This is a genomic window from Brevibacterium sanguinis (assembly GCF_003315415.1).
Taxonomy (GTDB): domain Bacteria; phylum Actinomycetota; class Actinomycetes; order Actinomycetales; family Brevibacteriaceae; genus Brevibacterium; species Brevibacterium celere_A.
In genome coordinates this window covers 1-56,005 of sequence record NZ_QNSB01000010.1, presented here as the reverse complement: position 1 = coordinate 56,005, position 56,005 = coordinate 1, and the positions used below count along the sequence as shown (strand labels likewise).

The 56,005-nt window shown below is 69.5% G+C and carries 53 protein-coding genes and 1 tRNA gene (1 of these 54 cut by a window edge); 36 read left to right on the top strand and 18 right to left on the bottom strand.

The window, feature by feature from the left end; translation table 11 throughout:
* Positions 1–781, top strand: the 3' portion of a protein-coding gene (locus DFO65_RS13595; RefSeq protein WP_220151298.1) for an RNA polymerase sigma factor. The gene continues 392 nt to the left of window position 1, outside the view; the window shows 781 of its 1,173 coding nt (coding positions 393–1,173); its start codon lies off the left edge, out of view; it ends in the stop codon at positions 779–781.
* A 15-nt stretch (positions 782–796) separates the two neighbouring features.
* Positions 797–1,492, top strand: coding sequence for a DNA alkylation repair protein (locus DFO65_RS13590; RefSeq protein WP_113904980.1), 696 nt, complete (start codon positions 797–799; stop codon positions 1,490–1,492).
* 6 nt (positions 1,493–1,498) lie between these two features.
* Here DFO65_RS13590 and DFO65_RS13585 read toward each other — a convergent pair whose 3' ends face one another.
* Both DFO65_RS13585 and DFO65_RS13580 read right to left on the bottom strand, forming a co-directional pair.
* A complete protein-coding gene (locus DFO65_RS13585) occupies positions 1,499–1,864 on the bottom strand; it encodes a winged helix-turn-helix domain-containing protein (protein ID WP_245940775.1) in 366 nt (121 codons plus the stop codon).
* Positions 1,861–2,280, bottom strand: coding sequence for a hypothetical protein (locus DFO65_RS13580; RefSeq protein ID WP_113904979.1), 420 nt, complete (start codon positions 2,278–2,280; stop codon positions 1,861–1,863). Before DFO65_RS13580 ends, DFO65_RS13585 begins: the two co-directional genes overlap by 4 nt.
* Before the next feature lie 127 nt (positions 2,281–2,407).
* On the opposite strand from DFO65_RS13580, the gene DFO65_RS13575 reads away from it, so the two are divergent.
* From DFO65_RS13575 to DFO65_RS13565, 3 genes are all read left to right on the top strand, one after another.
* A complete protein-coding gene (locus tag DFO65_RS13575) occupies positions 2,408–3,394 on the top strand; it encodes a Sir2 family NAD-dependent protein deacetylase (protein WP_113904978.1) in 987 nt (328 codons plus the stop codon).
* Positions 3,391–4,002, top strand: coding sequence for a TIGR03085 family metal-binding protein (locus DFO65_RS13570; RefSeq protein ID WP_113904977.1), 612 nt, complete (start codon positions 3,391–3,393; stop codon positions 4,000–4,002). Before DFO65_RS13575 ends, DFO65_RS13570 begins: the two co-directional genes overlap by 4 nt.
* 130 nt (positions 4,003–4,132) lie before the next feature.
* A complete protein-coding gene (locus DFO65_RS13565) occupies positions 4,133–4,561 on the top strand; it encodes a DUF4190 domain-containing protein (protein WP_113904976.1) in 429 nt (142 codons plus the stop codon).
* Between the two features lie 2 nt (positions 4,562–4,563).
* Here DFO65_RS13565 and DFO65_RS13560 read toward each other — a convergent pair whose 3' ends face one another.
* The 7 genes from DFO65_RS13560 to DFO65_RS13525 all read right to left on the bottom strand — a co-directional run bounded on the left by DFO65_RS13560 (position 4,564) and on the right by DFO65_RS13525 (position 9,630).
* Entirely contained in the window at positions 4,564–6,207 is a 1,644-nt protein-coding gene (locus DFO65_RS13560; protein ID WP_245940773.1) for a polyamine aminopropyltransferase, read from the bottom strand.
* Positions 6,208–6,230: 23 nt separating this feature from the next.
* Positions 6,231–6,656 (bottom strand): DUF350 domain-containing protein, encoded by a 426-nt coding sequence (locus DFO65_RS13555; RefSeq protein WP_113904975.1) that lies wholly within the window; start codon positions 6,654–6,656, stop codon positions 6,231–6,233.
* Positions 6,657–6,709: 53 nt separating this feature from the next.
* Positions 6,710–7,294: a hypothetical protein gene (locus DFO65_RS17120; RefSeq protein WP_181778732.1), complete on the bottom strand. Its 585-nt coding sequence runs from the start codon at positions 7,292–7,294 to the stop codon at positions 6,710–6,712.
* Positions 7,291–7,923 (bottom strand): DUF2617 family protein, encoded by a 633-nt coding sequence (locus DFO65_RS13540; RefSeq protein WP_113904974.1) that lies wholly within the window; start codon positions 7,921–7,923, stop codon positions 7,291–7,293. Before DFO65_RS13540 ends, DFO65_RS17120 begins: the two co-directional genes overlap by 4 nt.
* On the bottom strand, positions 7,923–8,537 hold the full coding sequence (locus DFO65_RS13535; RefSeq protein WP_113904973.1) for a DUF4178 domain-containing protein: 615 nt from the start codon (positions 8,535–8,537) through the stop codon (positions 7,923–7,925). Before DFO65_RS13535 ends, DFO65_RS13540 begins: the two co-directional genes overlap by 1 nt.
* Positions 8,538–8,674: 137 nt before the next feature.
* Positions 8,675–8,944, bottom strand: coding sequence for a hypothetical protein (locus DFO65_RS13530; RefSeq protein WP_113904972.1), 270 nt, complete (start codon positions 8,942–8,944; stop codon positions 8,675–8,677).
* Positions 8,944–9,630, bottom strand: coding sequence for a DUF1707 SHOCT-like domain-containing protein (locus DFO65_RS13525; protein ID WP_113904971.1), 687 nt, complete (start codon positions 9,628–9,630; stop codon positions 8,944–8,946). The genes DFO65_RS13530 and DFO65_RS13525 overlap by 1 nt, the downstream gene beginning before the upstream one ends.
* 160 nt (positions 9,631–9,790) lie before the next feature.
* Here DFO65_RS13525 and DFO65_RS13520 point away from each other — a divergent pair, with 160 nt between their 5' ends.
* The 13 genes from DFO65_RS13520 (at position 9,791) to DFO65_RS13465 (ending at position 25,070) form a co-directional block, all read left to right on the top strand.
* Entirely contained in the window at positions 9,791–12,985 is a 3,195-nt protein-coding gene (locus DFO65_RS13520) for a DNA polymerase III subunit gamma and tau (protein ID WP_113904970.1), read from the top strand.
* Positions 12,982–13,587, top strand: coding sequence for a recombination mediator RecR (recR, locus tag DFO65_RS13515; protein WP_113904969.1), 606 nt, complete (start codon positions 12,982–12,984; stop codon positions 13,585–13,587). The genes DFO65_RS13520 and recR overlap by 4 nt, the downstream gene beginning before the upstream one ends.
* 152 nt (positions 13,588–13,739) lie before the next feature.
* Complete coding sequence (locus DFO65_RS13510) at positions 13,740–15,065, top strand: aspartate kinase (RefSeq protein WP_113904968.1); 1,326 nt, start codon at positions 13,740–13,742, stop codon at positions 15,063–15,065.
* Positions 15,062–16,114 (top strand): aspartate-semialdehyde dehydrogenase, encoded by a 1,053-nt coding sequence (locus DFO65_RS13505; RefSeq protein WP_113904967.1) that lies wholly within the window; start codon positions 15,062–15,064, stop codon positions 16,112–16,114. The genes DFO65_RS13510 and DFO65_RS13505 overlap by 4 nt, the downstream gene beginning before the upstream one ends.
* Before the next feature lie 159 nt (positions 16,115–16,273).
* Positions 16,274–17,368 carry a metal ABC transporter solute-binding protein, Zn/Mn family gene (locus DFO65_RS13500; RefSeq protein WP_113904966.1) on the top strand — a complete coding sequence of 365 codons (1,095 nt, stop codon included), beginning with the start codon at positions 16,274–16,276 and terminating at the stop codon, positions 17,366–17,368.
* Between the two features lie 2 nt (positions 17,369–17,370).
* Positions 17,371–18,210: a metal ABC transporter ATP-binding protein gene (locus DFO65_RS13495; protein ID WP_113904965.1), complete on the top strand. Its 840-nt coding sequence runs from the start codon at positions 17,371–17,373 to the stop codon at positions 18,208–18,210.
* Positions 18,210–19,118 (top strand): metal ABC transporter permease, encoded by a 909-nt coding sequence (locus DFO65_RS13490; RefSeq protein WP_113904964.1) that lies wholly within the window; start codon positions 18,210–18,212, stop codon positions 19,116–19,118. The genes DFO65_RS13495 and DFO65_RS13490 overlap by 1 nt, the downstream gene beginning before the upstream one ends.
* Before the next feature lie 31 nt (positions 19,119–19,149).
* Positions 19,150–20,049 (top strand): metallophosphoesterase, encoded by a 900-nt coding sequence (locus DFO65_RS13485; RefSeq protein WP_113904963.1) that lies wholly within the window; start codon positions 19,150–19,152, stop codon positions 20,047–20,049.
* Positions 20,050–20,165: 116 nt separating this feature from the next.
* Positions 20,166–22,448, top strand: coding sequence for a transglycosylase domain-containing protein (locus DFO65_RS13480; RefSeq protein ID WP_113904962.1), 2,283 nt, complete (start codon positions 20,166–20,168; stop codon positions 22,446–22,448).
* A 210-nt stretch (positions 22,449–22,658) separates the two neighbouring features.
* Positions 22,659–22,814, top strand: coding sequence for a Sp36 family protein (sp36, locus tag DFO65_RS17115; protein WP_181778731.1), 156 nt, complete (start codon positions 22,659–22,661; stop codon positions 22,812–22,814).
* Between the two features lie 54 nt (positions 22,815–22,868).
* Entirely contained in the window at positions 22,869–23,342 is a 474-nt protein-coding gene (locus DFO65_RS13475; RefSeq protein ID WP_113904961.1) for a RidA family protein, read from the top strand.
* A complete protein-coding gene (locus DFO65_RS13470; protein WP_113904960.1) occupies positions 23,332–24,306 on the top strand; it encodes an NUDIX hydrolase in 975 nt (324 codons plus the stop codon). The genes DFO65_RS13475 and DFO65_RS13470 overlap by 11 nt, the downstream gene beginning before the upstream one ends.
* Positions 24,303–25,070: an MBL fold metallo-hydrolase gene (locus DFO65_RS13465; RefSeq protein ID WP_113904959.1), complete on the top strand. Its 768-nt coding sequence runs from the start codon at positions 24,303–24,305 to the stop codon at positions 25,068–25,070. Before DFO65_RS13470 ends, DFO65_RS13465 begins: the two co-directional genes overlap by 4 nt.
* Before the next feature lie 218 nt (positions 25,071–25,288).
* On the opposite strand, the gene DFO65_RS13460 is transcribed toward DFO65_RS13465, so the two are convergent.
* Positions 25,289–25,966: a Crp/Fnr family transcriptional regulator gene (locus tag DFO65_RS13460; RefSeq protein ID WP_113904958.1), complete on the bottom strand. Its 678-nt coding sequence runs from the start codon at positions 25,964–25,966 to the stop codon at positions 25,289–25,291.
* 189 nt (positions 25,967–26,155) lie between these two features.
* On the opposite strand from DFO65_RS13460, the gene nth reads away from it, so the two are divergent.
* Positions 26,156–26,896: an endonuclease III gene (gene nth / locus DFO65_RS13455; protein WP_113904957.1), complete on the top strand. Its 741-nt coding sequence runs from the start codon at positions 26,156–26,158 to the stop codon at positions 26,894–26,896.
* Positions 26,893–27,594, top strand: a complete 702-nt coding sequence (locus tag DFO65_RS13450; protein WP_113904956.1) for an NUDIX hydrolase — start codon at positions 26,893–26,895, stop codon at positions 27,592–27,594. The genes nth and DFO65_RS13450 overlap by 4 nt, the downstream gene beginning before the upstream one ends.
* 62 nt (positions 27,595–27,656) lie before the next feature.
* On the opposite strand, the gene DFO65_RS13445 is transcribed toward DFO65_RS13450, so the two are convergent.
* Together DFO65_RS13445 and DFO65_RS13440 are read right to left on the bottom strand one after the other, a co-directional pair.
* Complete coding sequence (locus DFO65_RS13445; RefSeq protein ID WP_113904955.1) at positions 27,657–28,451, bottom strand: ABC transporter permease; 795 nt, start codon at positions 28,449–28,451, stop codon at positions 27,657–27,659.
* Complete coding sequence (locus DFO65_RS13440; protein WP_113904954.1) at positions 28,448–29,365, bottom strand: ATP-binding cassette domain-containing protein; 918 nt, start codon at positions 29,363–29,365, stop codon at positions 28,448–28,450. Before DFO65_RS13440 ends, DFO65_RS13445 begins: the two co-directional genes overlap by 4 nt.
* Before the next feature lie 118 nt (positions 29,366–29,483).
* Here DFO65_RS13440 and DFO65_RS13435 point away from each other — a divergent pair, with 118 nt between their 5' ends.
* Positions 29,484–30,500 (top strand): TetR/AcrR family transcriptional regulator, encoded by a 1,017-nt coding sequence (locus DFO65_RS13435; protein WP_113904953.1) that lies wholly within the window; start codon positions 29,484–29,486, stop codon positions 30,498–30,500.
* Positions 30,501–30,607: 107 nt separating this feature from the next.
* Here DFO65_RS13435 and DFO65_RS13430 read toward each other — a convergent pair whose 3' ends face one another.
* Both DFO65_RS13430 and acs read right to left on the bottom strand, forming a co-directional pair.
* Positions 30,608–31,015: a phage holin family protein gene (locus DFO65_RS13430; RefSeq protein ID WP_113904952.1), complete on the bottom strand. Its 408-nt coding sequence runs from the start codon at positions 31,013–31,015 to the stop codon at positions 30,608–30,610.
* Positions 31,016–31,195: 180 nt separating this feature from the next.
* Complete coding sequence (acs, locus tag DFO65_RS13425) at positions 31,196–33,133, bottom strand: acetate--CoA ligase (protein ID WP_113904951.1); 1,938 nt, start codon at positions 33,131–33,133, stop codon at positions 31,196–31,198.
* A gap of 325 nt (positions 33,134–33,458) precedes the next feature.
* Between acs and DFO65_RS13420 the strand changes: the two genes are divergently transcribed.
* The 10 genes from DFO65_RS13420 to DFO65_RS13375 all read left to right on the top strand — a co-directional run bounded on the left by DFO65_RS13420 (position 33,459) and on the right by DFO65_RS13375 (position 42,216).
* A complete protein-coding gene (locus DFO65_RS13420) occupies positions 33,459–35,855 on the top strand; it encodes a hypothetical protein (protein ID WP_113904950.1) in 2,397 nt (798 codons plus the stop codon).
* Positions 35,852–36,712 carry a Fic family protein gene (locus DFO65_RS13415; protein ID WP_113904949.1) on the top strand — a complete coding sequence of 287 codons (861 nt, stop codon included), beginning with the start codon at positions 35,852–35,854 and terminating at the stop codon, positions 36,710–36,712. Before DFO65_RS13420 ends, DFO65_RS13415 begins: the two co-directional genes overlap by 4 nt.
* Before the next feature lie 138 nt (positions 36,713–36,850).
* Entirely contained in the window at positions 36,851–37,852 is a 1,002-nt protein-coding gene (ssd, locus tag DFO65_RS13410) for a septum site-determining protein Ssd (protein ID WP_113904948.1), read from the top strand.
* On the top strand, positions 37,849–39,018 hold the full coding sequence (locus tag DFO65_RS13405) for a TadA family conjugal transfer-associated ATPase (RefSeq protein ID WP_113905042.1): 1,170 nt from the start codon (positions 37,849–37,851) through the stop codon (positions 39,016–39,018). The genes ssd and DFO65_RS13405 overlap by 4 nt, the downstream gene beginning before the upstream one ends.
* Positions 39,018–39,692 (top strand): type II secretion system F family protein, encoded by a 675-nt coding sequence (locus DFO65_RS13400; protein ID WP_113904947.1) that lies wholly within the window; start codon positions 39,018–39,020, stop codon positions 39,690–39,692. Before DFO65_RS13405 ends, DFO65_RS13400 begins: the two co-directional genes overlap by 1 nt.
* A gap of 55 nt (positions 39,693–39,747) precedes the next feature.
* Positions 39,748–40,350, top strand: coding sequence for a type II secretion system F family protein (locus DFO65_RS13395; RefSeq protein WP_113904946.1), 603 nt, complete (start codon positions 39,748–39,750; stop codon positions 40,348–40,350).
* Positions 40,351–40,413: 63 nt separating this feature from the next.
* Complete coding sequence (locus DFO65_RS13390; protein WP_113904945.1) at positions 40,414–41,016, top strand: GNAT family N-acetyltransferase; 603 nt, start codon at positions 40,414–40,416, stop codon at positions 41,014–41,016.
* A gap of 171 nt (positions 41,017–41,187) precedes the next feature.
* Entirely contained in the window at positions 41,188–41,508 is a 321-nt protein-coding gene (locus tag DFO65_RS13385; RefSeq protein ID WP_245940771.1) for a DUF4244 domain-containing protein, read from the top strand.
* 76 nt (positions 41,509–41,584) lie between these two features.
* Positions 41,585–41,902, top strand: a complete 318-nt coding sequence (locus DFO65_RS13380; protein ID WP_245940769.1) for a TadE family type IV pilus minor pilin — start codon at positions 41,585–41,587, stop codon at positions 41,900–41,902.
* Positions 41,899–42,216, top strand: a complete 318-nt coding sequence (locus tag DFO65_RS13375) for an Rv3654c family TadE-like protein (protein ID WP_113904943.1) — start codon at positions 41,899–41,901, stop codon at positions 42,214–42,216. The genes DFO65_RS13380 and DFO65_RS13375 overlap by 4 nt, the downstream gene beginning before the upstream one ends.
* A 53-nt stretch (positions 42,217–42,269) precedes the next feature.
* On the opposite strand, the gene DFO65_RS13370 is transcribed toward DFO65_RS13375, so the two are convergent.
* Positions 42,270–44,546 (bottom strand): DEAD/DEAH box helicase, encoded by a 2,277-nt coding sequence (locus DFO65_RS13370; RefSeq protein ID WP_113904942.1) that lies wholly within the window; start codon positions 44,544–44,546, stop codon positions 42,270–42,272.
* 63 nt (positions 44,547–44,609) lie between these two features.
* Here DFO65_RS13370 and DFO65_RS13365 point away from each other — a divergent pair, with 63 nt between their 5' ends.
* Both DFO65_RS13365 and topA read left to right on the top strand, forming a co-directional pair.
* Positions 44,610–46,394 carry a methyltransferase gene (locus DFO65_RS13365; protein ID WP_245940768.1) on the top strand — a complete coding sequence of 595 codons (1,785 nt, stop codon included), beginning with the start codon at positions 44,610–44,612 and terminating at the stop codon, positions 46,392–46,394.
* A gap of 220 nt (positions 46,395–46,614) precedes the next feature.
* Positions 46,615–49,392 carry a type I DNA topoisomerase gene (gene topA / locus DFO65_RS13360; protein ID WP_113904941.1) on the top strand — a complete coding sequence of 926 codons (2,778 nt, stop codon included), beginning with the start codon at positions 46,615–46,617 and terminating at the stop codon, positions 49,390–49,392.
* A gap of 45 nt (positions 49,393–49,437) precedes the next feature.
* On the opposite strand, the gene DFO65_RS13355 is transcribed toward topA, so the two are convergent.
* Together DFO65_RS13355 and DFO65_RS13350 are read right to left on the bottom strand one after the other, a co-directional pair.
* Complete coding sequence (locus DFO65_RS13355; protein ID WP_245940762.1) at positions 49,438–49,944, bottom strand: GNAT family N-acetyltransferase; 507 nt, start codon at positions 49,942–49,944, stop codon at positions 49,438–49,440.
* Between the two features lie 50 nt (positions 49,945–49,994).
* On the bottom strand, positions 49,995–50,762 hold the full coding sequence (locus DFO65_RS13350; protein WP_428844228.1) for a lipoate--protein ligase family protein: 768 nt from the start codon (positions 50,760–50,762) through the stop codon (positions 49,995–49,997).
* A 73-nt stretch (positions 50,763–50,835) separates the two neighbouring features.
* On the opposite strand from DFO65_RS13350, the gene tmk reads away from it, so the two are divergent.
* Together tmk and DFO65_RS13340 are read left to right on the top strand one after the other, a co-directional pair.
* Entirely contained in the window at positions 50,836–53,403 is a 2,568-nt protein-coding gene (gene tmk, locus DFO65_RS13345; protein ID WP_113904940.1) for a dTMP kinase, read from the top strand.
* Positions 53,404–54,546: a DNA polymerase III subunit delta' gene (locus tag DFO65_RS13340; protein WP_113904939.1), complete on the top strand. Its 1,143-nt coding sequence runs from the start codon at positions 53,404–53,406 to the stop codon at positions 54,544–54,546.
* A 25-nt stretch (positions 54,547–54,571) separates the two neighbouring features.
* On the opposite strand, the gene DFO65_RS13335 is transcribed toward DFO65_RS13340, so the two are convergent.
* Positions 54,572–55,663 carry a M20/M25/M40 family metallo-hydrolase gene (locus DFO65_RS13335; protein WP_113905037.1) on the bottom strand — a complete coding sequence of 364 codons (1,092 nt, stop codon included), beginning with the start codon at positions 55,661–55,663 and terminating at the stop codon, positions 54,572–54,574.
* 171 nt (positions 55,664–55,834) lie between these two features.
* On the opposite strand from DFO65_RS13335, the gene DFO65_RS13330 reads away from it, so the two are divergent.
* Positions 55,835–55,907: transfer RNA gene (locus DFO65_RS13330), tRNA-Thr, on the top strand.
* Positions 55,908–56,005: the final 98 nt, after the last annotated feature.

Here is a 56,005-nt window from a genome sequence, read left to right as displayed (position 1 = left end):
GGCCTATCTCGTCCCCGAGGCGACGATGGCCCAGCGCATCAGCAGGGCCAAGCGCACCCTGTCGGGCAGGCGCCTCAACCGGGGCGGCGATCTCGGCTCCGTCCTCCGGGTGCTCTACCTCGTGTTCAACGAGGGGTATTCGGGCGATATCGACCTTGCCGCCGAGGCGATCCGCCTGACCCGGCAGCTGCGGCAGATGGCGAACCACGCCGAGGTGGCGGGACTGCTCGCCCTCATGCTCATCCATCACGCGCGCCGGCCCGCCCGGTTCGCCGTCGACGGACGACTGATCCCACTGGCCGAGCAGGACCGCTCCCTGTGGGACACCGTGAAGATCGCCGAGGGGGTGGCGATCCTGCAGTCCGCGCTCGCCCGGGACGACCTCGGCGAGTTCCAGGCCCAGGCGGCGATCGCGGCCCTGCACGCCGACGCCCCCTGCGTCGAGGAGACGGACTGGACGCAGATCGTCGAATGGTACGACGAGCTCCTGGCCCTCACCGACTCCCCGGTGGTCAGACTCAATCGAGCCGTCGCCGTCGGGGAGGCCGACGGCCCTCTGACCGGGCTCGCCGAGCTCGCGGACCTCGATGGGAACCTGCCGCGGTACTGCGCCGCCGAGGCGCACCTGCGGGAGAGGGCGGGCGACGTCGAGGCCGCCGCGCGGCTCTACGTCCGGGCCGCCGACAAGGCGACGAACTCAGCCGAGCGCCATCATCTCATGCGCCAGGCCGCCCGCCTCAACAGCTGCCGCAGTAGGATCGACACACCGCCGGATCACTGACAGGAAGCTCGACTCATGGCAACGACCACCGCGAATGACCCGAAGAACGCCACCGTCGCCGGAGTGATGGCCGCGCTCGCCGCACTCGAGGACCCGAAGGCCCGGGCGATCAACGAGCGGCACGGCGACGAACACGGGGTGAACCTCACCAAGCTGCGCGCGCTCGCCAAGGAGCTGAAGAAGAACGACGACCTCGCCGTCGAGCTGTGGGCCACCGGGGACACCGCCGCCCAGCTCGTCGCCGCGCTCATCATGCGCCCGCGCGCCCACGACGCGGACCGCCTCGATGCCATGCTCAGGGAGGCCCGGGGCCCGAAGGCCCAGGCGTGGCTCGTCAACTACATCGTCAAGAAGTCGCCTCACGCCGAGGCGCTCAGGGAGAGGTGGATGGACGACCCCGATCCCGTCGTCGCCTCAGCCGGGTGGGTGCTCACGAGCGAGCGCGTGAACAGGAAGCCCGAGGGCCTCGATCTGCCCGGCCTGCTCGATGTCATCGACGCCCAGTTGAAGGACGCGCCCGAGCGGCTGCAGTGGGCGATGAACGAGACGCTGGCCTACATCGGCATCGAGAACCCGGACCTGCGTGAGCGGGCGCTGGCGATCGGGGAGCGGCTCGGGGTGCTCAAGGACTATCCGACTCCACCCGGCTGCACGTCTCCGTTCGCCCCGATCTGGATCACGGAGATCGTTCGCCGCAACGAACAGCAGTGAGCGGGGCTAATCGCCCGCCAGCTCCCGCAGCGCCCGCACATGGCTCTCGAGACGCCGACGTCCCTCCGCGGTGATCGAGACCCAGGTGCGGGGACGCTTGCCCACATATCCCTTCCGCACGGCGACGAGGCCGGCGGACTCGAGGGTGGAGATGTGCCTCGAGAGCACGGAGTCGGAGACCCCGAGCGAGTCCCGCAGGAGCTTGAACTCCGCCCGGTCCCGGTTCCTCAGGCTCGCCACCAGCCCGAGCCGAGTGGGATTGCCCAGCTCGGTCTCGAGGCGTGCGAGGGAATCGCCGAGGTGGGGCAGCGTCTGCTCCTCGCGTGCGCCGGTCTGGGTGCCCCCGGCCGCCTCGGGGTCGATCGCGCTCACCGGCGCAGGCCCACGAGGGCGAGGACCGGAGCGGCGACCCAGATGAGCGCCGCTGCGCCGAACGGCAGCCAGGATCCCGGAGCGAAGGAATCCCCGAGCGCCCCGACGAGGAACGCGAGGACCACGATCGGCAACCAGGTGGCGAGCAGGAACGTCGACCGGGAGCTCCAGCTCAGAGCCGTGACGAGGTAGACGACCAGCGCCGGGACCAGCCACGCGAGTCCGGCGCCGAGGATGAGGAGGCCCGAGGTCGAGTCCTCGACGACGCCGATCCCGATGAGCCCCACCGAGAGACCGGCGCTGAGGACGAAGAGCATCGTGACCAGTGGCCACGAGTCATGGACTCGGGCTCGGGACCGGGCCGAGTCGATGTGGGAGAGGAGATCCGCGGCTTCCTGCGGAGTGGGCGTGGTCATGGCGACTCCTTCATCGGTGGAAGTACCGCTCAATCTAGCAAATACTTTCCAAAGTGGAAAGGGCCGGCGTCCTCGACTCCCGATTAGAGTGGAGTGACGGCAGGAGGCGACAGCGAAGGGGGAGTCCATGGCAGTCATCGTCGATCCGCTCCGGGGCCGGCAGCGACCCGGTCCCAGCCACTCGGATGCCGAGATCGTCGACGTCCTCACAGGGCTGGCGCCGGCCACGAGCACCGCCGGTTCCGGGCCCCCGATGCACCGCGCGGTGCCCGTCTCCGGGTGGGCGGTGCTCACCGGAGCCGGGATGAGCACGGATTCCGGGATCCCCGACTACCGCGGGCCCGACGCCCAGCCGCGCAGGCCGATGACGATCCAGACGTTCCTCTCCCACCCCGCGCAGCGCGCCCGCTACTGGGCGCGATCGTGGGTCGGCTGGCCGCGGATGCTCCGCTCCCGCCCGAACGCCGGCCACCTCGCGCTCGCCCGCCTGCCCGTCACCGGGATCATCACCCAGAACGTCGACGGCCTGCACCAGTCCGCCGCCGCGGCGGTGACGGGTGCCTCGCCCGTCGTCGACCTCCACGGAAGCCTCGACCGCGTCATCTGCCTCGACTGCCGCACCCTCTACGACCGCGACTGGGTGCAGGAGCGGCTGACCGCGGCCAACCCCGGCTTCGTCGAGACCGCCGGCCTCGACACGATCGACCCCGAGACTGCGCCGGACGGCGACGTCGAGCTCGAGGAGACGGCCCACTTCAGGGTCGTCGACTGCCCGCGCTGCGGCGGCATCCTCAAACCCGATGTCGTGTACTTCGGCGACTCGGTGCCCGCGGCCAGGGTGGCGGAGGCCAACCGGATCGCCGAGGCGGCTTGCGGTCTCGTGGTCCTCGGCAGTTCGCTCGCGGTGCTCTCCGGGCTGCGGTTCGTCCGTACGGCGGTCAAGGAGGGCAAGCCGGTCGTCATCGTCACCGACGGTCCGACGCGGGGCGATGACCTCGCCGACTACCGGTCCGTCTCCCGCGTCGCGGACGTCGTCGAGCTCTGGGCGGACCGGGTCGGATCCGCCGGCGCACTCAGACGAATCCAAGACGACAATGAGAAGATCCGCATATGAGCAGCTTGGCACGAACAGAACGATTGCGCCTGGTCTCCGCGGCTCGCCGAGCCGGTGAGGACGCCCCCACACTCTGCGCCGGCTGGACCACCCGTGATCTGGCGACTCACCTCGTCATCCGCGAACGCCATCCCGTCGCCGCCCTCGGGATCTTCTCCGACGCCTTCTCCGAGAAGAGGGAGGACCAGGAGCAGGCCTATGCGTCGATGCCGTACTCGACGCTCCTCGGCCTCGTCGCTTCACCGCCGCGGTGGAATCCCGGCGCCTGGCCCGGGGTGCAGAAGCTCATGAACACGACCGAGTTCCTCGTCCACCACGAGGACATCCGGCGGGCCGAGGACGAGTGGTTCCCCAGGCGTCTCTCCGTCGCGGAGAACCGGGACGTGTGGTCCCAGTGCCGGCTGGCGCTCGTTCCCTTCGCCGCGAAGTCCCCGACCCGGATCGAGATCGTCAGCCCCGGGTTCGGCACGCTCAGCGCCGGGGGAGGTCGCCGAGGCGATGGCCGCGGACCCGCGGCCACGGTCGTCACCGGCGAACCGGTGGAGATCCTCCTCTACCTCATGGGCCGGCGCTCGCACGCCCTCGTCGACGTCAGGCAGGACGGCTGACTCCGCGGTTCCGTGGGGAAAACCCCAACCGGATGGAGGGTTAAGGGCATTCTCGCGCCGCTGCGCGGTTCCTAGGCTGGTGTCAACAGCTCGCGCATGGGTGCGAGCGCACCCCTCGAAAGGAACCACGATGAACCAGCGCCATGACCAGCAGGCCCCCTATTCCCACGACGCGCGGCTCGCCGGTGACAGCCGGCAGTTCGGAGACGACCAGCAGTTCCGGTACGACCAGCAGATCCACAGCGAACCGCTCCCGCCCCGCTCCCATCCCGCGGCCCCGGGCCGAGCCGCCGATGACCCCGGCCGCGTTCTCGGGATCGTCTCGCTCGTCGCCACACTCTCGACCTTCCTCGGATTCTCCGTCCTCGGTCCCATCGTCGGCATCATCACCGGCTGGATGGCGCGCAACAGCTCTCGTCAGGCGGGCTTCGCCGACAACGAGATGGGCAAGTGGGGATTCATCCTCGGCATCGTCTTCGTCTCCCTCGCCGCGCTCGGCGCTCTGCTCGGGATCTCGATCGGTGCCTTCGCCGGCCTGTTCGGCCTGCTCTCCGCCTGAGCTCAGTACCCGACCCAGGCTCCGCGCTCCTGGTCGAGGACTCGGGGGTGGAGCAGGGTCGAGGCCTCGACCCGGTCGACGGACTCCCGAGCCCTATCGGGCGGAAACGTCACCGAGGCGGCGAGCACCTCGGCGGTGGCGAACCTCAGGTCCTCCGGGGCATCCGCGGGCAGGGTGACCGGGGGACCATCCCCGGCATCCGACCCGCGTCCGGCACCTCGGACCCCTCCGGCCCCGGGTGTCGCGAGGAAGTACCCCCAGTCGCCGAAACTCGGGACATCGACATGATAGGGGGTCGTCGCCAGCCCCGCCTCGGCGACGGCCTCCCCGATGCCCCAGTAGGCCTCAGGGGCGAAGTACGGGGACCCGGCCTGGACGACGAGTCGGGCGTCCGGCGCCATCACCTGCCTGATGAGTCCGTAGAACTCGATGCTGTAGAGCTTCGAGGTCGCGACGTCGTCGGGGTCGGGCAGGTCGGCGATGATCGCGTCGTAGGCGACGTGCTCGGTCTCCCGCAGCCACGTGAACGCGTCCGCGGCGATCGTCGTCACCCGCGGATCGGCGAACGACCCGTCATTGAAGTCGGTGAAGAGAGCGGACGTGGTCGCCAGGTCGACGACTCGGGGATCGAGGTCGACGACGGTCACCGACTCGACGTCGGGGTACTTGAGGACCTCGCGCACGGCCAGGCCATCCCCACCGCCGAGGACGAGGACGTTGCCCCGATCCCCACTCATCAGCGGGTGCACGAGCGATTCGTGGTAGCGGTACTCGTCCGCCGAGGCGAACTGCAGGTCGCCGTTGAGGTAGAGCCGGGTGTCGTGGGTCGTGGGATGCCGGGTGAGCACGATCTCCTGATAGTCGGTGCGCTCACTGAGCACGATCGGGTCCCGGTAGAGGCGCTGCCGGGTCGTCATCTCGATGTCGTCGGTGAAGACCCAGACGACGGTGAGGAAGCCGACGATGAGCACGAGGAGGGCCGCGAGAAGCGCCTGGATGCGGAAGCGCAGCTGAGCCCGGAAGAGCCAGAGGACGATGAGGACGCCGACGACGGTGTTGGTGATGCCCACGGCCAGGGCCCCGCGCGGCAGTCCGAGGACCGGCAGCAGGACGAACGGGAAGGCCAGTCCGCCGACGAGCCCTCCGACGTAGTCGGCGGCGAAGAGGTCGGCGACCGCGCTCGATGCCTTCTGCGCGCGGATCCTCTGCACGAGCTCCATGAGCAGGGGGATCTCGGCGCCGATGAGGGCGCCGATGACGAACGCGAGGGCGACCATGGCGACGGTGTAGACGTCGGCGAACGCGAACGCGAGGTAGAGCAGGATGACCGAGAGCCCGCCGATGATGCCCAGCGCCGCCTCGATGAGGGCGAAGGCGAAGGCCGCGAACCCGGTCAGCCGCTTCGTCGCGAGCGAGCCGATGCCCATCGCGAACACCATGACGGCCAGGACGATGGAGGCCTGGACGATGGTATCGCCGAGGAGGTAGGAGCCGAGCGCGACGAGCGCCAGCTCATAGACCATTCCGCAGCTGGCGCAGATGAACACGGCCAGCATGACGAAGAACCGGGCGGGTCCCGGCGCCAGCGGCAGGGACGACGCGGGTGCGGCGGTGGGCTCGGTCCGCGCCCCGGGGATGGTGCTCACATCGGGAGGTGTCGGATCGGAGCTCAAAGGAGGGCGGCGGCCATGATCCCGGCGATGCCGATGTGAGCCGAGGCGTTGACCCACACCTCGGGGTGGAGGCGGTCGGAGTGGACGAGGTCACCGCTCGTGCCGGGGGTCAGGGCATTGATGAGGAGGAAGCTCAGCCCCATGAGGACGATGCCGATGAGGCCGAAGACGAGGGTCGAGATGATGCCCAGGGCGAGGTCATCGGCGCTGGCTCTGATCGCGGCGATGACGATGATCGCCACGGCGAGGAGGTCCGAGGCGACGAGGACCGCCGCGTTCTTCGATCGCTGCTCCCAGAGGAGGACGTGGAGCTTGCCGGGGGTGAGGAGATCGACGACGAAGTACCCGATGAGCATGAGCACCAGGCCGCTGAGTGCGTAGGAGAGGACGATCCCCGATTCGAGGAGGAGTGAGATCAACATGACTGCCTTTCACGGTGCCGATGTGGTGGTTGCGCGATCGTGGTCTTCTGCGGTCACTTCCCGCTGCCCGGGCCACCGCCGCGGAAGCCGGAGCCGTCTCCGTAGTTCGAACCCGAACCGCTCGAGCCGCCGCCGAAGAAGAACGGGAAGAAGAAGAATCCGCCCCCGCCCGAGCGGGAGGTGTTGCAGCCGACATACTCGTAGCCGTCACCTGCGCGTTCGTAGTCGCCCCGGTCAGGGGCGGAGACGTACTTGCCGTCGACGAGGTCGTAGTCCCCGCAGTTCGCCGCGGCCGACGAGCGATTCGAGCAGCTCTGGAAGACGAAGGCGAGGACGACGAGGAGGACGACGATCCCCACGAGCGTGCCGCATCCGAACTTCCGCTTGCGCCTGCCCGAGCCGCTCGCGCCGGATCCGAATCCACCGGAGCTGCCCGGTCCGCCCGGTCCGAAGCCGCCGGAGCCGCCCGGCCCGTTCGATCCGGGTCCGCCTGGTCCGAAGCCGCCGGAACTGCCCGGCCCGTTCGATCCAGGGCCGTTCGGCCCCGGTCCACCTGGTCCGGCGCCCGAGCCGGGGCGGTTCTCCTTGTCGAAGTCGAAAGAGCCTCCACCCATGGAGACGTTCGGTCCGTGGCTCATGATCGCCCGCCATTCATCTCGGTGTCGTCGGAGTCGGCGCGCCCGCCCGTGCACAGCCGACTGGTGCTGTGCACGATCTGCCGGTGCTGGGGGTAGCAGTGCCAGGTCTGCCAGGAGAGCTCCCCGGGACGTCCCGGCCTCGTCGCCAACGCCGTGATCGCGTGCGGGTCCCCGGGGAACCCGACCGCGACGTGGCTCTCGGCGTCGCGGGCACGGCGGAGCACCTCGGCGACGGCGGACCCGAAGCCCCCGGGCACCAGCCGGCGGGTGCAGCGGAACTCGTGCCGCGTGAACCCCGCCCAGTTCCCGTGCGTGACCGAGGTCCGGTCCCACGCGGGGTGGTGGACCGTTCCCTCGGCACCCGCGCCGAGGCAGGCGAAGGTCTCGACGAAGGCGTCGGTCCCGTCCCTGCCGAGGACCACCTGGTGGGAGCTGCCGATGACGTGGAGTTCGAGGCGGAGCGCGACGGAGTCCGCATCCTCAGTGGGGAGGTCGATGAGCTCGCTGGCCAGCGGGGTGAGACGGGGATGGTGCAGCGAGAAGCGCAGCTGATCCGCCGAGGTGTCGGTGAAGCCGATGTCCAGGGCCGGCACCTCGAGGAGCGGGGGAGTGAGCGGGGATGCGTGCATCAGCTGCCGGAGTAGATGGTGAAGGAGCCGACGGGGATGGTCTCTCCCGTGCTCACTTCCCAGCGGCCGTGGTCGAAGCGTTCGAACGCGAGCAGCCGGTGGTCATCGGATTCGTAGTCGACGTAGTCGACCCCGCCGTGCTCGTTGAGGCCGGTGGTGCCCTCGGAGCGGTAGGAGGCGGTGCCGTGCTCGACGAGCCTGTACTCGACGCCGTCGACCGTGATCGTCTTGGCGGTCGGCTCGATGTCGAGCTCGGGTCGGTCACGCCACCTCGAGACCTGGACGTCGGGGTCCTTCTCGACGGTGAGCCACTGCCGTTCGGCGGACTGGTCGGCCTGGTAGAAGTGCTCGGCCCACTCGTAGCCCCCCTCCGAGATGCGCAGCGTGCCGCGGACGAAGTACTTCTCGTTGCCGAACTCGAGGAGGTCGCCGGCCTTGATCTTCATCGGGTCGCCGCCGGTGTTCTGATCCGCGGCGAACGGGTCGGCCGGACGGCGCGGCGCCTGGGACTCGGCGGCGTCCTGCTTCTTCTTGGCCCGCATGCGCATGATGAGCACGGTCACGAGGACGACGATCGCGAACACCGCGATCAGGATGAGGATGTTGTCGAACACGTCTGCCTTCTTCGCTTCGGCTGTCGGCGGATGCCACCCTCACCTTAACCGCTCGATCGCCGGATTTCTGCAGTTCAGATGCTCGAACCCGGACATTGCGACCGTTCTGTGACGCCCATTGGGGCGCCGAGGTGGGTTCAGGGGCGCGGTCCGGGCTCGTCGTCTCCGTCGTCATCGTCGGGTGGTGGTGTCTCGGCCGGTGTCCGATCGGGCGTCGGTCCGGGACCGATGGCGTCGGGGCGGTCGGCATCGGAGCCGCCGGAGTCGCCCGAGTCGTCGCGGGGGAGGCGGGCGCCGATGTGGGAACCGGGTTTCGTCATCACCCGATGGACGAGGAAGAAGCCGAGGCTGACAATGCCGATGATGCAGAGGGTGAGGAAGATGACGGCACCGAGTCCGGGCTCCATCACCTCTCCAGTCGTCGGCGGTCGAAGTAGTTGGCGAAGCGGGCCTTGAAGGTGCCCATCCCGATGGACCCTTCGAGCCGGATGAGCGGGTGGGTGCCGTCGGGGAGGGCGTTGACGACCGTCTTCACCGAGCCCCACGAATGTCCGAGGCGGTCGACGTCGACGCCCCAGCCGTCGGGGACCACGACGATGACATTGCCCACCCCGGGGCTGACCTCGACGGTGATCTCGGGCAGGTCCGTGGCGACCTCGAGGAAGTTGAGCTCGATGTTCGACGCCGCGGGTTCGCAGCGGATGAAGGGAGGCACGCGCCATCGGCCCCGGCGGGTGACGTTCTCCCAGGTGGCGCGGAGGACCAGCGGGTCACGCCGATCCCACCCCTCCTCCTCGACCGGCGGGCGGGCAGGGGAGAGCGCCGAACCCGTGCCCGCCCGGCCGCCGGGCAGAGCACGCCGGAAGCGGTGGGAGGGCAGGTCGGGGGTGAGGTCGGCGAGCACCTCGTCGAGATCCACGGGGTACTTGGCGGCCTGCACCTTCTCCATCCGCTCGTCGAGCTCCTCGACGGTGATCCGTCCGTCACCGGCCGCCTGCCGGAGGACCTCGATCGCCTCGTCGCGCTCCCGATGGCCGATCCGGAAGGTCCTGGCCGGATCGTTGGCCGCAGGGTCGGGGATGGATGCGCTCATGAACCTATCGTGCCTGATCGTCGCCACCGCTCACAATGGCGGGACGGTCCGGCCGGAATCGGAGGGCCGAAGCGGGAGCGGTGGACCGTCGCGGAGTGCGCCGGGGGAGCGCGGACCACGGCCGATGCGCCGTGTCAGGGCTTGGCAGTAGGCTGGTCCCGTGTCCACCGCACTGTACAGAAGATACCGTCCAGAGACCTTCGACGAGGTCATCGGCCAAGAGCATGTGACCGATCCGCTCAAGGCCGCCATCGAGCGCGGCCGCATCAACCACGCCTACCTCTTCTCGGGACCTCGCGGGTGCGGAAAGACCACCTCGGCGAGGATCCTGGCACGCTGTCTCAACTGCGAGAAGGGCCCCACCCCGGTTCCGTGCGGCGAATGCCCCAGCTGTCGCGATCTGGCCAACGGCGGCCCCGGATCGCTCGATGTCGTGGAGATCGACGCGGCCAGCCACAACGGTGTCGACGACGCCCGTGACCTGCGTGAGCGGGCGGTCTACGCTCCTGCCCGGGACCGGTTCAAGGTGTTCATCCTCGACGAGGCGCACATGGTCACCTCACAGGGGTTCAACGCCCTGCTCAAGATCGTCGAGGAGCCGCCGCCGCACATCAAGTTCGTCTTCGCCACGACCGAGCCCGAGAAGGTCATCGGCACGATCCGATCGCGGACGCACCACTATCCCTTCCGGCTGGTGCCGCCGGAGGCCCTGGGCAACTACCTCGATGAACTCTGCCGGCGGGAGAACGTGCAGGTGGCCAAGGGTGTGCTGCCGCTCGTCGTGCGCGCCGGCGGTGGTTCCGTGCGCGACACCCTCTCCGTCCTCGACCAGCTCATCGCCGGCTCCGGGCCCAACGGCGTCGACTATGCGACCGCGATCGCGCTGCTCGGCTACACGCCGGACTCCCTGCTCAGCGACATCGTCGACGCGTTCTCCGCCGGCGACGGCGCCGGTGTCTACCGTGCCGTCGACCGGGTCATCGAGTCCGGTCAGGATCCGCGCCGCTTCGTCGAGGATCTGCTCGAGCGGATGCGCGACCTCATCGTCATCCACGCCGCTCCCGAAGCCGCCCATGCCTTCCTGCCCGAGGTGCCGCCGGACCGTCTCGAGCGGCTGACGCTGCAGGCGCGCGGCTTCGGTCAGGCCGAGCTCTCGCGGGCCGCCGATCTGCTCAACCAGGGACTGACGGAGATGTCGGGAGCGACCTCGCCGAGGCTGCAGCTCGAGCTCATCTGCGCCCGGATCCTGCTGCCGGCCTCGGGTCGCAGCCGCGACGCCGTGCTCAGCAGGGTCGAGCGGATGGAGCGCCGGATCGGAATGTCGGCGACGGGGGTCGCGGCTACTGTGCCACCTGCCGCACCGGGCCCGGCCGAGGTGAGCGGCGACTCCCGACGGGCGCCCGGGGCGAGTGGTGCCGCCGGGGGAGCTGCACCGAGGGGGCCTCAGGATTCCGATGCCGGGGGCAGCGGAACCAGGCAGGATCCCGCGCAGCCGCCCGCAGGACAGGCGACCGCGCAGGACTCGCCCCCGCGATCGACTTCGTCGAGGCTGGGCGGACCGAGCACCGATGACATCGACGAGCTGACCGCGATGGCCGCGGCAGCGGAATCGATGCTGCAGGAACCCCAGCAGCCCGCGCAGGGTCAGCGACCTCCGCAAGGAGAGCGGCCCGCGCAGGGCGGGCAGTCCCAGCAACCACGGCAGGATCAGCGGCCCGTGCAGGTCCAGCGGCCCGCGCAGGACCAGCGGCCCGAAGACACCCCTACTCAGTCGTCTCAGCCGCGTCCGCAGTCGGAGCCATCCCGGCAGTGGCAGGACCAGGGCCCCGGGGACGTTCCACCTCAGCGGTCGGAGCCTGTCCGTCAGTCGCAGGAGCCTCCGCGCCAGCGGCAGGAGGCGCCGCAGCCGGCGGCCCGGACCGGGGATGCCGGACAGGGCACCGGCCAGCCGGGATCTCCGCAGCCTGCGAGCCGACCGGAGCCGGCTGGAGAGTCCGCTCCGGCAGGTCCCGGTGACGGCATCGGCGGCGAGATCGAAGCGATCCGCCGCGCCTGGCCGAGCATTCTCGCAGCGGTCGAGAAGCGCAGCCGACTCACGCGTGCGATCATCGCCGCGAATGCGATCCCACAGTCCTTCGCACACGGCGTGCTCTTCCTCGGCTTCAACAACTCGGGATCGGTCCAGGGATTCCAGCAGCGTGATCACGCCGCGAAGCTGTCGATGGCGATCAACGATGTGCTCGGGATCCAGGCGAGGATCGACATCGGTGACGTCGGGAAGCTTCCGGGCGGCACTGGACTCGGCGATGCGGGCGGCGATCACCCGGTGTCCCCGGGAGGCGGCGCCCCGGGTCAGGCTCCCGACGACTTCACCGGCAACCGCGGTCCCGGGAACAGTCACCGTCGCCCGAGTCCGCAGGAGGTCGCAGCGGTCGTCGGTCCGCGCGAAGTGGACAAACCGCAGGTCGATCATGAGAGGTTCTGGGAGACGAACGACTCCGCGCAGGGCCCCTGGTCGACCGACGACGAGGAGGGCGAACCATCGAGGGAACCCGTCCCCACCGCACCGGCGACTGACCAGCAGACGCGTGCGGACGAGCCCGGCGAGGAGCCGGACATCGTGGTGCCCGACCTCTCGGACGACGATTTCGCGATGCCGTCCGGGGCCGCGGCGACTGCCGCGCCTGCAGACGGTGCTCCGGGGATCGGTGCGTCCGCGAACACCGTTGTCTCAACCAGCGCTCCCGAGAACGACGCGTCCACGCCACCCGAGTCCACCTCGGCGCCGGCGACTGCCGCCGAACCGGAGCCTCCGATGGAATACGCCCAGCCTCGGTGGGAGGAGCCCGTGTGGCACGACGGTCCGCCGCCTGCCGCGAGCGACCCGACGAGCGCCGGGACCGGAGCCGTTGAGGTGGATGCGCTCGTCGTTCCACCGCCCGAGGACGACGACCTCGACTACCTCGGCGCCTATGGGGATCCGAGCGCCGACTTCGGCACCGAGGCCGGAGGACCGACGGGACCGGGTGAGGCCGTCGGCCGTGCCCAGAGTGGATCGTCGGCGGCCGGTCCGCAGTCCTCGGGGACCGGCAAGCCATTCACATCACGGTTCGCGGCGATCGCCCAACGGTACGGAGCCGATGCCCCCGTGTCTCCGGTCCAGTCGTTCGGGGGCGGCCCGTCATCGCCCACGGCGCTGGCGACCGCGGGCGGCGGGCAGCCGCAGTCGACCGGCAGCGACGAGGACGAGTACGATCCGGAGACGGATCTCGACGTGTCAGAGGCGCCGCAGATCGGCGTCGCCGTCATCGCCCGAGTCCTCGGCGGCGAGATCATCGATGAAAGAGAAGTATGAGCGCGGTCTATGAAGGTGCCCTGCAGGATCTGGTCGAGGAGTTCGGCAAGCTCCCGGGGATCGGGCCGAAGTCGGCCCAGCGGCTGGCGTTCCATATCCTCCAGTCGGAGTCGAGCGAGGTCACTGCCCTGGCGCAGGCGCTGACCAACGTCAAGAAGCGGGTGCGCTTCTGCGACATCTGCGGGAACGTCTCGGAGGAGTCCGAGTGCACCGTCTGCCAGGATCCGCGCCGCGATCGCTCGATGATCTGCGTCGTCGAGGAGCCGAAGGACGTCGTGGCCATCGAGCGCACGCGGGAGTACCGCGGTCTCTACCACGTGCTCGGCGGAGCGATCGACCCGATGGCCGGTGTCGGGCCCGACAACCTCCGGATCAAGGAGCTGCTGCCCAGGCTGCAGGACAGTGAGGTCAAGGAATGCGTCATCGCGACCGACCCGAACCTCGAGGGAGAGGCGACCGCGACCTACCTCGTGCGCCTGCTCCACTCCTTGGGTGTGACGGTCACCCGCCTGGCCTCCGGCCTGCCCGTCGGCGGCGACCTCGAGTATGCCGACGAGGTCACGCTCGGCCGGGCGTTCTCGGGCCGCCGTGAAATGGAGTGAGATCGCACCCGCACCTGTCTGAATGACGGGCACCTGGCGTCCACGTGATGTCCACCTCCTACAATGGTGGGGGTGCCCGGTCGCGGCAGCAGCCGTGATGGGTGCAGCTGCGGTCCGGCACGGAACGCATAAGCGAAAGGGAAGAGACTGCAGTGAGCATAGTCGTCCAGAAGTTCGGCGGATCCTCGGTGGCCGATGCGGAATCCATCAAGCGCGTCGCCCAGCGGATCGTCGAATATCGGCAGGCCGGTCATGAGGTCGTCGTCGTCGTGTCGGCGATGGGCGACAGCACCGACGAACTCATCGATCTCGCCCAGCAGGTCTCACCGCTTCCCCCGGCTCGCGAACTCGACATGCTGCTCACCGCCGGTGAGCGCATCTCCATGGCCGTCCTCGCGATGGCGATCGCCAACCTCGGCTTCGAGGCGCAGTCCTTCACCGGATCGCAGGCCGGAGTGATCACCGACGAGCAGTTCGGCAAGGCCCGCATCATCGACGTCACGCCCGGCCGTATCCGCTCGGCCCTCGACGACGGCAACATCGCGATCGTCGCCGGCTTCCAGGGAGTCAGCCAGACCGCGAAGAACATCACGACTCTCGGCCGCGGCGGCTCCGACACGACGGCCGTGGCACTGGCCGCGGCGCTCGAAGCCGATGTCTGCGAGATCTACACCGATGTCGACGGTGTCTTCACCGCCGACCCCCGCATCGTGCCCAGCGCGCGCAAGATCGATGAGATCGGCTACGAGGAGATGATGGAGATGGCGGCCTCCGGAGCGAAGGTCCTCATGCTCCGCTGCGTCGAGTACGCCCGTCGCTACAACGTGCCCGTGCACGTGCGGTCCTCATTCTCACGCAAGCAAGGCACCTGGGTGACCGATTCGCCCATCCCCGAAGCCTTCCGACCGGCACAGGGCTCGACTGCCCTGGCAGCGGAATCAGAAACGGAGTCCACCATGGAACAGGCAATCATCTCCGGCGTCGCCCACGATCGCTCGGAGGCCAAGGTCACGATCGTCGGGGTGCCCGACGTGCCCGGCAAGGCCGCGGAGATCTTCAAGACCGTGGCCGCGCAGGAGATCGACATCGACATGATCGTCCAGAACATCTCCACCCGTGAGCCGGGCAAGACCGACATCTCCTTCACCCTGCCGATGACCGACGGCGCGAAAGCCCTCGAGGCGCTCGACGCGGCGAAGGACGCGATCGGGTTCGACCAGGTCCGCTACGATGATCAGATCGGAAAGCTCTCGGTCGTCGGTGCCGGCATGCGGTCCCATCCGGGCGTCACCGCCACCCTGTTCGAGGCACTGAGCAACGCTCAGGTCAACATCGACATGATCTCCACCTCGGAGATCCGCATCAGCGTCGTCACCCGAGTCGATCTGCTCGACGACGCCGTCCGTGCCGCTCATGCGGCGTACGGGCTCGACAGTGATCAGGACGAAGCCGTGGTTTATGGAGGAACCGGACGATGAGCGTGAATATCGGAGTGGTCGGAGCCACCGGCCAGGTGGGCGGGGTCATGCTCGACCTGCTCGCCGCTGACCCCGGATTCGAGATCGGCACCCTGCGCCTCTTCGCCTCGGCGCGGTCGGCAGGGAAGACCATCGAGTTCAAGGGCGAGGAGATCGTCGTCGAGGACGCCGCCGAGGCGGACCCCACCGGACTCGACATCGCCCTGTTCTCCGCCGGCGGAGCCACCTCCAAGGCGCAGGCGGAGCGCTTCGCCGCAGCCGGGGTCGTCGTCGTCGACAACTCCTCGGCCTGGCGCTCGGACCCCGAGGTCCCGCTCGTCGTCAGCGAGGTCAACCCCGGCGCACTCGACTCCCTGCCCAAGGGCATCATCGCGAACCCCAACTGCACGACGATGGCCGCGATGCCCGTACTCAAGGCGCTCCACGACGAGGCGGGACTCAAGCGCCTCATCGTCAGCACCTACCAGGCGGTGTCCGGTTCCGGGCTCGGCGGTGTCGAGGAGCTCGCCGGTCAGCTCGAGGCCGGCATCCCCGAGGCACGGAAGCTCACTCGTGATGGCAGCGCCGTCGACCTGCCCGAGCCCCAGAAGTACGTCGAGCCCATCGCGTTCAACGTCCTCCCGCTGGCCGGAAGCATCGTCGACGACGGTGAGCTCGAGACCGACGAGGAGAAGAAGCTGCGCAACGAGAGCCGGAAGATCCTCGGCCTGCCCGACCTCCTCGTCGCCGGCACCTGCGTACGCGTGCCCGTGTTCACCGGTCACTCCCTGAGCATCCACGCAGAGTTCGACTCCCAGATCACCCCCGCCAGGGCCGCCGAGGTGCTGACCGAGGCACCCGGGGTCGTCCTCGATGAGGTCCCCACCCCGCTCAAGGCGGCCGGCCGGGACGCGAGCTACGTCGGCCGGATCCGTGCCGACCAGTCGGCGCCCGAGGGGAAGGGACTCGTCCTCTTCGTCTCGAACGACAACCTGCGCAAGGGCGCCGCGCTCAACACCGTGCAGATCGCCGCACTGCTGGCCGCGAAGCTCGAGTCGCAGGCGGCCTGAGCCGACCGACCCCGCGGTGACAGGCGCGAGGTCGGCGAGCGCGAAGCATAAACAAGTTGCTATATATAAATATTTATATTAGTGGTGGGCCCAACGGGTGAGTACTGTGGTCGAGGTCGACAGATCAACCTCACACAGCCTCTGCCCGAAAGGCCCACCATGTTCTCTTCCCGCATCGGTCGCACGACCGGAGCGATCGCAGTCGTGTCCGCGCTGGCATTGAGCGGGTGCGGCGGTCAGGAAACGGAGTCCGCTGCGACGGATCTGTCGGTGGTCACCTCGACGAACGTCTACGCCGACATCGTCGCTCAGGTGGCCGGTGAGCACGCCGAGGTCGAACCGATCATCGACGACCCGAACCAGGACCCGCATTCCTACGAGGCGACGTCCCAGGACCGTCTCAAGCTGTCGAAGGCCGACCTCGTGGTCCAGAACGGCGGCGGCTACGACTCCTTCATGACGACGATGCTCGAAGCCTCCGACGCGCAGGCCGAGGTCATCGACACCGTCGCGATCTCGGGGCTGCCCGGTTCCGAGGGCGTCGCCAACGAACCGCACTCGCACGGCGAGGAGGGTGAGTCGTCCGAACCGAGTGCCGGCGGCCATGTCCACGAGGCCGAGGGTCACTCGCACGAGGCCGAGGGTCACTCCCACGAATCTGAGGGTCACTCGCACGAGACCGAGGGTCACACCCACGAGACCGAGGGCCACGACCACGGTCCCTTCAACGAGCACCTCTGGTACTCGGTGCCCACGATGACGACGCTCGTCGACGAGGTCGCGCTCCACCTCGGCGAGGCGCTGCCCGAGCACAAGGACGACTTCACGGCCAATGCCGCGAAGTACAAGGAGACCCTGGGTGAGCTGCAGTCGCAGATCGACTCCGCGAAGAAGTCCCACGGGGGGGAGAAGGTGGCGGCGACCGAACCCGTGCCGCTGTGGCTGTTCGAGGACATGGGACTCGAGAACGTCGTCTCGAGCGAATTCCTCTCCGCTGTCGAGGAGGGCAACGACGTGCCGCCCCTGGTGCTCAGAGAGGCCGAGGACCAGATCTCCTCCGGCGAGGTCGTGCTGCTCGGATACAATACCCAAGCGGCAGGTCCGCAGGCCGAAGCGCTCAAGGCGACGGCGGAGAAGTCGAACGTCCCCGTCGTCGATCTCGCCGAGACCATGCCCGCCGACACCCACTACGCCCAGTGGATGGGCGCCTACATCACCGACATCACGGACGCACTCGAAGGACACGACCACTGACGATGACGAACGACCCGAGAGCGACACCCGTGCTCAGCCTGCGCGACGCCCAGCTGCGATTCGGGGAGCGCGTTCTCTGGCACGGGCTCGATCTCGACATCGACCCCGGCGAGTTCGTCGCCGTCCTCGGGCCCAACGGCACCGGCAAGACCTCGCTGCTCAAGGTCCTCCTCGGCCAGCACGCCCTCTATCAGGGGACCGCCGCGATCAACGGCAGACCCGTCCACATGGGCAACCCCGCGATCGGATACATCCCGCAGCAGCGGGGGATCGACCAGCACACGCCGATGCGCGGTCGCGATCTGGTGCGCATGGGCATCGATGGGCATCGGTGGGGGACCGGCTGGCTCTCGTCGCGACGCCGGAGGAAGGTCGACGAGCTGCTCGAGGCCGTCGGGGCCGGCAGCTACGCCGATGCTCCCGCCGGAACGCTCTCCGGGGGCGAGCTGCAGCGGCTGCGCGTCGCTCAGGCACTGGCCAACGATCCCTCCGTCCTGCTCTGCGACGAGCCGCTGCTCTCCCTCGACATCCACCATCAGAAGATCGTCGCCGCCCTCCTCAACGAGAAGAGGATCGAGCGCGGCACCGCCGTCGTCTTCGTCACGCACGAGATCAACCCGATCCTGCCCTACGTCGACCGGGTCCTCTACATCGTCGGCGGCCACTTCCTCGTCGGCACCCCCGCGGAGGTGATGACGACCGAATCGCTCAGCCGGCTCTACGGCTCGCCCGTCGAGGTGGTGCGCGTGGGCGGGCGCCTCGTCGTCGTCGGCGGTGAGGCCGAATGCGTCGAACACCACGTCCACGAGGACGAGCTGATCCCCCAGCGGGGGGCGATCTGATGAGCGTGCAGGAGATCTGGGGCACCCTGTTCACCTTCGAGGACTACGGCGAACTCGTCGCCCTGCTCGCCAACTCGCTCGTCGCGGCCGCGCTCCTCGGCGTCGTCGGCGGACTCATCAGCGTCTTCGTCATGGCCCGCGACATCCCGTTCGCGGTCCACGGGGTCTCCGAGCTGTCGTTCGCCGGAGCCGCCTTCGCGCTCCTCGTCGGCTTCGACGTCGTCAACGGATCGATCGTCGGCTCGATCATCGCGGCCCTGCTCATCGGCGTCGGCGGGGCCCGGGCCTCGGAGAAGAACGCGATCATCGGTGTGCTCATGCCCTTCGGGCTCGGCCTGGCCATCCTCTTCCTCGCCCTCTACGACGGACGCGCGGCCAGCAAGTTCGGGCTCCTCACCGGGCAGATCGTCGCCATCACCCCGAGCCAGATCACGACTCTCGTCGTGTGCTCGGTCATCGTGCTCATCGTCCTCGCGATCGTCTGGCGCCCGCTCATGTTCGCCAGCCTCGACCCCGAGGTGGCCCGGGCCAAGGGCGTGCCCGTGGGGCTGCTGACGATCGTGTTCATGCTCGTGCTCGGACTCGCCGTGGCGCTGAGCGTGCAGGTCGTCGGCGTCCTCCTCGTCCTCGCCCTCCTCATCACCCCGGCCGCCGCGGCCACGCAGATCTCGGCCTCGCCGGTGTGGGTGCCGGTGCTCAGCGTCATCTTCGCCGTCACCGCCTCGGTGGGAGGCATCCTCATCGCCCTCGGCTCGCCGGTCGTGCCGATCAGCCCCTTCGTCACGACGATCTCGTTCCTCATCTACCTCGTCTGCCGGCTCGTCGGGCAGAGGCGGCTGAAATCGCTGCACCGGCACCGCGTCGTCCGGGAGACCGCACTCCACGACAGCCGCATCGTCGCGCGTTGAGCGGTCGTCGTCGGCGATTAGAGTTGAGCGCATGAAGAAACGTGCTCTCGCCGCCGCAGCCCTCGCCCTCCCGGCCTCCGCCGGACTCTGGTCGGCGGTGGTCGAACCGCACCTCTTCGCGATCCGCCGCCACACCCTGCCGGTCCTCCCCGCAGGGCATGAGAGCATCCGCGTACTCCATGTCTCCGACCTGCACCTGGCGCCGTGGCAGCGGCATCGTGCCCGGTGGGTGAGCGCGCTGACACGGCTGGAGCCCGACGTCGTCGTCAACACCGGTGACAACCTCACCGCGGACATCGTGCCCGAGGTCCTCGACGTGTTCACAGGGCTCCTCGACGTTCCCGGCGTCTTCGTGCTGGGATCGAACGACTTCTTCTCACCCAAGCCGAAGAACCCGGCCGCCTACCTCACCTCGCCGTCGGCGGCAGGCCATCGGACCGAGCCCGACCTCGACGTCGACGCACTCGTCCGCGGATTCGAGGATGGGGGATGGCATCTCCTCGACAACGCCGAGGCGAGCCTGACGATCCGCGGCACCCGCATCGACTTCTGCGGCCTCGGCGACGCGCACATCGACCGCGACCGCATCCGCGTGACCGACGAACTCGAGTACCCGCGGTTCGACGGGGACGCCGACCTCAGGATCGGCGTCACCCACGCTCCCTATTCGCGCACCCTCGAGGCGTTCGCCTCGGCGGGAGCGGATCTCATCATGGCCGGGCACACCCACGGCGGGCAGATCAGGGTGCCGTTCTGGGGAGCGCCCGTGACGAACTGCGACCTCGACCGGACCCGGGCCAGAGGAGTCTTCCCCTACCGGCAGTCCCTCGTCGCGGTCTCGGCGGGGCTGGGCTTCTCCCGCTACTCGCCGGTGCGCTTCGCGTGTCGCCCGGAGGTCGGCCTGCTCACCCTGGTGCCGCATGGACGGTGAAGCCGCAGGTCGTCGCTCCGCCTCAGGAAACCCTGCCGCGCGCGGCCCCGGCTCCCGGCCGGACATTCAACGTTCGATGAGAAGGTGTGTCACCATGATTGGTTAGACTTGTCGTCATGGTGTCTCCTGAGTCAAATCCGAATCCCACCAAGAAGGCCGCGTTCCTCCAGTTCGTGGCCGTGAGCGCGGTGGCCGGAATCGTCGCAGCCGGTCTTGCCATCCCCGGCGTCGGCGTGGCGACGGCGAGTGCGAACAGTGCGGTGGACATCTTCAACGCCCTGCCCGCGACGCTCGAGGAGCGGGAACTCGGTGAGAAGTCGACGATGCTCGCCGCCGACGGCTCGGAGATCGCCGAGTTCTACTGGCAGAACCGCGTCGAGGTGCCCCTCGAGGAGATCTCGGAGCCGATGCAGGACGCGACGATCGCGATCGAGGACTACCGGTACTTCGAGCACGGCGGCGTCGACATCGAGGGCATCGCCCGTGCCGCGGTCCACAACATGGTGTCCTCGACGACTCAGGGCGGGTCGACGCTGACCCAGCAGTACGTGAAGAACGTGCTCGCCGAGAACGCCCACGCCGAGGGCGACAAGGCAGGCGTCGCCGAGGCGAAGGAGTCCGAGGGGACGGCCGGCTACGCACGCAAGCTCCGCGAGGCCAAGCTCGCGGTCGCGGTTGAGAACAAGTACGACAAGAAGGAGATCCTCAACCGCTACATGAACATCAACAACTACTCGGGGTCGCCGAACGTCTACGGCGTCGAGGCAGCCGCGTACCGCTACTGGGGGATCTCGGCCAAGGAGCTCAACATCCCGCAGGCGGCGATGCTCGCCGGGATCGTGCAGAATCCCTATGCGCTCAATCCCCAGCGGTTCCCCGACGAGGTGCTCAAGCGCCGCAACGTCGTGCTCGGACAGATGCTCAAGTACGGTCACATCACCCAGAAAGAGCACGACGAGGCCGTGAAGACGGGCCTCGACCTCGACATCCATGAGAACCCCAACGGCTGCTCGGCGGCCAACCACCAGGCGGAGTTCTTCTGCGACTACGTCGTCAACGTCATCAAGAACGAGGAGTCCTTCGGCAAGACCGTCGACGACCGGCTCGCGTTCCTGCAGCGCGGCGGCCTGACGATCAAGACGAGCCTCAATCCGGACATCCAGAAGATCGCCGACGAGCAGATCAAGAAGCGCGTCCCGGTGGGCGATCCCTCCGGCGCCGGTCATGCCCTCGTCACTGTCGAGCCCGGAACGGGCGAGGTCATCGCGATGGCCCAGAACCGTGAATACACGGTCGAGGAGATCGAGAAGAAGGACAAGAACAAGAAGACGAGCATCAACTACAACGTCGACAAGAAGCACAACGGCGGCGGCGGGTTCCAGGTCGGATCGACGTGGAAGCCGTTCGTGCTCGCGGCCTGGCTGAAGTCGGGACGGAGCCTCAACTCGACGGTGAATGCGACTCCCCGCAACTTCCCGGCCAGCTCGTGGAAGTACAGCGGCTGCCCGAACATGGGCGGTGACTGGAACCCGCGGAACGCCGGGGACGGCCAGGGCAAGGGATCGATGACGGCATTGGCCGCGACCAAGGGGTCGGTCAACACCGCCTACGCCGCGATGGGCAACCAGCTCAACATGTGCGACATCATGGAGACGGCCATGGACCTGGGCATCCGCTACGGCAGCGGTGAGACGCTTGACTACGCCGACAAGCAGGGCTTCGTCCAGGCGCTGTCCCCGTCGTCCATCCTCGGCACCACGGAGACCACGCCGATCGCCATGGCGGCGGCATTCGCGACGTTCGCCAACGACGGGGAGTTCTGCGGGCCCAAGCCGATCCTCGAGATCAAGGATCGCAAGGGCGAGAAGGTCGACTTCCCCGGGGGAGAGTGCAAGAAGGTCCTCGACAAGAACGTCGCCAGGGGAGTCGCCTACGCGCTGACCCAGACCTTCAACGGCGGCACGACGTCGAGTCTGGGCATCGGCGTTCCCGCCGGTGCCAAGACCGGTACGACGAACTTCGAGGTCGGCCACTCCTGGCTGCTCGGATTCACGAAGACGCTGTCGACCGCGGTCTGGACCGGTGACCCGAGCGGAACCCGCGACTGGCGCCGCAACGGCAAGGGCAAGGTCACCGGTCGGATCTACGGAGCGACGATCTCCGGCAAGACGTGGCAGGCCTACATGAGCCGAGCGGTCAAGGAGACCAAGGGCAACACCGGGTTCCCCCGCCCCAGCTCGCAGTACTTCCAGGGCGGCGGTGACGGCGGCGGCAGCGGTTCGTCGAACCGAGGTGGAGGCAACGGCGGCGGAGGCAACGGCGGCGGTGGCGGTGGCAACAACGGCAACGGCGGCGGAGGTGGCAACGGCGGAGGTTCGCCGGGCCTCGGCGGCAACTGAGCCGCCGCACCGAGGTGAGCAGGGCGGGACGACCGATGCGGTCGTCCCGCCCTGTCGCGCATCCGCCGCCCGCACAGTGGATGCGATGGCTCGCCCTGTGCGATTCGGCTAGTCTTGGGACTTGATCGCCCCTGACCGGGCATCGACGCGGAGCCTCGAGCCCGCGTCGGCACCGGTCGGGTGCGGAAACCCGGACACTGAAGGAGAGCCATGACCAAGTGGGAATACGTCACCGTTCCGCTGATCGTTCACGCGACCAAGCAGATCCTCGACCAGTGGGGCGAGGACGGATACGAACTCGTCCAGGTCGTGCCCGGACCCGACGGCAACGGTCTCGTCGCCTACCTCAAGCGCCCCAAGGCCTGAGCCTCCGCACTCTCGCAGCCCACCACCTCGCACCACCTCGTCGAAGGAGAACGCATGTCGACCACTCTTGACCGCATCGCCGAACTCGGACTGACGCTGCCGTCGGTCGCCGCCCCGGCCGGTGTCTACGTCCCCGCCCTCCGCTCGGGCAACTACGTGTACACGTCGGGGCAGCTGCCGGTCGTCGACGGGAAGCTGGAGGTGACCGGTCACCTCGGCGAGGACGTCGATGTCGAGACCGGCTACCGGCTCGCGCGGACCGCCGGCCTCAACGCCTTGGCGGCGATCGCGAGCGTCATCGACGACCTCGACCGGATCGTGCGCGTCGTCAAGGTCACCGGATTCGTCAACTCGACCTCCGACTTCACGCAGCAGCCGGCGGTCATCAACGGCGTGTCCGAGCTCTACGGCGAGATCTTCGGTGACCGGGGACAGCACGCCCGCAGCGCCGTCGGCGTCAACACGCTTCCTCTGGGCACCCCGGTCGAGATCGAGGTCGTGGTCGAAGTCGAGGACGATGCCGCATAGCGGACGCGTCCTGCCCGTCTCGACGGAGCTCCAGTGGCTTCTCGACCACTGGAAGGCCGAAGGCCGGGCTCCCGTCGCCGAGGCGCCCCGACCGTCCTCGGCGATCGTGCTCATCAGGGACTCCCTGGCGGGTCTCGAGACCTTCGTGACCCGCCAGCTCGATGCCCGCGGCGTCGAGGACCGCAATCGCTGGGCCTTCCCGGTCAGCAGCCTGCGCTCGGGCGACCTGCGCAGGCTGCCGCTCGCCGGCTGGAACTCCGCCCGCTGCGCCCGCGCCCTGCAGATCGAGAACAAGTCCCGCGCCCTGCACCACTTCTCCGCGGCGGCGCGGATCGCGTTCGCGGCGACCGGGATCCTGCTCGCGGAGAACGTCGACCGCGACATCGTCGACCGCCCCCAGTCGGACTCCCGGGCGATCCGCGCACGGCTGTTCTCGAGCGAGGTCTCCTGGTCGCAGATCCTGCGCGAACGCGATCTCAAGCTGCGGCCGGACCTGTGCAAACCGTGGATGCGCTGGATCAACACGACGATGCAGCTGCACCGCTTCGACACGATCTACTTCGCCGCCACCGTGCCCTACGGCCAAGAGGTCGACTTCCTCTCCCCGAACGAGACCTCGGGCGGGTGGATGAGGCCCCAGGAGACCCTCGAGGACGCGGCGGGCGACCCCAACCGGATCGGGGCGAGCACACGACTCGTCCTCGAGAGCCTGCTCACGGTGCCGACCGTCGGTGCCGCCATGGCCCAGGTCCGCGACGTCCACCCGCTGCGCCCGGGCATCGTCGAGGAGGACGGCGAATGGGGGCTCGTCATCCAACCCGGCCGCGACCTGCACCGCAAGGGCACGATGCGCGACCACGCGGTGGCCGTCGGCGACGACGAGGACGACGAGAGGCCGGGCTTCGTGTCCCTGGGCGACGATTCGGAGCCCGCCACCGCTGACGAGGAGACCGACGAGTCATGAGGATCCGCGCGAACAACCCCTCACCGATGACCCTGACCGGGACGAACACCTATGTGCTCGTCGCGCGCGACGACCGCTCCGCGCTGCTCATCGACCCCGGCCCCGAGCTCGCCGCGCACCGGGACGCGATCCTCGCCGAGGTGGGTGAGCGCCGGCTGGCCGCCATCGTCCTCACCCACCAGCACGCCGACCATTCGGAGATGCTCGGCAGCGTCGATCAATGGGCGCCCGACGTGCCCGTGCACGCGGTCCTGCCGGAGTTCTCCCGCCACGCGCGACCCGTGCGCGACGGCGACACGATCGCCTTCGGAGGCGACGAGGCCGACGTCGTGCGGATCGTGGCGACCCCGGGGCACACGATGGACAGCATCAGCGTGCTCCACGACGGCGTCCTCTACAGCGGGGACACGGTGCTGGGGGAGGGGACGACGATCGTCACGCATCCGCAGGGGTCGCTCGAGCACTACCTGGATTCGCTCGATCGACTGACCGCCCTGCTCGAGGCCGGCGAGTACTCGCGCATCGAACCCGCCCATGGACCGACGATCGACCACCCCGCCGAGGTGCTCGACCACTACCGGCGCCACCGCCGCGAGCGCATCGCCCAGGTCCGTGCCGCCCTCGACCAGGGAGCGCGGACCGCCGCCGAGGTGTGCGACATCGTCTACCACGACATCGATCCGAGCGTGCGGGGCGCGGCCGAGCAGATCGTGCGCGCCCAGCTGAGCTACCTCGGGGCGCTGCGCCCCGACGATCACGCCTGAGCCGCCGGGACACCGGCCGTCCTGATGCGGCGGGAGGTGCCGACGCCGACCGTCTGACGCAGCAGGCCGCCTCGTCGCCGGTCGCCTGACGCGGCGGGCGGCCCCGTCGCCGGTCGCGCGAACGGACGGGGGAGGAGACGAGTGAAGCCCGGGTCCGCGGACCCGGGCTTCACTCGTGTCTGTGCAGGATCGCCTCGGAGGGAAAGGCGATCTGCCGCTCAGCGGGCGCGGTTGCGCATCCGCTCCATGTCGAGGATGACGACCGACCGGGCCTCGAGGCGGATGAAGCCGCGGGCGGCGAAGTCGGCCAGCGCCTTGTTCACGGTCTCACGGGAGGCGCCGACGAGCTGAGCTAGCTCCTCCTGGGTGAGGTCATGGGCGACGAGCACCCCGTCCGGAGCCGGCTTCGAGAAGCGGGCGGCCAGATCGAGCAGGGCCTTGGCGACACGACCGGGGACATCGGAGAACACGAGGTCGCCGACGGTCTCGTTCGTGCGCCGCAGGCGCTGGGCGAGAGCCTTGAGCAGGTTCATCCCCGCCTGCGGACGGTCCTTGAGCCATGTCGTGAGGTCCTCGTGCTTGAGGCTGAGCAGCTCGGACTGGGACACCGCGGTGACGGTGGTCGAACGGGGGCCCGGATCGAAGAGGCTGAGCTCACCGATGATCTCACCCGGTCCGACGACGGAGAGCAGGTTCTCACGACCGTCGGAGGACTCGCGGCCGATCTTGAGCTTTCCGGTGGACACGATGTAGAGCTCGTCGCCGGCGTCGCCTTCGTGGAAGAGCACTGTTCCCCGGCGGAGGCTCCGCGGGTTCATGAACTTCATCAGTGCACTGGTCGATTCGTCATCGAGTCCGGCGAAGAGCGTGGCGCCCCGCACAACTTCAATATCCACTATGTCCTCCTAGTCGTGAGATTCACCATCAAATCTACCTGGTCAGCGAGGGTGACACCACCGGATGCCCGGGAGTTCGCGGCATTCGTCGGAAACGAGGAGCATTCGCCGACGGTCCCGTCGTGCCCACGGCGGCCCTGTGACGGACATGACTGCGGTGAGCGGCGGCACGGATTAGGATGGTGAGTCGTGTTGACGGTGGCTGAGAAGAGTGCGCGGAAGTTCGCCCGCGAGACGCCCCTGGGCAGGACCCGGCGGGCGCGCAGGATCAATCGCATCCTCGCCGAGGTGTATCCCAACGCCAAGTGCGAACTCGACTTCCAGACCCCCTTCCAGCTGCTCATCGCCACCGTCCTGTCCGCGCAGACCACGGACATCCGGGTCAACGCGGTGACGCCGGGTCTCTTCGCGGCCTTCCCCGACGCACACAGCCTCGCCGTCGCCAACCTCGGCGAGGTCGAGGAGCTCATCCACTCCACCGGCTTCTACCGGGCGAAGGCCCGCAACATCGTCAAGCTCGCGAACGACCTCGTCGACCGCTACGACGGGGAGGTCCCCGACTCGATGGACGCCCTGGTCGAACTCGCCGGAGTCGGCCGCAAGACCGCCAACGTCGTGCTCGGCAACGCCTTCGACAAGCCGGGCATCACTGTCGACACCCACATGGGACGACTCGCCCGCCGATTCTGGTGGACCCAGGAGACGGACCCGGTCAAGGCGGAGGAGGACATCGCGAGCCTGTTCCCCACCAAGGAGCTCACCCTGCTCTCACATCGGGTGATCTTCCACGGACGCCGGATCTGCCACTCGCGCAAGCCCGCCTGCGGGGCCTGCCCGCTCATGACCCTGTGCCCGTCGTTCGGGATCGGAGAACTCGACCCCGACAAGGCCCGGGCGATGTTCAAGTACGAGATGGCTCCACTGGCATGAGCGGGGCCGACTGCCATCGGAGCCTGCGCAGTCAGCTCGAACAGCTGGCCCGCTCGAGCGGATCGCCCCAATGGCTGCGGAGGGCGAAGGCGCCCTCGGGGGCCGAGGTCCGGGCCGCGGCGGTGCTCATGCTCTTCAGCCGCGGCGAACCGCCGCGGACCCCGGCGGGCCAGGACGAGCTGCCGCGGCTGGCGGGACTCGGCATCGACGACCTCGACATCGTGCTGCTCCAGCGCGCCAGCGTCCTGCGCCACCACCCCGGCCAGGTCGCGTTCCCCGGCGGCAGCCGTGACCCCGAGGACGACTCGATGACCGCCGCCGCCCTGCGGGAGGCCGAGGAGGAGGCGGGCATCGCCCCGGCCGGCGTCGAGGTGTTCGGCGAGATGGAGCCGCTCTACATTCCCGTCAGCAGCTTCCTCGTCACCCCCGTGGTCGGCTACTGGTCGCAGCCGGGGACCGTGCAGGTGATGGACCACAACGAGTCGTACGCCGTCCATCGGATCTCGATCGCCGACCTCGTCGCCCCAGGCAACCGCGGCACCTTCTCCCGACCCGATCTGGGACTGACGACACCGGCGTTCGACGTCGGCGTCTTCAAGGTGTGGGGATTCACCGCCGGCATCCTCGACTTCGCCCTCGAGCACCTCGGCTGGGCGCGCGACTGGGACCGCGACTCCTCGATCGACATCGACTTCTGAGCCGCGGCCCCGGTCGGGCTCGCCCATCTCGGGCACGGACCGCCGGCCTGAGCCGGCCCGCCTCAGCGGCGGTCGGCGCGGGCGGCGAACATCCGGTTCGCCCAGAGCAGGGCGACGGCCAGGATCAATACGCACCATCCGACGCCGAGCAGCGCCGAATCGCCCATCGGGGTGCCGATCAGCGCGCTGCGCAGTGCGTCGATGATCGGAGTCACCGGCTGGTTGTCGGCGAACCACGTCAGCCAGTCCGGCATCGTGTCGACCGGCACGAACGCGCTCGAGACGTAGGGCAGGAACAGGAGGATGAATCCGTATCCGCTGGCCGACTCCGCCGACTTGGCGGCCAGGCCGATCGCCGCGAACAGATAGGTGATCGCGAGGATGTACAGGGCGATGAGAGCGATGACGCCGCACCATTCCGCCCAGGTCGCCGTCGGCCGGAACCCGATGAGCACGGCGACCGCGAAGACGATGCCCGTGGCGAAGAGGTTCTTCGCCAGGCTCGCGACCACATGGCCCGTGATCACCGCCCCGGCTCTCACCGGCATCGTCCGCAGTCGGTCGATGAAGCCGGTCGTCATGTCGCCGGCCACCGACAGGGCGGTCGAGGAGGCGCCGAATCCCGCGCAGGTGAGGATGATCCCGGGCACCACGTAGTCGACGTAGTCGCCGCTGGGGTCGAGGGCGCCGCCGAAGACGAAGGTGAACATGAGCATGAGGATCACCGGCAGGGCGATCGCCATGAGCAGCGATTCGACGTCGCGCATTGCGTGCCGGAGGCTGCGGCCGATGAAGATCGCCTCGGCGCGCAGGCCGCCCGGGCGGGAACGTCGGTGGAGGGCGGGGCTGAGGCTCATGAGCGGTCTCCCGAGGTGAAGGACAGGAACACGTCGTCGAGGCTCGGGCGACGCAGGGACACTGTCGCCTCGGCGAGGTCCTCGTCGAGGGAGTCGAGGACGGCGGAGATCCCGCGCACCGTGCCGTCCGTGGGCGCCTCGGTGAGGGCCGCCCCGTTCCCGTCGAGGATCGCCACGGTGTCCTCGCCGACGCGGGCCTTGAGTTCGTCCGGAGTGCCGAGTCCGGCGAGGCGACCCTCGTGGAGGAGTCCGATCCGGTCGGCGAGGGCATCGGCCTCCTCGAGGTACTGCGTCGTGAGGAACACGGTGGTTCCTTCGTCCGAGAGTCGCGCGACCTCGTCCCACAGCTCACGCCGAGAGCGGGTGTCCAGTCCGGTCGTGGGCTCGTCGAGGACGAGCACGTCGACGGGGACGACGAGGCTGAGGGCGAGGTCGAGCCGGCGCCGCATCCCTCCCGAGAGAGTGCCCACCCGGGAGTCGATGAAGCCGCGCAGGCTCAGCCGCTCGGCGAGCTCGGCGGTGCGCGCCTTCGCCTCCCGTGCGGACAGACCGGAGAGGCGCCCGAGGAGCATGAGGTTCTCCGCCGTCGTCAGATAGTGGTCGACCGCGGCCGACTGTCCGGTCACGGCGAAGCAGCGCCTGGCCTCGTCGGGTCGGTCGAGGACGTCGACCCCGCAGAGGCTCACGCGCCCGGAATCCGGGCGCAGCAGCGTGGTGAGGATGCCGATCGTCGTGGTCTTCCCGGCTCCGTTCGCGCCGAGGAGGGCGAAGACCTCGCCCGTCTCGACGGTGAGATCGAGGTCCCGGAGAACCGTCTTCCCGCCGAGGCGGACGGAGACGTTCGCGAGCGCGATGGCCGGGTGCGGGGGCGTTGCCTCCGGGCGGTGCGTGTCGGTGGTCGGTGTGTGGTGCATCTGACGGGTCCCTTCTGCTGTCGAGAGGCGTGGTCTCTCCGTCGAACAACTGTGTATGGGAGAAACTGTATATGACAGTAACACGCAATATATGCCCTACACAACGTATGATCTCCCCATGAGCGCAGACGACCCGATCGAGCAGCTTCCCCGTGGCATCGCCCTGGCCTGGGGAGTCGCGGCCACACCGCAGCGCGGGCCCAAGCGGGAGATGAGCGTCGAGAAGATCGTCGACGCAGCGATCGAGATCGCCGACCAGGAGGGCATCCAGGCGGTGTCGATGTCGGCGGTGGCCAAGCGCCTCGGGTACACCCCGATGTCGCTGTACCGCTATGTCAGCGCGAAGGACGACCTGCTCCTGCTCATGGAGGAGGAGGCGGTCGGCCTGCCTCCCGAGCGAACGGACGGGAGCGGCGACTGGCGCGCGCGACTCGGTGAGCTGTATGAGGCGCAGACGAGGATCTACAGCAACCAGCCGTGGCTGCTGTCCCTGCCGATCTCGGGCAGCCCGATCACCCCCAACAGCTCGGCGTGGCTCGACGCGGGCCTCGAGGCCCTCGCGGACACCCCGCTGACCCAGGACGAACGGATCGCCGTGGCGCTCTTCGTCACCGGGATGGCTCGGTGGAAGGGCATGGTCATCGCCGGGTATCAGGAGAAGGAGCGCAGCACGGGACTCAGCGGCGCCGAACTCGCCCGGCAGGAGTCGCGGCTCTACGACGCCGTCGTCACCGTCGACAACTTCCCCTCCCTGCGCAGGGCGATCGACGCCGGAGTCTTCACCTCGGAGGCGGACCCGTTCGCGTTCGGCCTCGAACTCGGCCTCGACGGGCTCGTCGAGTACATCGCGAAGGTCGAGGCCGAACGGGCAGCGGAGCCGGACGGTCCCGGATCGGGCGCGGGGAATGGGCCCCGGGCGGCCGATGCCGGGCCGGAGGGACCGGCTGCGGACGGCGGGCCCGGGGGGCCTGGTCCCGAGCTGCCGACCGACGACGATCCCGACGTCATGGCCGACAGGAAGTACCGGGAGGCGCAGAAGGCGGTGCGCCAGGCGCAGAAGGTGCTCGCCGAGGCGCGCAAGCGGGAGCGGCAGGTCCTGAGGGAGGCGAAGGCGCGAGTGGCGAAGAGCCGCTGAGATCGTCTCCGCGTCGATTCCCGGACCCGGAGTGAATGCGACGACGGCGCTGGATGGCATCCAGCGCCGTCGAGGTCGGGCGCGTCAGGCGCCGCGGTCGGGTGTCGTCAGTAGCGGGGGCCCGAGGGGTTGCTCAGGGCGCGCTTGACCGCCGCGACGATCGACTTGCCGAGGCCGATCGCCGTGACCGGGACCGGGTTGCCCTTCTTGAACAGGGGCAGAGCCACCAGGAGCAGGACGATCGCGATCACCGCGAGGATTCCGAACACCATGAGGAAGCTTCCCCACCACGGCCAGCCGAGGCCCTCGTGGAACGCGGAAGCGCCCGCGAAGATGACCATGAACGAGGACAGGAACAGGAAGAACAGAGCGACGATGGCCAAGGCCGAGCCGATTCCCAGGTTCTTCGCGCCGGCAGTCGCCTCGGCTTTCGCAAGCGCAACTTCTTCCTCGGCGATCGCCTTGGAATCGTCGCCGATGTCTTTGATCAGTTCGCTGATCGACCTCTCGGCCATGAGTGCTCCTATCGACAGTAAACGCGGACAATCATTCCTAAGAGTAGTCCGAACGTGCCTGGTGGCCAAAGGTATTCGCCGTCGGCGGCCGAGAAAGGCCCGCCGGATCCGAGTCCACGTGCTCACAGGCGCGGTTGCTCGCTCCGACGGGCCCTCCTCAGAGATGGGGGGCGGCCGGCCCTATGATTTCGCCACGGTCTCCTCGATGAGCTGCATGACCGAGGAGTCGGCCAGCGTCGTCGCATCGCCGACGGCACGGTGCTCGGCGACGTCCTTGAGGAGGCGGCGCATGATCTTGCCCGATCGCGTCTTCGGCAGCTCGGAGACGATGTGGACCTTCTTCGGCTTCGCGATCGGTCCGATCTCCTTGCCGACGTGCTGCCGGAGCTCCTCGGCCGTCTCCGGGGTGTTCTCCACGCCGTTGCCGACGATGACGAACGCGATGACGGCCTGACCCGAGGTGTCATCGGCGGCTCCGACGACAGCCGCCTCGGCGACGGAGGGGTGGGCCACGAGGGCGGACTCGATCTCCGCCGTCGACAGGCGGTGGCCGGAGACGTTCATCACGTCGTCGACACGGCCGAGGAACCAGATGTCGCCGTCCTCATCCCTCTTCGCGCCGTCACCGGCGAAGTACGTGCTTTCGAAGCGCGACCAGTAGGTCTCCTTGAAGCGCTCCGGATCCTTCCAGATGCCGCGGAGCATCGACGGCCAGGGCTGCCGGATGACGAGGAGACCGCCTTCGGGGCCGGCCGGATTCTCCCCGGTCTCGTCGACGACGTCGACGGAGATGCCCGGGATCGGGCGCTGGGACGAGCCGGGCTTCGTCGACATGACTCCCGGCAGCGGGGCGATCATATGGGCGCCGGTCTCCGTCTGCCACCAGGTGTCGACGACGGGGCAGCGCTCTCCGCCGATGACCCGGTGATACCAGCGCCAGGCCTCCGGGTTGATCGGCTCGCCGACGCTGCCGAGCAGGCGCAGGCTGGAGAGGTCGTGCTTCGCGGGGATCTCCTCGCCCCACTTCATGAATGTGCGGATCGCGGTGGGCGCGGCGTAGAGGATGGTCGCCTTGTACTTCTCGACGATCTCCCACCACCTGCCCTGGTGCGGGGTGTCGGGAGTGCCCTCGTAGACGATCTCGGTCGCGCCGATCCCCAGCGGGCCGTAGGCCACATAGGAGTGACCGGTGACCCATCCGACGTCTGCGGTGCACCAGAAGACGTCGGTCTCCGGCTTGATGTCGAAGACGGACTTCATCGAGTAGAGCACCTGGGTGAGGTACCCGCCGGACGTGTGCAGGATCCCCTTGGGCTTCCCCGTGGTCCCCGAGGTGTAGAGGATGTAGAGAGGATGCTCGGAGTCGAAGAACTCGCACTCGTGCTCGGGGCTCGCCGCGTCGACCGTGTCGTGCCACCACTGGTCCCGGCCATCGGTCATCTCGACGTCCTGACCGGTCCGCCGGACCACGAGGACGGTCTCGACCGGGGTGTCGCCATGGGAGAGCGCCTCGTCGACGGCGGGCTTGAGGCTCGTGGGCTTGCCGCGCCGGTAGCTGCCGTCGGCGGTGATGACCACGCGCGCCTCGGCGTCGATGATGCGTGAGCGCAGGGCGTCGGCGGAGAAGCCTCCGAACACGACGGAATGGGGGGCGCCGAGGCGGGCGCAGGCGAGCATCGAGATGATCGCCTCGGGGATCATGGGCAGGTAGATCGCCACCCGATCCCCGGACCTGACGCCGAGGTCGGTGAGTGTGTTGGCGGCCTTCGACACCTCGGCGAGGAGTTCGGCGTAGGTGTATGTGCGCGAGTCCCCGGGCTCACCCTCGAAGTTGATCGCGACACGATCGCCGTTGCCGGCCCTGACATGGCGGTCGAGGCAGTTGTAGGCGACGTTGAGCTTGCCGCCGACGAACCAATTCGCGAACGGCGGGTTGCTCCAGTCGAGGACCTCGCCGAAATCCTCGTTCCAGTCGACGAGTTCGCGAGCCTGCTCCGCCCAGAAGCTGAGGTAGTCGGCATCTGCGCGCTCATACTCGTCGGCCTTGACGTTGGCGGCAGCGGCGAACTCCTGGGGCGGGGCAAAGGTCTCTGCGGGTCCGGACGTGCTGTCGGTCATTTTTCCCTCCGGCTTCGTTGATGGATCGAAAATTCTAGTTGCACTGTATACCCGCCTGCGGGCACAGATCACCGCCGAACGGTGAGTCCGGAGGGGGAAACGGGGGTAGCGTTCGGGAGCTCGACGTGGTACAGGCCACACTCTTCGGGGCAGGGAGTCCGAGGAGGTCACTGCCTCCGTCCGCGATCGGGGGCGCCGGGTCACCGCGATCGGGCGTGCTGGGTCTGGGTGTGCAGTTCTGCAAGGATGGGGGAGGAATCTGTCAGGATGGAAGCACAGACTGATGAGTCCGAAGACCTTGCAGCCGACATGACTGGAGTTAGCGATGAGTTCGCCGCAGCATCCGACGGGATCAGGTGCACAGCCGTGGCATGATCCGCACGCACCGAATCCGGGACCGAACGATCAGGCCGGACCGGACGCGGCCCCGCGGTTCGGATCCGCACCGGCATCGGGGTCGGTGCCCGGACAGTACCCGCAGGACGGGTTCGGCCAGGGTCCGTACCTCCAGGGCCAGGGCGAACAGGGCGGGTTCGGCCACAATCAGTCCGGGCAGGGTCAGTACGGTCAGGGACAGGCTCCAGCGGCCTCGGGGCCCGGGGGACCGGGCCGGTACGGTTCGGCCCCCGGCCCCTACGGATCGGCACCCCAGCCGAGCGGACAGTACGGTTCGGCACCGCAGCCGAGCGGACAGTACGGTTCGGCACCGCACGGGGCGACCGCCTGGGGTGCGGCGGGTTCGGCTCCTCACGGGGCGGCACCCTACGGTTCGGCTCCTGGGGCTCCCCATCCGTCGGGCGACCATGGTTCGGGTCCGCAGGGATTCGCTGCGCCGGCGTCGCGTCAGCGCAGCGGACCGGGGCTGCTCGGCCCGCTGACGCTGCGCGATCTGCTGCTCCTGTTCGCCGGGCTGCTGTCGCTGATCGTGCTCTTCGTGCCGTTCAAGACCTTCGGGTTCGGATCGTTCTCCCTGTGGTCGTGGAACGTCGACACGATGGGGACATTGGTCTTCAACGTCCTGGCCATCTGGCTGATCGTCGCCGCCGTGCTCGTCAACAAGCTCGGGAGCGGGTCGGTGAGAGTCGGCTCGCTCAGTCTCGATCAGACGGTGTCGGTCCTCGCCGGTGCGGCCTTCGCCTTCGCCTTCCTCCAGCTCATCACCTCGGTGCCGTACTGGCATGTCGGCGCCTACCTCGCGTTCTTCGCCGCGCTCATCGCGCTCTTCGCCGGTGTCTTCACGATGCTGCCTTTCTTCGCGAAGGAGTTCACGGTCCGCGACGAGGTTCCCGCACACCCGAAGGCGCGTCCCGTCCCCCGGCGCTCGCCGTCGCCCGCACCGCAGGCTCCGCTGCCGGGTGCCTATGGGGCGCCCGCCGGGTTCGGCGGTTCGAACGCGCCGCTCCAGCACGGCAGCCAGCCCGGCCAGTTCGGGAGCCGGCCGGGCCAGTTCGGCAGTCAGCCGAATGCCCCGATGCAGCACGGCAGCCAGCCGAGCCAGTTCGGAAGTCAGCCGACCGGCGGCGCGTGGTCGGGCGATCAGGGCCACCCCGGCGGACAGAGCGCGGCCGACGGCGGATTCGGCGACGCGCAGCGCTCGTTCGCACCGCAGCCGCAGCCGTTCGCACCCCCGCAGGATGATTCGACCGCAGCCAGCCCGGCCGGAACCCGAGCCGACAGCGAGCACGCCGGAAGCGGGCAGTCGGCCCAGAGCGTGCAGAGCACCGGCACGGGGCAGACGTACCTCGGTGCGCGGCATCCGCAGGACCCCCGGCATTCGCAGAGCGAACCGACGCAGACCCTCGGTTTCGGTGCGCGTCGCGACGACGAACCAGCGGTCGACAGCGCGACGTCGCCCGGCACATCGGATGCGACCGGGAGCCCGGAGTCCACTGGAACCTCGGATGCCGACTCAGAATCGGGCCGCAGTCCGTCGGATGCAAGCGGAACGTCGGATGCCGATCGGGCATCGGAGCGTCGACGCGGCCGTCACGCCGCTCCGGCGGCGGAGACCGACCCCGCGAGCACGGTGGAGCCGGACGATTCCTCCAGAGCCGGAGCGAGGGCATCGGCGGCCTCGGTCGCAGACGACTCCCCGGCAGGAGGCGCGGAGACCACCGCGTCCGAGCGTTCGACCTCCGCGGCGACCAGCTCCTCGACCTGGTCTTCGGAGGCCCCGTCCTCGGAGGCCCCGTCTTCGGAAGCCCGGTCCTCGGAAGCCCGGTCCTCGGAAGCTGCGGACTCGGAGCCCTCGTCCTCGGAGCGCACGACTCCTCCGGAGTCGGATGAGCCGACGCAGTACGTCCCGATGAGGAACTACCGCACGGATTCGGACGACGGGGCGGACAGCCGGGCAGCGGACTCCGCCACCTCCTCGGCGGCACAGCCCGCCGATGCGGACCGTCGCCCCACTCGTGTCCAGCCGGACGAACAGGAGACCGTCAAGCAGCCGCCCGTGCAGGAGACGGCGAAGCAGCCCGCCGTGCAGGAGACCGCGAAGCAGCCGGCCGTGCAGAACGGCGGTCAGCAGATCGTCCAGGCGTTCTGGTTCGCCGTTCCCGAACCGCGGGAGGCCGTCGACGCGAGGACCGGCATGCCGGTGTTCACGATCTACCCCGGCGACTGGTTCCTCGGACTCGAGGACCACGGCTCCTGGTTCAAGGTCCGCGACTCCGACGGTCGCGAGGGCCTCCTGCGCAACACCGAAGGAGTCCAGCGAGGGTGAGCGCCACCAGCGCGGGCAGCGGCGGCCCGGGTGAGGCCGTCCTCGCCCTGTCCCGCATCGATGAGGTCGCGGCAGCCGTGACCCGGGCCCGGAGCGCCTGCACCGAGCTGCGCTGGCACAACGCCCTGCGCAAGCGCATTCCGGAGGCGGCCGCCGAGGCGACCGTGCGGGCCGCACGGTCCTCGGCGGCGCTCGAGGGTGCTCGCTATCCGACGAACTTCGTCCGCGAGGTCATCGCCGGTCGCGAGGTCCCCGACGACCTGTCGGGAACCCAGCTCGCCGCGGCCGTGCGCGTCGCCGCCTACGCCGCCGAACTCAGCGCACAGGCCCATCCGCTGCGCGGCGGCCTCCTGCGCGTGCTCTCCACGATGTCGGTGGCCGCTGGTGCCGGACTCGTCGACGACGACCGCCTGGGGCGGCCCCGCCTCGGCGACGAGATGCCGGGGGACCTGGGAGGGCTGCCCGCCCCGCCGCCTCCGGCCGAGGTCGTCGACAGGCTGCGCGCCCTCGAGGACATCCTCGCCGAGGAGGCCCTGCCCGGGCTCGTCGTCGCAGCGCTGCTGCATGGGGAGATCCTGGCCCTGAGGCCGTTCGCCGTGGGCAACGGTCTCATCGCCCGGGCCCTCTTCCGGATCCACCTCGTCACCTCCGGCGTCGACCCCACCGGCGTCGCGGTGCCGGAGGCCGCGTTCCTCGACGATGCGACGGGCTACGGCCAGGCCGGCAACGCCTACGCCGCCGGCCGTGACGTCCCGGGATTCATCGTCTCGTGCGCGCAGGCTGTGGAGAAAGGCGCCGGTGAAGGGCAGGCGATCTGCCGGGCCGTCCAGGCCGGAAGGCTTCCCCGCTCGGCGTGACCAGGTGCGATGATCAGCCATCGCGACAGCGGACGGCTCCTGTGACTCGAGTGCACAGGAGCCGTCGTCATCCGCGGCTGTCCACAGGCCGATCACCGGTGGTGGCGCGGATCGTCTGCTCCGGTTCACTCTGGGGGCATGCAGGTCTCCCTCATCACCGACCTCGGCGCGATCACCGAGGAATGCGCGCGCGTCGCCGAGAGCATCGGCATCGCGCTGACCGTCCTGCCCCCGGACTCGGGCGGATGGCAGGCCTCGACGCTGATCCTCCTCGGTGAGGACGTCAAGGAGGCGCCGGCGACGGACCGCGCGGACAGGATCCTCGTCGTCCTCGACGGGGATGAGCCGGCATCGGCATGGAAGAGGGCCGCCCACCTCGGCGTCGAACAGCTCGCGGTCCTCCCGTCGGCGGCCGAGTGGCTGAGCCAGCGGATGATCGCCGCGGTCGAGCCGCCGGGCGTCCCCGGGACCACGGTGGGCGTCGTGGCCGGCTGCGGGGGAGCGGGAGCCTCGGTGCTCTCGTGCGCGCTCGCCCGCCGGGCCGGTCCCGACACGGTCCTCGTCGACGCCGACCCGCTCGGCGGCGGACTCGACCTCGTCCTCGGCGCCGAACAGGTGCCCGGCCCGAGGTGGTCGGACCTCAGCGCCTCCCGGGGGCAGCTGCGACCGTCGACGCTGCGGGAGGCGCTGCCCCGCCACGACGGCCTGGCGATCCTGTCCTGGGGCCGCGGCGACACCCTCGACCTCGACCCGGACGTCTTCGACGACTTCCTCGCCGCCGCCGGGCAGGCGTTCGATCTCGTCATCGTCGATCTCCCACGCCACGCCCCGCCGCAGTGGACACGCCGCTGCCACCATGTCCTCCTCGTCGCCCCGGCCCGAGTCCGGTCCGCCGTCGCCGCGTCCCAGGTCGCCAAGCGACTGTCCCAATCGCATCCCGACGTCCGCCTCGTCGTGCGGGAGACCGGCCCGGGCGGTCTCGACGCCCAACTGCTGGCCGACTCGATCGGCCTCGGCCTGGCCGGCAGCATCCGCGACGACCGCGGTCTCTCGGCCGCGGTCGACCGCGGTGAGGGGATCCCGGCCGGGGCCCGGCTGGGCCGGCTCGTCGACCGGCTGCTCGGGGAGTGGGCATCATGAGCGAATGGCTCGACGCCTCCCTCGTCGCCGAGGTCCGCAAGACCCTGCTCGACAATCCCGGCCCCGTGACGACGGCCGCCGTCGCCGAGGCGGTGCAGCGGACCGGGCGCGTGCTCGGCTCCGGGGCGCTGCTCGAGCTCGTCACCCGCCTGTCCGCGCAGCTGTCCGGGGCCGGACCGCTGCAGTCGGTGCTCGAGGTGCCCGGCACCACCGACGTGTTCGTCAACGGCCCCAGGGAGATCTTCGCCGACACCGGCAGCGGGCCCGGACTCCTCGACCTCTCCCTCGGCTCCGAGGACGACGTGCGATCCCTGGCCGTGCGCCTGGCCGCGCTCGGCGGTCGGCGCCTCGACGACTCCAGTCCCTTCGTCGACGTCCGCCTGCCCGACGGGGTGCGGATGAACGCGATCATCCCACCCATCGCCGGCGAGCACACGACCATCTCCTTCCGTGTGCCCCGGCGGTCGGGGTTCACGGTCGACGATCTCCTCGCCGACGGCTTCATCCCCGGCGCGGCCGAGGGCCTGCTCAGGGAGGCGGTGCGGTCGCGGGCGAACATCCTCATCTCCGGGGGCACCGGCACCGGGAAGACCGTCCTCCTCGGCGCGCTGCTGGGGATGGTCGATGCGATGCAGCGCATCGTCATCGTCGAGGACTCGCGTGAGCTCATCGTCGGCCACCCGCATGTCGTGCAGCTGGCGGCCCGGCAGGCCAACGTCGAGGGCGGCGGCGAGGTGACACTCACCGACCTGGTCCGCAATGCGCTGCGGATGCGGCCGGACCGGCTCGTCGTCGGGGAGTGCCGAGGCGCCGAGGTCCGTGACATGCTCACCGCGCTCAACACCGGGCACGAGGGCGGGTGCGCGACAATCCACGCGAACACCGCCGACGCCGTGCCCAGCCGTCTGGCCGCCCTCGGCGCACTGGCGGGCATGAGTCCGCAGGCAGTGCACTCGCAGATGTCGACGGCGATCGACCTCGTCATCCATCTGCGTCGGACGGGAGCGGCCCGCGGGATCACCGAGCTCGCGATCGTCACCGGTGCCGGGTCCGACACGGTCGTCACGGAACCGGTGTGGGGCAGGTCCTCGCCGCAGGCCGAGGGGACATTCAACCGTCGGGCCCTCGCGCGGTTCGAGACCGTGCTCGACCAGAAGGCGGCATGATGGCCCTGGTCGTCGCCGTCCTCACCGCTCTCGCCGTGCTGCTCGGCGCCTCCCCGGACCCGGGCGCCCGCCTGCGGCAGCTGCTCCGACGCCGCGGTGCGGACAACGGGAGGCGGCGACGCGCGGTCGGAGGCGAGAATCCCGAGCAGGAGAGGCTGTGGGCGATCTCCACGGTGGAGAACTGCGCGCACCTGCTGCGGGTCGGGATGACCCCGCAGGCGGTGATGACGACAGTGAGCAGGCAGAACTCCCGACTGCAGCCCATCTCGCGAGCGATCACCCTGGGTGAGGATCCGGGGCAGGCGATCGCGACGCGCAGCGACTCCCTGCCCGCTGCCGCCGCCGAGTTGTTCGCCGGGATGGCAGCCGTGTGGACCGTCTCGGAGCGGTCCGGGGCACCGGCGGCCGACATGCTCCTGCGCTATGCGAGGGCACAGCGGGATGCCCTTGACGCGGAGAGGGAACGACGGATCGCCATGGCCGGTCCGAAGGCGACCGTTCGAGTGCTCAGCTGGCTGCCTCTCATCGGGATCGGGCTCGGCCTGCTCATCGGCGTCCGGCCCGAGGACCTCGTCGCCGGTGTGCCGGGACGACTGAGCATCATCGCGGGGCTCGGTCTCTACGTCGTCGGACGCGTCTGGATGAGCCGGATGATCGATCGGGCGCAGCGGTGACGGGCAGGCGATCGCAGCCCGCGACCGGTTCGAGGACCCGGAGGGGGCGAGCCTGATGCTTCCGCTCATCGTCGGTGCCTTCGTCGCGGCAGCGATCCTGCTGTGGTCCGACTCGAGCGCGGGGCGCCTGGCGGGACTGCTGCGGCAGTCGACCACCGAGCTCGGCCAGGGTCCGGCGACGTCCCGGACGGCAACAGCCCGGACGGCCGTGCCCCGGATGCCGAAGGGATCCGAGGTCACCGATGAGCAGCTGGCCTTCGACCTCGATCTCGTCTCGATCTGCCTCACATCGGGGCTGCCCATCCCTGTCGCGCTGACCCTGGCCGCCGAGGCGACGGGAGACCGGTCGGGGCTCGAGCGGATGGCGCGCGCCCGCTCGATCGGGGAGCCGGAGCGAGCCCACGACGACCGGCTCCTTCCCCTGCTCGAGGTCGTCGAGTTCTCCGAGCGCACGGGAGTGGGCCCGGCCCCGCTCATCGAGTCGGTGGCCCAGGAGCTGCGCGACTCCTCACGCCGACGACGGCAGGAAGCGGCGGCGGCACTCGGCGTCAGGCTCGTCGTGCCCCTGGGCCTGTGCATCCTCCCGGCCTTCCTCCTGCTGTCGGTCGTCCCGGTCGTCATCTCCCTCCTCGGCGACCTCACCTCCGTGTTCTTCTGAGGACGGCGAGGTGGGGGTCGGCGTCTCAGGGGGTTCGCAAGTGGGCGTTGGTAGGGTCGGAGAATGGCACCCATCCCTCCCTTCAACCAGCTCTCCGACGTCGAACAGGCCGTGGACTACGCCGAGAACCTGTTCACCGGCCGCTATGTGCGCCTTCGCGCTCTGCGTGAGGAGGACCTGCCCTACCTCGAACAATGGTGGTTCGATCCGTCGATCGTGGTCCTCCAGAACACCACCGTCCTGCCCTGGCCCGAAGGAGGGGTCTCGGAGCAGTTCCAGCAGTGGAGCGCGAACAGGGACACCAGTTCGGTGGGCTTCAGCATCGAGCTGACCGAGACCGAGGAGTTCGTCGGGCACGTCACCCTGTTCGGCCGCAATCCCATCAACCAGTCCGCGACACTGGCGATCATCGTCGGACCCGAGTTCCACGGTCGCGGCTATGGTTCCGACGCCGTCCGGCTCGCTGTTCGCTACGGGTTCCTCCAGCTGGGCCTCAACCGGATCGAGCTGCAGACCTGGGCGTTCAACGCCCGGGGCATCGCGTCCTACAAGAAGGCCGGTTTCGTCGAGGAGGGCCGCCGCAGGGAAGCCGTGTTCTTCAACGGCCGCCGTCATGACGAGGTCATCATGGCCATCCTCAAGGACGACTGGGCGGGCAACCGCTAGCCACTTCGCCTCATTCGCCTGGGGACAGCGTCCCCACTTGTGCTCATCCGCCCTGTGGACGACCGATCGGCATCCACAGCCGACGAATCAGGACTCGACCCCATCACGGCGCCGACTCCACTCTGGGAGTCCGTTCGCACAGCGCGGACGGAAGTCTCAGGAGGAACAGGCATGAGCACAGACATCTTCGATCCGACCATCGAGCCATCGGCGCCCGACGACGCCGACTTCTCCGCACCCTGGCCGCCCATGGTCCGCGACGATCCCGCCGACGACACCGCTGCGGACGGAGCCTCGGAGGAGGCCCCGGACGCTCTCGAGGACGATCAGCCGAACTGGGGTCCCGACACCGGAGCCACGACCGCCGAGTACGCGATCACCACGCTCGCGGCCTGCGGGTTCGCCGCACTGCTCGTCGTCGTCCTCAAATCCGAGCCGATCAGGGAGCTCGTCACCGGAGTCATCCAAACGGCGCTCGGCCTCGGCGGCTGACGTGAGCCCCTGTGAGCCCGGAGGGCGCGGGCGCTGGCGTCACCGCGACGAAGGAACCGCGACCGCCGAATTCGCCATGGTGATGCCCGCCGTCGTGTTCCTCCTCATCGTGCTCACGGGGGCGGCCGCGATCGGCCTCACCCAGCTGCGGGCCTTCGACGCCGCCCGCTCGGCCGCACGTGAGATCGCCCGCGGCGAACCTCCGGCAGCGGTGGTCGCCGAGGCGAAGAAGCACGCCGGGGAGTCCTCCGATGTCGTGATCAGCGGCGAAGGCGGCTACTCGACGGTGCGAGTGACCATCCGGCTGCCCTCGGTCATCGTCGTCCTCGACGAGGTCGAGGCGGCCGCGGTCGCCCGCACCGAAGGCGGACGCCGCCAGGGGGACCCGCCATGACGACGATCGTCACCGGAGTCTGCGCGCTCATCCTCGTCGTCGTCACGGCTCTCGGCGGGCTGACGCAGGCCTTCGTCGCGCACAGCAGCGCGCAGAGCGCGGCCGACCTGGCCGCGCTCGCCGCCGCCGACGTCGTTCGCGGCCTGGCCCCGGGCGACGCGTGCGAGGCGGCCAGGGAGGTCGCGCAGCGCAACGGCGCGACGATGAGGGACTGCCTGGCCTCGACGAGCGAGCAGAGCGCGTTCGTCGAGGTGGAGGTCGAGATCCCCGGCCCCCTGCCGGGAGTGCGGGAGAAGGCCGTCGCCGGACGGTAGCCAGCGGCGATGGTCCGAGGACGGCCGGCCCGGCGACCGGGCCCGCTCGGCGGCTATCCGAGGACGGTCCGGAGGAGCCGCAGGGCCGCGGACTTGTCGAGCGGCTCATTGCCGTTGCCGCATTTGGGCGACTGCACGCAGGACGGGCAGCCGTCGACGCATTCGCAGGCGGCGATCGTGTCCCTGGTCGCCGCCAGCCACTCCTCGATGACCTCGCTGCCGCGTGCGGCGAATCCGGCTCCTCCGGCCAGACCGTCATAGACGAACACCGTCGCCATGCCGGTGTCGGCGTGGAGCGCCGTCGACACGCCGCCGATGTCCCACCGGTCGCAGCCGGCGAACAGGGGCAGCAGCCCGATCGAGGCGTGCTCGGCGGCATGGACCGCTCCCGGCAGGTCCGCCCTGATCACCTCGGCCTCATCGAGCAGCGACTGGGGGATCGTCCACCACACGGCCGCCGTCCGCAGGGTCCTCTCGGGCAGGTCGAGGTCATGCTCGGCGAGGATCGCGCCGCCGCGCTTCGCCCTCATGCGGTAGGACACGACGTGGTCCTTGACGTCGACCGTGCCGCTGCACACGGACACTCCCGACGGCAGGACCCGCTGGTGGTCGGTGTCGACGATCGCGATCTCCGTCAGCGACCTCGCCTGCGTCGTGTAGTCGACCTCGGTGCGTTCGACGAACACGACATGGTCATCGAGGTCGAGGTCGATCACCGTGAAATCCGCACCCTGATGCGTGTACACGGCGCCCGGGTGCGCTCCGGTGTGGGCCCCCGATTCGTCGACGGTTCCGAGCAGGGCTCCCGTGCTCGCCTCCACGAGGCGGAACTGCCCGCCGCCGGAGCCGCGGATGTCGGAGAGGTCCGTCGCCGGTGAGTCCTTGGCCCAGAACCAGCCGGTGGGGCGGGCCCGCAGCATCCGGCGCTCGACGAGGTCGGCGATCACCTCGGCGGAGTTGTCGGGGAAGTGGACGAGCTCAGCCGCGGTCAGGGGCACCTCGGCGGCGGCCGCGCACAGGTGCCCGGACAGCACATGCGGGTTGCCCGGGTGGATGACCCCGGCATCGACGGGGGCATCGAAGATGACCTCCGGGTGATGGACGACGTAGGTGTCGAGCGGGTCGTCCCGGGCGATGAACACCGCCATCCACCGCTGCCCGGCCCTGCCGGCGCGTCCGGCCTGCTGCCACAGGGAGGCCAGGGTCCCGGGCCAGCCGGAGATGATGACGAGATCGAGCCCCGAGATGTCGATCCCGAGCTCGAGCGCGTTCGTCGACGCCACCGCCAGCAGCCGACCCGAGCGCAGCGCCGATTCGAGGAGCCTGCGCTCCTCCGCGAGGTACCCGCCGCGGTAGGCGGCGACCTTGCCCTGCAGGGACTCGTCGACCTGGCCGACCTGGTCGCGCACGGTCGATGCGAGGGCCTCGGCACCGCGACGGGAGGCGATGAATGCGATCGACCGGAAGCCTGCGCACATCGCGTCGGTGAGGAGATCGGCTGCCTCGTTCAGTCCGCTGCGCCGGTCCCCGCCGGGGGACACGGGCGGCTCCCACAGCGCGAAGGCGCCGGCGGCGCGCGGGGAGGAGTCCTCGCTGACCGCATGCGCCTTTCGCCCGGTGAGCGTGGAGAACGCGAGCTCGGGGCGGGCCATCGTCGCCGAGGCGCCGATGACGACCGGGTGCGCTCCGTAGTGCGCGGCGATGCGCAGCAGCCGGCGCAGGATGAGCGACACGTGGGAGCCGAAGACTCCTCGGTAGCGGTGGGCCTCGTCGATGACGATGTAGCGCAGGGTCTTGAACAGTCGGGTGAAGCGCTGATGCTGCGGGAGGATCCCGCGATGGAGCATGTCGGGGTTGGTGAAGACGATGTTCGCGTGCCGTCGGGCCCAGTCCTTCGCCGCCTGCGAGCTGTCCCCGTCGTAGGCCGCGGGCCTCACGCCCCGGACGACGAGCCTCTCCAGCTTGGCCAGCTGATCGGCGGCCAGCGCCTTGGTCGGGGAGATGTAGATCGCCGAGGCGGTGCGCAGGGTGTCCCGCGAGGCCTGGATCGACTCGAGGATGGGCAGCCAGAAGCCCAGGGACTTGCCCGAGGCGGTGGGGGTGGCGATGACGACGTCGGCCCCGGACCGGGCGGTCTCGGCGGCCTCGACCTGATGGCGCCACGGCAGGTCGACGCCGATCGCGTGGCAGGCGTGCCGGAGCTCCTCGTCGACCCAGTCGGGCCATGCCGACTCGTGCTCGAACCGCTGTGGAATATCGCGCACGTGGACGATCCGGTCCTCTCTGGCACCGAACCCGGTGACGATGTCGAGAAGTGCCGAAGAGGTCATGGGGACAATTATGTCGCAGGCACCGCACGTCTCGCCGGAGGCGGGAGTCGATAGGATCGGCGTGTGACTGACCACGGCGCGACGCACTCCGACCTCCACACCACCTTGGGGAAGCGGCTCTACCGAGCCGGCTACACCGAACCCCGACTGCGGCAGATGTGGGGAGGCGCCGTGACGGACGCACTCGTGCGCAACAACGCCGCCCCGGCGATCCACCGCTGCGAGCGGCTGCTCGGCCGCCGGCGAGACCGCAGCGACGGCGCCGGCACCGTCGATGAGGACCTGGCCGTGCTCGCGCTGCTCTTCCGATTCCAGCGGACGGTGCCTGTCGCCCTGCTCCGCCGCGCCCTCGGAGACGAGGCCGTGGCAGCCGCGGTCTCGGCCGGGCTCGTCGAGATCGGCGAGTCGGGGGAGCGCCCCGGTGCGGGTACGTGCGAGGGAGGCATCGAATCCGAGCACGGCATCGAGCCGGAGGCGAGCGCACCCTTCGCCATCACCCCCTACGACCTGCCGGTTGGGGTCCCGCGCGGCTTCGCACCGGGCGATGAGAACCTCTACCTCGTCAGCGATCACGGAACGCTCGTGAATCCCGATGTCCTCGACGGCGATTTCGTCCTCGGGCTCGGCGGCGCGGGACGCACCCTGGTCTCCCTGACTCCTCGCGAGCATTGCGCGCTGGCCGCCGACATCGGCACCGGATGCGGGATCCAGGCCCTGCTGCTGGCCCGGCACTGCGACCGCGTCATCGCCACCGACGTCTCCGCGCGCGCCCTGAGGCTGGCCGAGCTCGGCGCTCGGCTCAATGGAGTCGACTCCATCGAGTTCCGGTCCGGTTCCCTGCTCGAGCCGCTGACCGAACAGGTCGATCTGCTCGTGTCCAACCCGCCGTTCGTCATCACCCCACGCACCGCGACGCACGAGAGCCTCGACACGACGCGCGAGAGCAGCAGCTCTGGGCCGACCGACCGCGCCGACGGGGCCCGGGACTCCGGCCTCCTGCCCGACTTCGAGTACCGCGACGGCGGGATGACCGGCGATCGGCTCGTGCGCACCCTCGTCACCTCGATCCCCGCGGCGCTGCGTCCCGGCGGGCGCAGCGTGTGCCTGGGCAACTGGGAGATCGGTGCTCACACCGCGGCGGAGGAGTCCGGTCCGCACGCGTGGATCACCGACCCGGCCATCTCGGTGCTCGTCATCGAGCGTGAAGCCCTCGACCCGATCGCCTACGCCGAGACCTGGATCCGCGACGGCGGGATCCCTCGGGCGAGTGAGCAGTGGAACCGGGCGACGGCGGCGTGGATCGACGATCTCGACTCCCGAGAGGTCGCCGAGATCGTCTTCGGCTACGTCGTCATGGAGAGAAACGATAACGATTTCCGAACATTCGAGGCCCCCGGCGCGGTCTCCCCGGGGTTCAAGGAGCGGGTCAGGATCACCTCGGCGCCGACGAACGCAGGGCCCGGGATCGGGGCGTTCGTGCAGACGGTCTTCGAGCTGCGCTCCTGGCTGAGCGGGGTCGACGCCGAGGAGATGGCGACCACCGCATTCACCCGGTCCCCGGACCTCGTCGAGCACCGCCATCTCACCCCCGGCGAGTCCGATCCGGCCTCGATCACACTCGAGCAGGGCCTCGGCTTCGGGCAGGTGTTCGACCTCGACACGGCGCTGGCCGGCTTCGTGTCCGTGGCGGATGGGACGCTGACCCTGAGACAGACGGCGGTCGCCCTCGCGCATCTCCTCGAGGTGGATGCGGCGGCGCTCGAGGAGCAGCTCATCATGCAGGTGAGGCAGCTGGTGGCCGCGGGCGCCCTGCTGCCGACGGGAGACCCGGAAACCGGTTCGCGCTGATCGATGCGGTCCCCGGCGCCGCCTCGGTGACTGTAGGATCGGGAACCGTCGGTGTCGGCCTCCACGCCATCCCCCGATGCAGATCGAGACCGTCCATGAGTGTTACATTGGGCCGGATCGGCCGTGGACGAGCAGCGGCCGGAGCAGTTGATCGGCCAGAAGTCAGTGAGAACCGCCCAGCGCGGATGCCGTGCATCTGGCATGAGAGGAATGTGCAAGAGTGACGACAACCGAGAAGACACCCCGCCGTCTCGTCATCGTCGAGTCCCCGACGAAGGCGCGCACGATCGTCGGGTACCTCGGCGAGGGTTATGACGTCGAGGCCTCCGTGGGCCACATTCGTGACCTTCCGACACCGTCCGAACTCCCTGCCGACATGAAGAAGGGGCCGTACGGCAAGTTCGCCGTCGACGTCGACAACGGCTTCGACCCCTACTACCGGATCGATCCCGGCAAGAAGAAGAAGGTCACCGAGCTCAAGCGGCTCCTCAAGGACGCCGACGAACTCTACCTCGCCACCGATGAGGACCGTGAGGGGGAGGCCATCGCCTGGCACCTCCTCGAAGTGCTCAAGCCGAAGATCCCGGTCAAGCGCATGGTCTTCCATGAGATCACCCCCGAGGCGATCAACCGCGCCCTGGAGAACACCCGGGAGATCGACGAGGCGCTCGTCGACGCCCAGGAGACCCGCCGGATCCTCGACCGCCTCTACGGCTACGAGATCTCGCCCGTGCTGTGGCGCAAGATCCGCGCCGGGCTGTCCGCCGGACGCGTCCAGTCGGTGGCCACCCGGCTCGTCGTCGAACGCGAACGCGAGCGCATGGCGTTCGTCCCCGCCGACTACTGGGATCTCGACATCGACCTGGGCCTGCCCGGCGGCGCCAGTCCGTTCGCCGCGAACCTCGCGACCCTCGACGGGGCGCGTGTCGCCTCGGGGCGGGACTTCGACGACGCCGGCCGGCTGAAGAACGCCGCGGCCACCGTCGTCGACCGGGCGAAGGCCGAGGAGCTCGCCGAACTGCTGGGCGGATCGCGGAAGGACTCGCTGACCGTCACCGCGGTCGAGTCGAAGCCCTACTCGCGCAAGCCCGCCGCTCCCTTCACCACCTCGACGCTGCAGCAGGAGGCCGGCCGCAAGCTGCGGATGAGCGCCCGCCAGGCGATGCGCACCGCGCAGTCGCTCTACGAGCACGGCTACATCACCTACATGCGCACCGACTCCCCGGCCCTGTCGGGGCAGGCGATCGCCGCGGCGCGCAGGCAGGTGACCGAGCTCTACGGTCCCGAGTACGTGCCCCAGTCGCCACGGGTGTACAAGGGCAAGCAGAAGTCGGCGCAGGAGGCCCACGAGGCGATCCGCCCCGCCGGCGACTCGTTCCGGACTCCCGCCCAGGTCGCGAAGTCGCTGAGCGGCGACGAGTTCCGGCTCTACGACCTGATCTGGAAGCGCACCGTGGCCAGTCAGATGGCCGACGCCAAGGGCAAGACCGCGACCATCCGGGTCCGCGCCGATCTCGGCGACGGACACGAGGCCGGTTTCACCGCCAGCGGCACCGTCATCACCTTCCGCGGCTTCCTTGCCGCCTACGAGGAGGGCCAGGACGCCGGCCGCTACGACACGAAGTCGGGCGAATCGCGCCTGCCTCAGGTCGAGGAGGGCCAGGCACTGACCGTGGTCCAGGTCGAGGCCGACGGGCACACGACCGCACCGCCGCCGCGCTACACGGAGGCGAGCCTGGTCAAGGCGCTCGAGGAGCTCGGCATCGGCCGCCCCTCGACGTACGCCTCGATCATCTCCGTCATCCAGGACCGCGGGTACGTCACGAGCCGCGGCAACGCGCTGGTCCCCAGCTGGCTGGCGTTCTCCGTCGTGCGGCTGCTCGAGGAGCACTTCACCGGGCTCGTCGACTACGAATTCACCGCCGACCTCGAGACTGAGCTCGACCGCATCGCCGCCGGCGAGGAGGATCGCAGGGCCTGGCTCGCGCGGTTCTACTTCGGCGACAAGGACCACGACCGGGAAGGTCTCAAGGAGGTCGTCGACGACCTCGGCGACATCGACGCCCGCGAGGTCAACACGGTGCGCATCAGCGACGGTGTGGCGCTGCGCGTGGGCCGCTACGGCCCCTACCTCGAGGTCAGCGGGGGTGCCGAGGGCGAGGAGCCGAAGCGGGTGTCCGTGCCCGACGATCTCGCTCCCGACGAGCTCACCGCGGCCAAGGCCGCCGAACTCATCGAATCCCAGGGCGACGGCGACCTCGAGCTCGGCGTCGATCCCGAGACCGGGCACACGATCGTGGCGAAGACGGGTCGGTTCGGCCCCTACGTCACCGAGGTGCTGCCCGAGTCCGAGGAGAAGCCGAAGCGGGGTGCGAAGAAGCCGAAGCCGCGCACGGCCTCCCTGTTCAAGTCGATGGACCTCGCGACCATCGACCTCGACACCGCACTGAAGCTGCTCAGCCTGCCGCGGGTCGTCGGCGCGGACGAGGAGGGCAACGAGATCACCGCGCAGAACGGCCGCTACGGCCCCTACCTCAAGAAGGGCACGGACTCGCGGTCGCTGACGGATGAGGAGCAGATCTTCTCCATCACGCTCGACGAGGCGCTGAAGATCTACTCCGAGCCCAAGCAGCGCGGGGGTCGGCGCGCGACCGCACCGCTCAAGGAGCTGGGCGAGGACCCGGAGTCGAAGAAGCCGGTCGTCGTCAAGGACGGTCGCTTCGGCCCCTACGTCACCGACGGGGAGACGAACGCGACCCTGCGCAAGGACGACGACGTCGAGACGATCACCCTCGAGCGCGCCGCGACCCTGCTCGCCGAGAAGCGGGCCAAGGGACCGGCGAAGAAGAAGACGACGACGCGCAAGGCTCCGGCGAAGAAGACGACGGCGGCCAAGACCACGGCGGCGAAGAAGTCGACCTCGACGACGGCGAAGAAGACGACGGCCAAGACCACGGCCGCGAAGAAGTCGACGGCGGCCAAGCCGAAGACGCCCTGAGCCCGGCCGGTCTCCCTGAGCTCGATCGGGTTCAGGGAGACCGGTTCACGCCCTGGTGTCGGCGAACGAGGCGAGGGCCTCGCCGGCGAGGCGGTAGGTCTCCCACTCCTCCTGGGCCGTGGCGCCCAGGGACCGGTAGAAGCCGATCGACGGTTCGTTCCACTTGAGCACGCACCACTCGAGGCGCGTCAGCCCATTGTCCCGGCAGTGCCGGGCGAGTCTCCTCAGCAGCTCCCGGCCGAGCCCCGTGCCGCGGTGGTCCGGGTCGACGAAGAGGTCCTCGAGCCAGATCCCGTTCTTCCCGGTCCACGTGGAGAACGAGTAGAACCAGATCGCGATCCCGACGATCCTCCCCTCCGCCTCGGCGACGAAGCCGTAGGTGTTCGGCCGTCCGTCGGCGGGGAACATCACCGCGGCGAAGTCCTCCTCGGTGGCCTCGACGGCATCGGGCTCCTTCTCGTACTCGGCGAGCGCATGGACCAGGCGGAGGATGTCGGGCAGGTCCTCGGGCGTGGCCTCGCGGACGTTCGTGCTCATCGTGGTCTCGGTCATGGGAGGCAGTGTACCCAGCTCCCCGACCCGACTGCCCGGCGCGTCCGCATCTAGAGGGCGTGCCTGCCCACCTGCGCGGGCAGAGCGGCGAGCTCCTCGGCGGTCGGCGCCCCCGGGTCGAGACCGTGGGACTCGGCGAAGTGCGCGGCGAACGCCGCGGCGACGGCATCGACCGTGACCGTGGGATGGAGCTCGGAGATCGCTCCGCCCGTGGCCGGGTCCCACTCGACCCCGAGGGCGGCCTCGACGTCGGTGAGGACCGCGCGGATCGGGTCCGGATCCTCGACGACGACCGAGGAGGAGAACAGCCACGCCCCCGAGACCACGCGCTGGGCGGTGCCGATGGCCTTGATCCGTCCGCCCACGTTGACGCTGTGCTCACCGGGACAGTACTCGCCGGGGATCTCGCCGAGGCGGGCGTCGACGCCGATGCCGCGCAGCACCTCGACGTACTCCCGGCCGAAGTCCGCGAACCGCGCATTCGTGTCCCTGAGGAAGGAGTCACTGGGTTCGATGTGGTCGATGACGAGCGAACCCGGGTGGTAGGCGGCCGCGCGCCCGCCGAGGCTGCGCAGCGCCGGGGTGAAGCCGTGGTCCCTGGCCGCGGCGATCGCGGCCGGGAAGCCGGGGAGGAACCGGTCGCGGGCGCCGAACGCGACGGTCGGCGCCGGACGGTAGAGACGCAGCGCGGCACCTCGACGTCCCTGCCTGACGGAATCGAGGAGGACCCGGGCGAACGCCAGCTCCTCGACGGCATCGAGTCCCGAGGTCTCGACCGCTGTCAGTCTCGCCCGCTCGGGCGCCGAAGTCGCATGCACGGGAACCAGGGTACTCCCCTCGGACGGTTCCAAGAGTTATGTCAGTCGGGGCGGATATGGTTGTCCTGTGAGCATGTTGACGACTTCAGGACATCGGCTTCCCGGCGCCCCCGGCCGGCTGGTCACCGAGACCGCCGCATGGGGCGCACTCATCGTCCTCGCGGCGGTCAGCTATGTCGTGGCCGGCACGAGCGGGATGACCGTCACCCTGCAGGACCGGCCCTACTCGGTGATCGCCGAGGCACTCGGGGCGGGCGACTTCGACAACCGCCTCGGCAGTCTCTCCCTGCTCATCGTCTTCGTCCTCGCCGGGGCGGGCCTCTTCCTCCCGGCCCGGCTGTTCCAGGCGAAGGGACCGGGACCGCGCCGGATCGCGCTGAGTGCCGCGGCCGTGGTCCTGGCCGCCCTGCTCATCGTCCTCGGCTTCGCTCCGAGCGCGTGGCTGACGTGGATCGGCGGGCTCGTCCTCGGCGCGCTCGTCGGTCTGCTCCTCAGCCTCAACCCCTTCGCCAACGCGAAGCCGTGGCGCAGGGTCGGGGTTCCCGCGGCCTTCCTCGTCTTCCTCTCCTGCTCGTTCCAGATCCTGGGCGGCGCGGTGGCCGGCACCGCCGCGCTCAAGTGGATGAGCCTCGTCGTCGGCGTCGCCATGATCGTCGGGGCCGTGATCATCTATCTCACTCCGGAACGAGCGCTGCACGCCGAGGCGTCGATGACCGGAGCGTTCCCCGAGGTGAAGGCACGCCTCTCCCGCCCGCCGGCGAAGATCGCCAACCCCTGGGTCTGCGTCGCCCTCTTCGCCGTGCTGGGAACGACGGTCATCCTGTCCCAGCCCACGGCGGTCGAGAACAGCTTCGGACAGGCAGGCTTCGCGCTCATCCTCGTGTGCTCGCTGCTGGGCTGGGCCATCGGCTTCGAGATGGGGCCGACCTTCGCCCCGGGGATGTCCCGCCCCCGGGTCTCCGCGTTCGCCCTCACGGTCTCGGGCATCCTCCTCATCGCGACGGGCGCGATCGCCGAACTGTCCGGAAAGGTCGTCCTGTCGGCCGTCATCGCCTTCCTCGTCGGGATCGGGGTGCGGTCTCAGCCCTATCGCTTCTCCCGGCGCGTCGGCGCCGTGGGCGGAGCGGTCGTCGCCTTGGCCCTCAACGCCCTCGACATCTCGGCTGTCGTGCCCCTGGGAGCGACGACCGAATGGGAGATCGCTCCGAGCGAGGTCGCCTACGGGGTCATGGGCCTGGCCGCACTCATCGCCGGCATCATCGGCCTTCTCATCTTCGACCCGCACCGGCTGCAGGGGCTGGCCGTCGACATCGTCCACGGGTTCCGCGCGCCGAACGGGGTCGGCGACGCGCCCGGGGACGGGATCCGGCTGCCCGCCGACCGCCTCGGGCCAGGGTTCTTCATCGCCATCGAAGGCGGTGACGGCTCCGGCAAGAGCACCCAGATCAAGCGGATCTCACGCATCCTCGCCGACGAGGGCTACGAGGTCGAGGCGACGCGGGAACCGGGCGGCACGGAGCTGGGCCGGCAGATCAGGTCTGTGCTCTTCGACGCCGAGACCCCGGCCCCGCGCGCCGAGGCGCTCCTCTTCGCCGCCGACCGCGCCCATCACGTCGCCTCCCTGGTCGATCCGAGCCTCGACGCCGGCAGCATCGTCATCACGGACCGCTACATCGACTCGACGGTCGCCTACCAGGCGGCGGGCCGCCAGTTCGACCCCGAGACGATCCTCGCCCTGAGCAAGTGGGCGACTCAGGGGCTCATCCCTCATCTGACGATCGTCCTCGACATCGAACCCGAGGTCGCGGCCGCCCGCATGGGCGAGCGCGAGGACAACAACTACCTCGATGAGGAGAACCAGCAGTTCCACCAGCGCGTCCGCCAGACCTACCTGTCCCGGGCCAACGAGGATCCGGCCCGCTATGTCGTGCTCGACGCCTCGGTGAGCGAGGACGAGCTGACCGGGCAGATCCTCTCCGCGATCCACGCCCGTCTGCCGCGGGAGATCGGCCGCGGCCCCGCGGCTACCGGTGTCGATGCCGATGCGCCGGCCGCGGCGGGTGCCGGCGACGCCGCGGGCAGCACTGCGGGAACGGGTGCCGCAGATGGTTCGGGCACCGTTGCAGGTGCGGGCACAGGGGCGGGCCCGGTGAGCGCCGAGGACCTGTCATCGACATCGGCCGACTCCACCCGGACCGCGCGGTTCGATGCCGTGGCACCCGACCCCGCCCCGGCCGCCGAAGGGTCGGAGGACCCGAGCTGCGAGAGCGTCGACGCCCCGGCCGGAGAGGCGACCGACGACGAGCCAGTCGCAGGTGACCATGCCACGGGCGACCGTGCCGCAGACGAGGAAGCCGCCACCACCGTGCTCCCCGCTCACGGCTTTCGGCCGAGCGCTCCTTTGCCCGACGGGGAGGACGACGAGGACGACGTGCCGACGACCGTCATCGAGGAGCGGAAGCGGCAGGAGGCGACGCCGGCCGAGGAGGCCGACACCACGGTCCTTCCCGCCCATGCTCCCCGCCAGTCGAGCCGGGAACGGCTCCAGGCGCAGGCCGAGATCGAGCGTCAGGCCAGGGAGCGGCTGCGCAGGCAGAGGGAGCGCACCCAGAATCGCTTCAACGACCCCGAGGGGCGCTGAGTGAGCGTCTTCGACGAACTTGTCGGGCAGGACGAGGTGGTCAGGCAGCTCGACGGCGCCCTGCACAGCCCCGGTGCCATGACACATGCCTGGCTGTTCACCGGGCCGCCGGGATCGGGCCGGTCGAACGCGGCGCGAGCCTTCGCCGCCGCGCTGATCTCCGGCGGCACCGCGACCTCCGAGGTCACTGCGCGGGTGCTCAAGGGGCAGCACGAATCCCTGACGATCATGTCGACCCAGAAGTCGGTCATCGCGATCGACGAGGTTCGCGAACTCGTGTCGAAGGCGCAGTCGGCACCGGTGAACTCGGCCTGGCGGGTCGTCATCATCGAAGACGCCGACAGGATGACCGAACGGACGGCGAACGTCCTGCTCAAGGCGATCGAGGAACCGCCGCCCGCCACCGTCTGGCTGCTCTGCGCCCCGAGCCCGATCGATGTCCTCACGACCATCCGCTCCCGCTGCCGGCCGGTGCGGCTGCGGATCCCCTCACGCGAGGCCGTGGCCACCCTCCTCATCGAACGCGACCACGTCGATGAGGAGAGGGCCCATTGGGCCGCCGCGGTGGCGCAGAACCACATCGGCCGCGCCAAGTACCTGGCGCGCAGCGAATCGGCGGGGGAGGAGCGGAGGAAGATCCTCGAGATCCCCGACAAGCTCACCTCGGTGGGGGCGACGATCCGACTGGCCGGACGTATCGTCGACGATGCCGCGGAGACCGCGAAGGCCAGGGTCGAGGACCGCAACCGCGCCGAACGCCGCGACCTCCTGACGAGCCTCGGCATCGAGACCGAGAAGAGCATCCCGCCCTCGGCCCGAGCCCAGCTGAGGAGACTCGAGGAGGAGCAGAAGCGGCGCTCGGTGAGGGCGCGCAACGACGAACTCGACCGCATCTTCCTCGAACTCATGAGCCTCTACCGCGACATCCTCATGTACCAGCTGGGGATCCGCGAGGGATGGATCAACGCCGGCGAGGGCGACCTCATCGCCAAGCATGCGAACCGGGACGGTCCCGACACGACCCTGCTGCGCATCGACGCCATCACCGAGGCGCGCAGGCGACTGCAGACGAACATGTCCCCGGTCCTCATCGTCGAATCGGCGTTCGTGCTGCTGTCGAACCCATGGCTGCTCGACGCCTGAGAGCCGAGAGCGACCCGAGGAGTTCTCAGTCCTCGGCGAGGAGCTCGGCGACCAGGGCCTGAGTGAGTTCGACGCGGCGCGGAATCCACACCTGCAGGGCATGCTCGTTGCGGGCATGGGAGCCTCCACCCACCGTGCCCAGCCCGTCGAGGGTCGGGGTTCCCACTCCGGCCGTGAAGTTGCCGTCCGAGCCCCCGCCGACGGCCACCGACCGCAGCGGCGGATGCCCGAGCTCGGCTGCCAGGCGCTGGGCGCGCGCGTAGAGGCCCATCGCCATCTTCTGCTCGAGTGGGGCCCGGTTGATCCCGCCCCTGACCTCGATCGTCGCTCCGGCGACGGTCGGGGACAGGGAGGTGAGGATCTCATCGATGCGGATCTGCTCCGCCACGGTCGCGGCGCGGGAGTCGATCCCGACGCTCGCCTCGGCGGGGACGGTGTTCGTCGTCGATCCGCTCCTCATCACCGTCGGGACCACCGAGGTGCCGACCGAGGGGTCGTGGAGCGCGGCGATCCGCACCACCTGGTTGGCCACCTCGAGCGTCGAGTTGACGCCCTTCTCCGGTTCGACTCCGGCATGGGCGGCCCGGCCGGTGACTTCGAGGGAGTAGATCGCCACTCCCTTGCGCGCGATCTTCACGGACCCATCGGCGGCTCCGCTCTCGAACACGAGAGCGGCCTTCGCGCCGCGGGCCTCGGCCTCGATGATCGATCGGGAGCCGGGGGAGCCGAGCTCCTCATCGGCGGTGATGAGCACGCTGACCCCGTCGAGGCTCCCGCGCTGATGCCGCAGTCGGGACAAGGCATGGAGGGCGATGAGCAGGCCGCCCTTCATGTCATCGGCGCCGGGGCCGCGGACGACCCCGTCGGCGACGGAGAACGGGAACGTCTCGAGGGTGCCGGTCGGCCACACCGTGTCGTGGTGGCCGATGAGGACCGCTCTGCGCGGACCGGAGCCGAAGCGCCACAGCAGATGGGGGCGGGAGTCGGTCTCGATGATCGTCGGCGCGGCCCCGAGCAGCCCGGTGCCGATGCGGGAGATGAGACGGGCGCTGCGGGCCAGGGCGTCCGGGTCCCCGGTGAACGACTCGCATTCGATGAGCACCTGGAAGTCACTCATGAACTCCTTGGAGTCGAACTCGGCCACCTGGGTCACCCTCTCTGTCTGCGATTCCCTGCTCGTTCCAGACTACCGGGTCGGGGGTCGCCCCCGTCGTCGGGCGCATCGCTCCTGTGACCGGGACGGCCGTTTTGACCCCGAGCACCACGGTTGGCTACAGTTGGTGCGGTTGCCGCCTTAGCTCAGTCGGCAGAGCGATTCACTCGTAATGAATAGGTCGCGGGTTCGATTCCCGCAGGCGGCTCGGTGTCCTGAGTCGCGACATCGTTGACAGACGATGTCGCGACTTGGGACTTTTTTGTGGGTTCACTCCTGGAATCAGATACCGTCCTGGTTGTCGTG

Bases quoted from the DNA above. Each gene is read 5' to 3' on its own strand.
- DFO65_RS13380 (WP_245940769.1), top strand. From the start codon at position 41,585: ATGGTGATGCCCGCCGTCGTGTTCCTCCTCATCGTGCTCACGGGGGCG.
- sp36 (WP_181778731.1), top strand. From the start codon at position 22,659: ATGACCAAGTGGGAATACGTCACCGTTCCGCTGATCGTTCACGCGACC.
- DFO65_RS13435 (WP_113904953.1), top strand. From the start codon at position 29,484: ATGAGCGCAGACGACCCGATCGAGCAGCTTCCCCGTGGCATCGCCCTG.
- DFO65_RS13375 (WP_113904943.1), top strand. From the start codon at position 41,899: ATGACGACGATCGTCACCGGAGTCTGCGCGCTCATCCTCGTCGTCGTC.
- DFO65_RS13390 (WP_113904945.1), top strand. From the start codon at position 40,414: ATGGCACCCATCCCTCCCTTCAACCAGCTCTCCGACGTCGAACAGGCC.
- DFO65_RS13355 (WP_245940762.1), bottom strand. From the start codon at position 49,944: ATGACCGAGACCACGATGAGCACGAACGTCCGCGAGGCCACGCCCGAG.
- DFO65_RS13440 (WP_113904954.1), bottom strand. From the start codon at position 29,365: ATGCACCACACACCGACCACCGACACGCACCGCCCGGAGGCAACGCCC.
- DFO65_RS13580 (WP_113904979.1), bottom strand. From the start codon at position 2,280: ATGACCACGCCCACTCCGCAGGAAGCCGCGGATCTCCTCTCCCACATC.
- DFO65_RS13505 (WP_113904967.1), top strand. From the start codon at position 15,062: ATGAGCGTGAATATCGGAGTGGTCGGAGCCACCGGCCAGGTGGGCGGG.
- DFO65_RS13485 (WP_113904963.1), top strand. From the start codon at position 19,150: ATGAAGAAACGTGCTCTCGCCGCCGCAGCCCTCGCCCTCCCGGCCTCC.
- DFO65_RS13530 (WP_113904972.1), bottom strand. From the start codon at position 8,944: ATGGAGCCCGGACTCGGTGCCGTCATCTTCCTCACCCTCTGCATCATC.
- DFO65_RS13570 (WP_113904977.1), top strand. From the start codon at position 3,391: ATGAGCAGCTTGGCACGAACAGAACGATTGCGCCTGGTCTCCGCGGCT.
- DFO65_RS13445 (WP_113904955.1), bottom strand. From the start codon at position 28,451: ATGAGCCTCAGCCCCGCCCTCCACCGACGTTCCCGCCCGGGCGGCCTG.
- DFO65_RS13420 (WP_113904950.1), top strand. From the start codon at position 33,459: ATGAGTTCGCCGCAGCATCCGACGGGATCAGGTGCACAGCCGTGGCAT.
- DFO65_RS13385 (WP_245940771.1), top strand. From the start codon at position 41,188: ATGAGCACAGACATCTTCGATCCGACCATCGAGCCATCGGCGCCCGAC.
- DFO65_RS13495 (WP_113904965.1), top strand. From the start codon at position 17,371: ATGACGAACGACCCGAGAGCGACACCCGTGCTCAGCCTGCGCGACGCC.
- DFO65_RS13490 (WP_113904964.1), top strand. From the start codon at position 18,210: ATGAGCGTGCAGGAGATCTGGGGCACCCTGTTCACCTTCGAGGACTAC.
- DFO65_RS13405 (WP_113905042.1), top strand. From the start codon at position 37,849: ATGAGCGAATGGCTCGACGCCTCCCTCGTCGCCGAGGTCCGCAAGACC.
- DFO65_RS13500 (WP_113904966.1), top strand. From the start codon at position 16,274: ATGTTCTCTTCCCGCATCGGTCGCACGACCGGAGCGATCGCAGTCGTG.
- DFO65_RS13475 (WP_113904961.1), top strand. From the start codon at position 22,869: ATGTCGACCACTCTTGACCGCATCGCCGAACTCGGACTGACGCTGCCG.
- ssd (WP_113904948.1), top strand. From the start codon at position 36,851: ATGCAGGTCTCCCTCATCACCGACCTCGGCGCGATCACCGAGGAATGC.
- recR (WP_113904969.1), top strand. From the start codon at position 12,982: ATGAGCGCGGTCTATGAAGGTGCCCTGCAGGATCTGGTCGAGGAGTTC.
- DFO65_RS13480 (WP_113904962.1), top strand. From the start codon at position 20,166: ATGGTGTCTCCTGAGTCAAATCCGAATCCCACCAAGAAGGCCGCGTTC.
- DFO65_RS13400 (WP_113904947.1), top strand. From the start codon at position 39,018: ATGGCCCTGGTCGTCGCCGTCCTCACCGCTCTCGCCGTGCTGCTCGGC.
- DFO65_RS13525 (WP_113904971.1), bottom strand. From the start codon at position 9,630: ATGAGCGCATCCATCCCCGACCCTGCGGCCAACGATCCGGCCAGGACC.
- DFO65_RS13565 (WP_113904976.1), top strand. From the start codon at position 4,133: ATGAACCAGCGCCATGACCAGCAGGCCCCCTATTCCCACGACGCGCGG.
- DFO65_RS13370 (WP_113904942.1), bottom strand. From the start codon at position 44,546: ATGACCTCTTCGGCACTTCTCGACATCGTCACCGGGTTCGGTGCCAGA.
- DFO65_RS13395 (WP_113904946.1), top strand. From the start codon at position 39,748: ATGCTTCCGCTCATCGTCGGTGCCTTCGTCGCGGCAGCGATCCTGCTG.
- DFO65_RS13470 (WP_113904960.1), top strand. From the start codon at position 23,332: ATGCCGCATAGCGGACGCGTCCTGCCCGTCTCGACGGAGCTCCAGTGG.
- DFO65_RS13335 (WP_113905037.1), bottom strand. From the start codon at position 55,663: ATGAGTGACTTCCAGGTGCTCATCGAATGCGAGTCGTTCACCGGGGAC.
- tmk (WP_113904940.1), top strand. From the start codon at position 50,836: ATGTTGACGACTTCAGGACATCGGCTTCCCGGCGCCCCCGGCCGGCTG.
- DFO65_RS13430 (WP_113904952.1), bottom strand. From the start codon at position 31,015: ATGGCCGAGAGGTCGATCAGCGAACTGATCAAAGACATCGGCGACGAT.
- DFO65_RS13465 (WP_113904959.1), top strand. From the start codon at position 24,303: ATGAGGATCCGCGCGAACAACCCCTCACCGATGACCCTGACCGGGACG.
- DFO65_RS13450 (WP_113904956.1), top strand. From the start codon at position 26,893: ATGAGCGGGGCCGACTGCCATCGGAGCCTGCGCAGTCAGCTCGAACAG.
- DFO65_RS17120 (WP_181778732.1), bottom strand. From the start codon at position 7,294: ATGAGCCACGGACCGAACGTCTCCATGGGTGGAGGCTCTTTCGACTTC.
- DFO65_RS13575 (WP_113904978.1), top strand. From the start codon at position 2,408: ATGGCAGTCATCGTCGATCCGCTCCGGGGCCGGCAGCGACCCGGTCCC.
- acs (WP_113904951.1), bottom strand. From the start codon at position 33,133: ATGACCGACAGCACGTCCGGACCCGCAGAGACCTTTGCCCCGCCCCAG.
- DFO65_RS13540 (WP_113904974.1), bottom strand. From the start codon at position 7,923: ATGCACGCATCCCCGCTCACTCCCCCGCTCCTCGAGGTGCCGGCCCTG.
- DFO65_RS13590 (WP_113904980.1), top strand. From the start codon at position 797: ATGGCAACGACCACCGCGAATGACCCGAAGAACGCCACCGTCGCCGGA.
- DFO65_RS13555 (WP_113904975.1), bottom strand. From the start codon at position 6,656: ATGTTGATCTCACTCCTCCTCGAATCGGGGATCGTCCTCTCCTACGCA.